The 51657-nt window shown below is 71.8% G+C and carries 62 protein-coding genes and 1 other RNA gene (1 of these 63 cut by a window edge); 23 read left to right on the plus strand and 40 right to left on the minus strand.

Features of this window, described 5'->3' with window-relative positions:
• The 4 genes from JT721_RS16705 to JT721_RS16720 all read right to left on the minus strand — a co-directional run.
• On the minus strand, positions 1-417 hold the 5' end (the start) of the coding sequence (locus tag JT721_RS16705; RefSeq protein ID WP_205474396.1) for a DUF3152 domain-containing protein. 765 nt of this gene lie to the left of the window's left edge; only the first 417 of its 1182 coding nucleotides appear in the window; its start codon is at positions 415-417; the stop codon falls past the left edge of the window.
• A complete protein-coding gene (locus JT721_RS16710; RefSeq protein ID WP_205474397.1) occupies positions 414-1361 on the minus strand; it encodes a PLP-dependent cysteine synthase family protein in 948 nt (315 codons plus the stop codon). The genes JT721_RS16705 and JT721_RS16710 overlap by 4 nt, the downstream gene beginning before the upstream one ends.
• An 88-nt stretch (positions 1362-1449) precedes the next feature.
• Positions 1450-1725, minus strand: a complete 276-nt coding sequence (locus tag JT721_RS16715) for a MoaD family protein (RefSeq protein ID WP_205474398.1) — start codon at positions 1723-1725, stop codon at positions 1450-1452.
• Positions 1726-1739: 14 nt separating this feature from the next.
• The gene (locus tag JT721_RS16720) at positions 1740-2183 is read right to left on the minus strand and encodes a Mov34/MPN/PAD-1 family protein (RefSeq protein WP_205474399.1); all 444 of its coding nucleotides are present in this window, start codon (positions 2181-2183) and stop codon (positions 1740-1742) included.
• A gap of 99 nt (positions 2184-2282) precedes the next feature.
• Between JT721_RS16720 and JT721_RS16725 the strand changes: the two genes are divergently transcribed.
• Entirely contained in the window at positions 2283-3314 is a 1032-nt protein-coding gene (locus JT721_RS16725; protein WP_205474400.1) for a hypothetical protein, read from the plus strand.
• Positions 3315-3332: 18 nt separating this feature from the next.
• Entirely contained in the window at positions 3333-4670 is a 1338-nt protein-coding gene (gene gdhA, locus JT721_RS16730) for an NADP-specific glutamate dehydrogenase (RefSeq protein WP_205474455.1), read from the plus strand.
• Positions 4671-4801: 131 nt separating this feature from the next.
• Here gdhA and JT721_RS16735 read toward each other — a convergent pair whose 3' ends face one another.
• Together JT721_RS16735 and clpS are read right to left on the minus strand one after the other, a co-directional pair.
• Positions 4802-5386 (minus strand): DUF2017 domain-containing protein, encoded by a 585-nt coding sequence (locus JT721_RS16735; RefSeq protein ID WP_205474401.1) that lies wholly within the window; start codon positions 5384-5386, stop codon positions 4802-4804.
• 4 nt (positions 5387-5390) lie between these two features.
• Positions 5391-5687, minus strand: coding sequence for an ATP-dependent Clp protease adapter ClpS (gene clpS / locus JT721_RS16740; RefSeq protein WP_205474402.1), 297 nt, complete (start codon positions 5685-5687; stop codon positions 5391-5393).
• 43 nt (positions 5688-5730) lie between these two features.
• Between clpS and JT721_RS16745 the strand changes: the two genes are divergently transcribed.
• Genes JT721_RS16745 through JT721_RS16755 form a run of 3 tightly spaced genes read left to right on the plus strand, consistent with a single transcriptional unit; the run spans position 5731 to position 8348 of the window.
• Complete coding sequence (locus JT721_RS16745; RefSeq protein ID WP_205474403.1) at positions 5731-7014, plus strand: nicotinate phosphoribosyltransferase; 1284 nt, start codon at positions 5731-5733, stop codon at positions 7012-7014.
• A 9-nt stretch (positions 7015-7023) separates the two neighbouring features.
• Positions 7024-7578, plus strand: coding sequence for a nicotinamidase (locus JT721_RS16750; RefSeq protein WP_205474404.1), 555 nt, complete (start codon positions 7024-7026; stop codon positions 7576-7578).
• Positions 7575-8348, plus strand: coding sequence for an enoyl-CoA hydratase-related protein (locus tag JT721_RS16755; protein WP_307828105.1), 774 nt, complete (start codon positions 7575-7577; stop codon positions 8346-8348). The genes JT721_RS16750 and JT721_RS16755 overlap by 4 nt, the downstream gene beginning before the upstream one ends.
• Positions 8349-8450: 102 nt before the next feature.
• Here the strand turns inward: JT721_RS16755 and JT721_RS16760 are convergent, their stop codons facing one another.
• The 3 genes from JT721_RS16760 to JT721_RS16770 all read right to left on the minus strand — a co-directional run bounded on the left by JT721_RS16760 (position 8451) and on the right by JT721_RS16770 (position 10926).
• Positions 8451-9461, minus strand: a complete 1011-nt coding sequence (locus tag JT721_RS16760) for a type IV toxin-antitoxin system AbiEi family antitoxin domain-containing protein (RefSeq protein WP_205474405.1) — start codon at positions 9459-9461, stop codon at positions 8451-8453.
• A 171-nt stretch (positions 9462-9632) separates the two neighbouring features.
• Positions 9633-10382, minus strand: a complete 750-nt coding sequence (locus JT721_RS21070) for an RDD family protein (protein ID WP_205474457.1) — start codon at positions 10380-10382, stop codon at positions 9633-9635.
• Between the two features lie 19 nt (positions 10383-10401).
• On the minus strand, positions 10402-10926 hold the full coding sequence (locus tag JT721_RS16770) for a DUF1697 domain-containing protein (protein ID WP_205474406.1): 525 nt from the start codon (positions 10924-10926) through the stop codon (positions 10402-10404).
• Between the two features lie 362 nt (positions 10927-11288).
• Between JT721_RS16770 and JT721_RS16775 the strand changes: the two genes are divergently transcribed.
• Both JT721_RS16775 and JT721_RS16780 read left to right on the plus strand, forming a co-directional pair.
• Entirely contained in the window at positions 11289-11942 is a 654-nt protein-coding gene (locus JT721_RS16775) for an SPFH domain-containing protein (RefSeq protein ID WP_205474407.1), read from the plus strand.
• Positions 11943-12029: 87 nt separating this feature from the next.
• Entirely contained in the window at positions 12030-12176 is a 147-nt protein-coding gene (locus tag JT721_RS16780; protein WP_205474408.1) for a hypothetical protein, read from the plus strand.
• Positions 12177-12201: 25 nt separating this feature from the next.
• Here the strand turns inward: JT721_RS16780 and hppD are convergent, their stop codons facing one another.
• The gene (hppD, locus tag JT721_RS16785) at positions 12202-13395 is read right to left on the minus strand and encodes a 4-hydroxyphenylpyruvate dioxygenase (RefSeq protein ID WP_240340931.1); all 1194 of its coding nucleotides are present in this window, start codon (positions 13393-13395) and stop codon (positions 12202-12204) included.
• 81 nt (positions 13396-13476) lie between these two features.
• Between hppD and JT721_RS16790 the strand changes: the two genes are divergently transcribed.
• From JT721_RS16790 to JT721_RS16800, 3 genes are all read left to right on the plus strand, one after another.
• The gene (locus JT721_RS16790; RefSeq protein ID WP_205474409.1) at positions 13477-13950 is read left to right on the plus strand and encodes an Lrp/AsnC family transcriptional regulator; all 474 of its coding nucleotides are present in this window, start codon (positions 13477-13479) and stop codon (positions 13948-13950) included.
• A 91-nt stretch (positions 13951-14041) separates the two neighbouring features.
• Complete coding sequence (locus tag JT721_RS16795; RefSeq protein ID WP_205474410.1) at positions 14042-14551, plus strand: gluconokinase; 510 nt, start codon at positions 14042-14044, stop codon at positions 14549-14551.
• Complete coding sequence (locus tag JT721_RS16800; RefSeq protein WP_205474411.1) at positions 14548-16029, plus strand: GntP family permease; 1482 nt, start codon at positions 14548-14550, stop codon at positions 16027-16029. The genes JT721_RS16795 and JT721_RS16800 overlap by 4 nt, the downstream gene beginning before the upstream one ends.
• 30 nt (positions 16030-16059) lie before the next feature.
• Here JT721_RS16800 and JT721_RS16805 read toward each other — a convergent pair whose 3' ends face one another.
• The gene (locus JT721_RS16805; protein ID WP_205474412.1) at positions 16060-16512 is read right to left on the minus strand and encodes a PaaI family thioesterase; all 453 of its coding nucleotides are present in this window, start codon (positions 16510-16512) and stop codon (positions 16060-16062) included.
• A 54-nt stretch (positions 16513-16566) separates the two neighbouring features.
• Between JT721_RS16805 and JT721_RS16810 the strand changes: the two genes are divergently transcribed.
• Positions 16567-17052, plus strand: a complete 486-nt coding sequence (locus JT721_RS16810; protein WP_205474413.1) for a helix-turn-helix domain-containing protein — start codon at positions 16567-16569, stop codon at positions 17050-17052.
• 14 nt (positions 17053-17066) lie between these two features.
• On the opposite strand, the gene JT721_RS16815 is transcribed toward JT721_RS16810, so the two are convergent.
• From JT721_RS16815 to JT721_RS16830, 4 genes are all read right to left on the minus strand, one after another.
• Positions 17067-18755 carry a DEAD/DEAH box helicase gene (locus tag JT721_RS16815; protein ID WP_240340956.1) on the minus strand — a complete coding sequence of 563 codons (1689 nt, stop codon included), beginning with the start codon at positions 18753-18755 and terminating at the stop codon, positions 17067-17069.
• Positions 18756-18835: 80 nt separating this feature from the next.
• Entirely contained in the window at positions 18836-19123 is a 288-nt protein-coding gene (locus JT721_RS16820) for a DUF3039 domain-containing protein (RefSeq protein ID WP_205474415.1), read from the minus strand.
• 58 nt (positions 19124-19181) lie between these two features.
• Positions 19182-19739: a YqgE/AlgH family protein gene (locus JT721_RS16825; protein ID WP_205474416.1), complete on the minus strand. Its 558-nt coding sequence runs from the start codon at positions 19737-19739 to the stop codon at positions 19182-19184.
• A 70-nt stretch (positions 19740-19809) separates the two neighbouring features.
• Complete coding sequence (locus JT721_RS16830) at positions 19810-20349, minus strand: hypothetical protein (RefSeq protein WP_205474417.1); 540 nt, start codon at positions 20347-20349, stop codon at positions 19810-19812.
• Positions 20350-20593: 244 nt separating this feature from the next.
• On the opposite strand from JT721_RS16830, the gene JT721_RS16835 reads away from it, so the two are divergent.
• Positions 20594-21319 carry a TetR/AcrR family transcriptional regulator gene (locus JT721_RS16835; protein ID WP_205474418.1) on the plus strand — a complete coding sequence of 242 codons (726 nt, stop codon included), beginning with the start codon at positions 20594-20596 and terminating at the stop codon, positions 21317-21319.
• 13 nt (positions 21320-21332) lie between these two features.
• Here the strand turns inward: JT721_RS16835 and JT721_RS16840 are convergent, their stop codons facing one another.
• The 6 genes from JT721_RS16840 to JT721_RS16865 all read right to left on the minus strand — a co-directional run bounded on the left by JT721_RS16840 (position 21333) and on the right by JT721_RS16865 (position 28295).
• Complete coding sequence (locus JT721_RS16840) at positions 21333-22355, minus strand: DUF3048 domain-containing protein (protein WP_205474419.1); 1023 nt, start codon at positions 22353-22355, stop codon at positions 21333-21335.
• 91 nt (positions 22356-22446) lie between these two features.
• Complete coding sequence (locus JT721_RS16845; RefSeq protein WP_205474420.1) at positions 22447-23214, minus strand: SDR family NAD(P)-dependent oxidoreductase; 768 nt, start codon at positions 23212-23214, stop codon at positions 22447-22449.
• Positions 23215-23273: 59 nt separating this feature from the next.
• On the minus strand, positions 23274-23687 hold the full coding sequence (locus tag JT721_RS16850; protein ID WP_205474421.1) for an HIT family protein: 414 nt from the start codon (positions 23685-23687) through the stop codon (positions 23274-23276).
• A gap of 24 nt (positions 23688-23711) precedes the next feature.
• Positions 23712-25091: a M15 family metallopeptidase gene (locus JT721_RS16855; protein WP_205474422.1), complete on the minus strand. Its 1380-nt coding sequence runs from the start codon at positions 25089-25091 to the stop codon at positions 23712-23714.
• A gap of 46 nt (positions 25092-25137) precedes the next feature.
• Positions 25138-27579 (minus strand): carboxypeptidase regulatory-like domain-containing protein, encoded by a 2442-nt coding sequence (locus JT721_RS16860; RefSeq protein ID WP_205474423.1) that lies wholly within the window; start codon positions 27577-27579, stop codon positions 25138-25140.
• Positions 27580-27722: 143 nt separating this feature from the next.
• Positions 27723-28295: a TetR/AcrR family transcriptional regulator gene (locus JT721_RS16865; RefSeq protein WP_205474424.1), complete on the minus strand. Its 573-nt coding sequence runs from the start codon at positions 28293-28295 to the stop codon at positions 27723-27725.
• Between the two features lie 94 nt (positions 28296-28389).
• Between JT721_RS16865 and JT721_RS16870 the strand changes: the two genes are divergently transcribed.
• The 3 genes from JT721_RS16870 to JT721_RS16880 all read left to right on the plus strand — a co-directional run bounded on the left by JT721_RS16870 (position 28390) and on the right by JT721_RS16880 (position 30517).
• Positions 28390-29148, plus strand: a complete 759-nt coding sequence (locus JT721_RS16870) for an SDR family oxidoreductase (RefSeq protein WP_205474425.1) — start codon at positions 28390-28392, stop codon at positions 29146-29148.
• Positions 29149-29197: 49 nt separating this feature from the next.
• Positions 29198-30118: an SDR family oxidoreductase gene (locus JT721_RS16875; protein ID WP_205474426.1), complete on the plus strand. Its 921-nt coding sequence runs from the start codon at positions 29198-29200 to the stop codon at positions 30116-30118.
• Positions 30119-30196: 78 nt separating this feature from the next.
• Positions 30197-30517, plus strand: a complete 321-nt coding sequence (locus JT721_RS16880; RefSeq protein WP_205474427.1) for a hypothetical protein — start codon at positions 30197-30199, stop codon at positions 30515-30517.
• 89 nt (positions 30518-30606) lie between these two features.
• Here JT721_RS16880 and ssrA read toward each other — a convergent pair.
• The 7 genes from ssrA to ftsE form a co-directional block, all read right to left on the minus strand.
• Positions 30607-30977: a transfer-messenger RNA gene (gene ssrA / locus JT721_RS16885) on the minus strand.
• 63 nt (positions 30978-31040) lie between these two features.
• Positions 31041-31544 carry a hypothetical protein gene (locus JT721_RS16890; RefSeq protein WP_205474428.1) on the minus strand — a complete coding sequence of 168 codons (504 nt, stop codon included), beginning with the start codon at positions 31542-31544 and terminating at the stop codon, positions 31041-31043.
• A complete protein-coding gene (locus JT721_RS16895) occupies positions 31545-32432 on the minus strand; it encodes an amidohydrolase family protein (protein ID WP_205474429.1) in 888 nt (295 codons plus the stop codon).
• On the minus strand, positions 32425-32904 hold the full coding sequence (gene smpB, locus JT721_RS16900) for an SsrA-binding protein SmpB (protein ID WP_205474430.1): 480 nt from the start codon (positions 32902-32904) through the stop codon (positions 32425-32427). Before smpB ends, JT721_RS16895 begins: the two co-directional genes overlap by 8 nt.
• A 332-nt stretch (positions 32905-33236) precedes the next feature.
• The gene (locus tag JT721_RS21850; protein WP_205474431.1) at positions 33237-34499 is read right to left on the minus strand and encodes a murein hydrolase activator EnvC; all 1263 of its coding nucleotides are present in this window, start codon (positions 34497-34499) and stop codon (positions 33237-33239) included.
• A gap of 54 nt (positions 34500-34553) precedes the next feature.
• Positions 34554-35465, minus strand: coding sequence for a permease-like cell division protein FtsX (gene ftsX, locus JT721_RS16910; RefSeq protein ID WP_205474432.1), 912 nt, complete (start codon positions 35463-35465; stop codon positions 34554-34556).
• A 30-nt stretch (positions 35466-35495) separates the two neighbouring features.
• Entirely contained in the window at positions 35496-36185 is a 690-nt protein-coding gene (ftsE, locus tag JT721_RS16915) for a cell division ATP-binding protein FtsE (protein ID WP_205474433.1), read from the minus strand.
• 104 nt (positions 36186-36289) lie between these two features.
• Between ftsE and JT721_RS16920 the strand changes: the two genes are divergently transcribed.
• Complete coding sequence (locus JT721_RS16920; protein ID WP_205474434.1) at positions 36290-36940, plus strand: hypothetical protein; 651 nt, start codon at positions 36290-36292, stop codon at positions 36938-36940.
• A 22-nt stretch (positions 36941-36962) separates the two neighbouring features.
• Here the strand turns inward: JT721_RS16920 and prfB are convergent, their stop codons facing one another.
• From prfB to JT721_RS16935, 3 genes are all read right to left on the minus strand, one after another.
• Positions 36963-38081 (minus strand): peptide chain release factor 2, encoded by a 1119-nt coding sequence (gene prfB, locus JT721_RS16925; protein WP_205474435.1) that lies wholly within the window; start codon positions 38079-38081, stop codon positions 36963-36965.
• Positions 38082-38149: 68 nt separating this feature from the next.
• Entirely contained in the window at positions 38150-38590 is a 441-nt protein-coding gene (locus tag JT721_RS16930; protein WP_205474436.1) for a CAP domain-containing protein, read from the minus strand.
• A 9-nt stretch (positions 38591-38599) separates the two neighbouring features.
• Complete coding sequence (locus JT721_RS16935) at positions 38600-39511, minus strand: oxygenase MpaB family protein (RefSeq protein WP_205474437.1); 912 nt, start codon at positions 39509-39511, stop codon at positions 38600-38602.
• A 45-nt stretch (positions 39512-39556) separates the two neighbouring features.
• Here JT721_RS16935 and JT721_RS16940 point away from each other — a divergent pair, with 45 nt between their 5' ends.
• Positions 39557-40162: a TetR/AcrR family transcriptional regulator gene (locus tag JT721_RS16940; RefSeq protein ID WP_205474438.1), complete on the plus strand. Its 606-nt coding sequence runs from the start codon at positions 39557-39559 to the stop codon at positions 40160-40162.
• A gap of 7 nt (positions 40163-40169) precedes the next feature.
• Here the strand turns inward: JT721_RS16940 and JT721_RS16945 are convergent, their stop codons facing one another.
• Positions 40170-40976 (minus strand): hypothetical protein, encoded by an 807-nt coding sequence (locus tag JT721_RS16945; protein WP_205474439.1) that lies wholly within the window; start codon positions 40974-40976, stop codon positions 40170-40172.
• An 803-nt stretch (positions 40977-41779) separates the two neighbouring features.
• On the opposite strand from JT721_RS16945, the gene JT721_RS16950 reads away from it, so the two are divergent.
• From JT721_RS16950 to JT721_RS16970, 5 genes are all read left to right on the plus strand, one after another.
• Positions 41780-43000, plus strand: coding sequence for an HNH endonuclease signature motif containing protein (locus tag JT721_RS16950; protein WP_205474440.1), 1221 nt, complete (start codon positions 41780-41782; stop codon positions 42998-43000).
• Positions 43001-43099: 99 nt separating this feature from the next.
• Positions 43100-43390 (plus strand): hypothetical protein, encoded by a 291-nt coding sequence (locus JT721_RS16955; protein WP_205474441.1) that lies wholly within the window; start codon positions 43100-43102, stop codon positions 43388-43390.
• Positions 43391-43491: 101 nt separating this feature from the next.
• Positions 43492-44121 (plus strand): DUF5343 domain-containing protein, encoded by a 630-nt coding sequence (locus JT721_RS16960; protein WP_205474442.1) that lies wholly within the window; start codon positions 43492-43494, stop codon positions 44119-44121.
• The gene (locus JT721_RS16965; protein WP_205474443.1) at positions 44118-44663 is read left to right on the plus strand and encodes a Swt1 family HEPN domain-containing protein; all 546 of its coding nucleotides are present in this window, start codon (positions 44118-44120) and stop codon (positions 44661-44663) included. Before JT721_RS16960 ends, JT721_RS16965 begins: the two co-directional genes overlap by 4 nt.
• A 184-nt stretch (positions 44664-44847) precedes the next feature.
• Positions 44848-45036: a hypothetical protein gene (locus tag JT721_RS16970; RefSeq protein ID WP_205474444.1), complete on the plus strand. Its 189-nt coding sequence runs from the start codon at positions 44848-44850 to the stop codon at positions 45034-45036.
• Positions 45037-45200: 164 nt separating this feature from the next.
• Here JT721_RS16970 and JT721_RS16975 read toward each other — a convergent pair whose 3' ends face one another.
• The 5 genes from JT721_RS16975 to JT721_RS16995 form a co-directional block, all read right to left on the minus strand.
• Positions 45201-45437 (minus strand): hypothetical protein, encoded by a 237-nt coding sequence (locus JT721_RS16975; protein ID WP_205474445.1) that lies wholly within the window; start codon positions 45435-45437, stop codon positions 45201-45203.
• 283 nt (positions 45438-45720) lie between these two features.
• Complete coding sequence (locus tag JT721_RS16980) at positions 45721-46041, minus strand: hypothetical protein (RefSeq protein ID WP_205474446.1); 321 nt, start codon at positions 46039-46041, stop codon at positions 45721-45723.
• A complete protein-coding gene (locus JT721_RS16985; protein ID WP_205474447.1) occupies positions 46038-46652 on the minus strand; it encodes a hypothetical protein in 615 nt (204 codons plus the stop codon). Before JT721_RS16985 ends, JT721_RS16980 begins: the two co-directional genes overlap by 4 nt.
• A gap of 1 nt (position 46653) precedes the next feature.
• Entirely contained in the window at positions 46654-47046 is a 393-nt protein-coding gene (locus tag JT721_RS16990) for a hypothetical protein (protein ID WP_205474448.1), read from the minus strand.
• Between the two features lie 87 nt (positions 47047-47133).
• Positions 47134-48330 (minus strand): hypothetical protein, encoded by a 1197-nt coding sequence (locus JT721_RS16995; protein WP_205474449.1) that lies wholly within the window; start codon positions 48328-48330, stop codon positions 47134-47136.
• A gap of 231 nt (positions 48331-48561) precedes the next feature.
• On the opposite strand from JT721_RS16995, the gene JT721_RS17000 reads away from it, so the two are divergent.
• The gene (locus JT721_RS17000; RefSeq protein ID WP_205474450.1) at positions 48562-48999 is read left to right on the plus strand and encodes a hypothetical protein; all 438 of its coding nucleotides are present in this window, start codon (positions 48562-48564) and stop codon (positions 48997-48999) included.
• A gap of 38 nt (positions 49000-49037) precedes the next feature.
• Here the strand turns inward: JT721_RS17000 and JT721_RS17005 are convergent, their stop codons facing one another.
• The 3 genes from JT721_RS17005 to JT721_RS17015 all read right to left on the minus strand — a co-directional run bounded on the left by JT721_RS17005 (position 49038) and on the right by JT721_RS17015 (position 51030).
• Positions 49038-50036, minus strand: a complete 999-nt coding sequence (locus JT721_RS17005) for a DUF4917 family protein (protein ID WP_205474451.1) — start codon at positions 50034-50036, stop codon at positions 49038-49040.
• Between the two features lie 62 nt (positions 50037-50098).
• Positions 50099-50773, minus strand: a complete 675-nt coding sequence (locus JT721_RS17010; protein ID WP_205474452.1) for a recombinase family protein — start codon at positions 50771-50773, stop codon at positions 50099-50101.
• Positions 50773-51030, minus strand: coding sequence for a hypothetical protein (locus JT721_RS17015; RefSeq protein WP_205474453.1), 258 nt, complete (start codon positions 51028-51030; stop codon positions 50773-50775). Before JT721_RS17015 ends, JT721_RS17010 begins: the two co-directional genes overlap by 1 nt.
• Positions 51031-51657 lie beyond the last annotated feature (627 nt).

A 51657-nucleotide genomic window follows, 5' to 3' on the forward strand; every position in this document is an offset into this window, starting at 1 on the left:
GCCGACCACCGCGGGCCGCCGGCCGACGGTGAACGCCGCGGGGGTGACGGGTGCGGTGGGTGCCGACGTCGCGCTGGCGCTGCCCTCGGCCCCGGCGGCCGTGACCGTCACCGCCAGCCGGCGCCCGAGGTCCGCCAGCCCGGGCCGGTACGTCGAGGCGGTCGCGCCGGGCACGGGCGCGCCGTCGCGCAGCCACTGCCAGGCCCACGACGTGGGGGCCGGCGTCCACGTCCCCGGGCTCGCGACCAGCGTGGCGCCGTACGTCGGCGGGCCGGTCACGGCCGGGGCGACCACGACGGCCGGCGGGCCGGCGGCGACGGCCGGCGCGGCCGGGAGCAGCAGGGCGAGCAGGAGTGGAGCGAGCGTGAGTGGGACGAGCACGAGCGGGGCGGGACGGGCGAGGAGGCGGGTCCTCACGCCCACAGCTGCCCCTCGAGCGCGTCCTCGGCCTCGTCGACGGTGCCCTCGTAGGCCCCGGTGGACAGGTACTTCCAGCCACCGTCGCAGACCACGAACGCGATGTCGGCGCTCTCCCCCGCCTTGACCGCCTTGGCGGCCTGGCCGAGCGCGGCGTGCAGGATCGCGCCCGTGGAGATGCCGGCGAAGATGCCCTCGAGCTCGAGCAGCTCGCGGGTGCGGCGCACGGCGTCGCGGGGACCCACCGAGAACCGCGCGTCGATGAGGTCTGCGTCGTAGAGCTCGGGGACGAAGCCCTCGTCGAGGTTCCGCAGGCCGTAGACCAGCTCGCCGTAGCGGGGCTCGGCGGCCACGATCCGCACCTCCGGCTTGGCCTCCCGGAAGAACCGGGAGACGCCCATCAGGGTGCCGGTGGTGCCGAGGCCGGCGACGAAGTGGGTGATCGAGGGCAGGTCGGCGAGCAGCTCGGGGCCGGTGCCCTCCTGGTGGGCCAGCGCGTTGGCGGCGTTGCCGTACTGGTAGAGCATCACCCAGTCGGGGTGCTCCTCGGCGACCTGCTTGGCCACCCGCACGGCCTCGTTGGAGCCGCCGGCGGCCGGCGAGGAGATGATCTCGGCGCCCCACATCCGCAGCAGCTGGCGCCGCTCCGCGGAGGTGTTCTCGGGCATCACGCAGACGATCCGGTAGCCCTTGAGGGTCGCAGCCATCGCCAGGGAGATGCCGGTGTTGCCCGAGGTCGGCTCGAGGATCGTGCAGCCGGGCCGCAGCACCCCGGCCTTCTCGGCCTCCTCGATCATCTTCAGGGCCGGGCGGTCCTTGATCGAGCCGGTCGGGTTGCGGTCCTCGAGCTTGGCCCACAGCCGTACGTCGGGGCTCGGCGACAACCGCGGCAGGCCGACCAGCGGGGTCCCGCCGACCGAGGCGAGCAGGTTGTCGTAGCGCATGGCTCCAGCATGACATCCGCCGAACGGCGGTCGCCCGGCAGCGCCCGGTGCCCGGGTCGCGAGACGTGCCGCCGCGCGGAGGAGGGGGTCAGCAGCCGCCGGCGACCGCGGGGAGCACGACGACCTCGTCGCCGTCGCTGAGCTCGGCCTCGAGCCCGCCGATGAAGCGCACGTCCTCGTCGTTGACGTAGACGTTGACGAACCGGCGCAGGTCGCCGTCGTCGATGAGGCGGTCCTTGAGGCCGGGGTAGCTCGCCTCGAGGTCGTCGATGAGCGCGCTCAGGCTGGCGCCCTCGCCGGTGACGACCTTGGCGTCGGCGGTGTAGGTGCGCAGGATGGTCGGGATCTTGACCTCGATGGCCATGGTTGCGGTGCTCCTCAGCTGCTCTCGACGGGGGCGAGCTCGGGGACGACCGTGACCTCTTCCTCGGTCACCTCGCCGTCCACGATCCTGTACGACCTGAACTCCACCGGGCCCTCGTTATTCCCGTGCTCACGTGTGCTGACCAGCACGTAGTGGGCGCCCGGCTCGCTGGCGAGGCCGATGTCGGTGCGGCTCGGGTAGGCCTCGGTGGCGGTGTGGGAGTGGTAGACGACCACCGGCTCCTCGTCGTTCGCCCACATCTGCTTGTAGAGCGCGAGCAGCTCGGTGGAGTCGAACTCGTAGAACGTCGGGCTCCCGGCGGCGTTGACCATCTCGACCAGCCGCTCGGGCCGGTCGCTGCCCTCGGGGCCCGCGACGATGCCGCACGCCTCGTCGGGATGGTCCCGCTTGGCGTGCGCGATGATCGCGTCGTAGGTCGCCTGGTCGATCGTCAGCACCCCTCCAGCGTAGGCGGGTCGCGACCCGCCATCCGCGGCGGTCCGGACCGCGGGAGCCGATCGGCTCCCACGGGCCTCGCGGTGCCCTACTGTCCGATCATGACGACCCTCGACGGCGCCGGGGCCGCGGCGTGCGCCCGGACCGCGCTGCCCCACCTGCTCGTCGCGCTGGGCAGCGGCCTGCTCGCGGGCGGCGCCGTGCTGACCATCGCCTACTCCCGCGCTCGCCCCGATCTCGACACCTCCAACGTGGTGGTCGCCGTCGCCGCGACCCTCGTCCTGCTCGGGACCGCGCTGCTCGCGCCGGTCGTGGCGCCCGGAGCCGAGCAGCGCGCGTCACTGCGCAGCTGGCCCGGCGCGACGGGTGCGTTGAGTGCCGGGTTCGTGATCATGCAGCTCGTCGACAGCGATCCCGAGGGGACCTACGCAGGCGCCGCCGCCGTGGTGCTGCTCTCGGTGGCGGGCCACCGTCTCGTCGAGGGCCCGGCGTTCGTGCTGACCGGCCTGGCCGGCTCGGCCGCCGCCTTCGCCCAGGGCGTCGGCGACGCGATCGGCACCGGCGACGGCGGCGACACGTTCCTGGCCGCCGGGCTCGCGGTGGCGTGCTTCGTGACGCTCGCCACCGCGATCGGGTGGGCCTTGCCGGCCACCCGCGTGGTGTCCGGCGTGGCCGTCGGGACGGCGGGTCTGGTCGTCATGACCGGGCTGCTCTACGCCGTCCTCTACGCCGGCGCCTTCTACGGAGCTTCCGTCGAGGGCGACTACGACGGGACGGGTGACGATCCCTACGACAGCAGCCTCGAGCTGACCTACGACAACCCCTTCGTCGACGACACCTACGTCCTGCTCGGCTGCTGCGCCGCCCTCGTCGTCGTCTGGTCCGTGGCTGCCCTGGTGAGCGGCCACGTCGGCTTCCGGCTGCTGGTGCTCGCGCAGTGCGTGCTGGCCGTGCCGCTCGGTGCGTACGCGGTGCGCGCCGACCACCCGACCTGGTGGGGTGTCGTGGTGGGCACCGTCGGCGCGATCGCCCTGGGCGCGGTCGTGCTGTGGTTGCGGCGCCCGCGGCCCGAGCGGCCCGTGCCGTACGGTCCCCCGGACCCGGCCGACCCGCCGGTGACGACCGTCACCTAACCTCCCCGGGTGGCCACCATCGACCCGCTGCTCCAGGACGACTTCGCGACCGTGCTCGCCCGCAACCCCGGCGAGGACGAGTTCCACCAGGCGGTGGCCGAGGTGCTCGAGTCGCTCGGCCCGGTGGTGCGCAAGCACGCGGAGTACCACGAGCACTCGATCATCGAGCGGCTCTGCGAGCCCGAGCGCCAGCTGATCTTCCGGGTCCCGTGGGTCGACGACCAGGGCCGGGTGCGGATCAACCGCGCGTTCCGGGTGGAGTTCAACTCCGCCCTCGGGCCCTACAAGGGCGGGCTGCGGTTCCACCCGTCGGTCTACCTCGGGATCGTGAAGTTCCTCGGCTTCGAGCAGATCTTCAAGAACGCCCTGACCGGGCTGCCGATCGGCGGCGGCAAGGGCGGCTCGGACTTCGATCCCAAGGGCCGCTCCGAGGGCGAGGTGATGCGGTTCTGCCAGTCGCTGATGACCGAGCTCTACCGCCACCTCGGCGAGTACACCGACGTCCCCGCGGGCGACATCGGCGTGGGCCAGCGCGAGATCGGCTACCTCTTCGGTCAGTACAAGCGGATCACCAACCGCTACGAGTCCGGGGTGCTCACCGGCAAGTCCATCGCACACGGCGGCTCGCAGGTGCGCACCGAGGCCACCGGCTACGGCACGGTCTTCTTCACCGAGCAGATGCTGGCCGAGTCGGGCTCCACGCTCTCCGGCCGCCGGGTCGTGGTGTCGGGCTCGGGCAACGTCGCGATCTACGCCGCCCAGAAGGCCGCCGAGCTCGGCGCCCAGGTGGTGGCCTGCTCCGACTCCTCCGGCTACGTCGTCGACGAGCAGGGCCTCGACATCGCCCTGCTCCGGCAGGTCAAGGAGGTCGACCGCACCCGGATCTCGGCGTACGCCGAGCAGCGCGCGGGCGCGACGTTCGTCGCCGGGGGGAGCGTCTGGGACGTGCCCTGCGAGGTCGCGCTGCCGTGCGCCACCCAGAACGAGCTCGACGGCGCCGCGGCTCGCACCCTGGCCGACCACGGCGCCATCGCGGTGGCCGAGGGCGCCAACATGCCGTGCACGCCCGACGCCGTCCGGCTGTTCCACGAGCGCGGCGTGCTGTTCGCGCCCGGCAAGGCCGCCAACGCCGGCGGCGTCGCGACCAGTGCCCTGGAGATGCAGCAGAACGCCTCGCGCGACTCGTGGAGCTTCGAGCACACCGAGGACCGGCTGCGCGAGATCATGCACGGCGTGCACGCCCGGTGCGCGGCGGCCGCCGACGAGTACGGCGCGCCCGGCAACTACGTCGCCGGCGCCAACATCTCCAGCTTCCTCCAGGTCGCCGACGCGATGCTGGCGCTCGGCGTCGTCTGAGCCGACGCCGGCACCGGCATCGCCGGGAGCGGCGGGAGATGGGTCGGTCCCGGGCGCACGAACGGCGCAGAGGCGCGGTTGGTGCACCCCGTCCACCTGCCGGTGCGCAGGCGAGCAGGGCGCCGCCCGGGCTACGACGTCAGCGCGTCGACGAGCGTCTCCTGCAGCCAGCCCACCCACTCGTAGATGTCGTGGGCCTGGCCCCGCGGGTCGTCGTCGGGCAGCGTGTGCCAGTAGGCCTCGTCGCCCTCCTCCACGCCGAGCCGGGTGGCGAGGGCCAGCCGCAGGTCGGTGAACGAGCGCAGCCAGGTCTCGGCCGTGGGCTCGTCGAGCTCGACGTCGATCACCAACCCGTCCTCGGTGAGCTCGGGGGGCAGCCCGGCCTCCTCGAGTCCGTCGATGATCGCGACGGCCGCGGCGGCCTTGCCGTCGCGCAGCGCCCCCTCGGTGAACCGGCGGAACTCCGAGGCCGCCTCCTCGTCCTGCAGGTACGCCGTGGGGAACAGCCGGGCGAGCACGGGGTCGTCGGGCTCGGTGGTGGGACCCGAGAAGTCCATCAGCGCCTCGAACGGGTCGACGTCGTCGCGCGGCACCGCCGCCTCGTTGCGCAGCAGCTCGACCAGCTGGGCGGCCAGCGACCGCAGCAGGTCGGCCTCGAAGCCGGCGAAGTTCGCGATCACCAGGCGGCTGCGGCGGTGGCGGGTGAACCCGCTCATCGGCTCACTCCTGCTTGTCCATGGTCGCCCAGAGGCCGTACTCGTGCATGGCCTGCACGTCGCGCTCCATCTCCTCGCGGGTGCCGGAGCTGACCACGGACTTGCCGTCCTCGTGGACCTCCATCATCAGCTTCTCGGCCTTGGCCTTGTCGTAGCCGAAGTACTTCTGGAAGACGTAGGTGACGTAGGACATCAGGTTCACCGGGTCGTTCCACACGATCGTCACCCACGGCTTGGCCGTGAGGGTGATCTCGTCGGGTGTGGTCGTCGGCTCGACCTCGACCGGGCTGGCGGCGGACACGCGTCCATGGTGGCACACCGGTGGGGTTGGCAGACTGGGGCGGGTGACGCCCTCCACGGCCCTGCTCACCGACCACTACGAGCTCACGATGGTGCAGGCCGCGCTGTCCGGCGGCACCGCCCACCGACGGTCGGTCTTCGAGCTGTTCCCGCGGCGGCTGCCCGAGGGCCGGCGCTACGGCGTGGTCGCCGGGGTGGGCCGCGCGCTCGACGCGATCGAGGCGTTCAGCTTCGGGGACGCCGAGCTCGAGCTGCTCCGCGACGTGGTCGACGCACCCACCCTGGAGTGGCTGTCGGCATACCGCTTCACCGGCGACGTCTGGGGCTACCCCGAGGGCGAGGTCTACCTCCCCCACTCCCCGCTGCTGGTCGTCGAGGCGAGCTTCGCCGAGGCCGTGCTGCTGGAGACCGTGCTGCTCTCGATCTACAACCACGACTCGGCGATCGCCTCGGCGGCGTCGCGGATGACCGCCGCGGCCGGTGACCGGCCGTGCATCGAGATGGGCTCGCGGCGCACCCACGAGGAGGCGGCCGTGGCGTGTGCGCGCGCGGCGTACGTCGCGGGGTTCACGACGTCGTCGAACCTGATGGCCCGCGCCCGGTACGGCGTGCCGACCACCGGCACCAGCGCCCACAGCTTCACGCTGCTCCACGACTCCGAGCGCGACGCGTTCCGCGCCCAGGTCGACTCGCTCGGCGTCGGCACCACGCTGCTGGTCGACACCTACGACGTGGCCGAGGCGGTGCGCACCGGCGTCGAGGTGGCCGGCCCCGGCCTCGGCGCGGTGCGCCTCGACTCCGGCGACCTCGGCGACCTCGCCCACGAGGTGCGCGCGCAGCTCGACTCGCTCGGGGCCACCAGCACCCGGATCGTGGTCACCAGCGACCTGGACGAGCACGCCATCGCCGCGCTCGCGGCCGCGCCGGTCGACGGCTACGGCGTCGGCACCCAGCTGGTGACCGGCAGCGGCCACCCGACGTGCGGGTTCGTCTACAAGCTGGTCGCCCGCGAGGGTGCGTCCGGTGAGCTCGAGGCCGTCGCGAAGAAGAGCATCGACAAGGTGTCCGTGGGCGGGCGCAAGTGGGCGCTGCGGCGGCGCAGCGCCGCCGGTGTCGCCGAGGCCGAGGTGGTCGGCATCGGGGCGCCGCCGCAGGACGACGGCGACGACCGGGCGCTGCTCGTGCCGCTCGTGCGCGACGGCGAGGTGGTGGGTCGCGAGCCGCTCGAGCAGTCGCGGACCCGCCACCTGGCCGCGCGCGCCGAGCTGCCCCCCGAGGCCCGGCAGCTGTCGAAGGGCGAGCCGGTCATCCCCACGCTGCTTGGCTAGGTTGGGGCCATGAGCACCGCGCTGATCGTCGTCGACGTCCAGAACGACTTCTGCGAGGGCGGTTCGCTGCCGGTCACCGGCGGGATCGCGGTCGCCGAGAAGGTGGCGGCCCTGCTCGCCGGCGACCCGTCGTACGACCACGTGGTGGCGACGCGCGACCACCACGTCGACCCCGGCAGCCACTGGTCCGAGACGCCCGACTACGTCGACTCGTGGCCGGTGCACTGCGAGGTCGGCACCGAGGGCGAGCAGTTCCGCCCGGAGCTCGACCCGGCGCGGTTCGACGAGGTCTTCCTCAAGGGCGAGCACCAGGCGGCGTACTCCGGGTTCGAGGGCAGCTCCCCCGCCGGCGCCGGGCTCGCCGACTGGCTGCGCGAGCGCGGCGTCGACCGGGTCGAGGTGTGCGGGATCGCCACCGACCACTGCGTGCGGGCCACAGCGCTCGACGCGGTCGCGGCCGGCTTCGCGACGACGGTGCTGCTCGACCTGTGCGCCGGGGTGGCGCCGGAGACCACCGCGGCCGCCCTCGACCAGCTCCGTTCGGCCGGCGTGGCGCTGGGGTGAGCGAGCACGTCGACGTCGAGACCCGCGGCCCGGCGCTGTGGATCACGCTGCGTCGCCCGGAGGTGCTCAACGCCCTGGACGAGCGGATGGTGCAGGCGGTCGCCGAGGCGCTGGAGTCGGCGCGCGGTGACGCGGAGGTGCGGGTCGTCGTGCTGACCGGCACCGGCGCGGCGTTCTCGGCGGGTGCCGACCTGACGACGCTGCGGCTGGCCCAGCAGCACCCGGTCGAGACGATGGACGCCGCCAACCGGGTGGTGCGCACCGTCGTCGGCCTCGACAAGCCGGTGCTGGCCGCGGTCAACGGCGTCGCGGCCGGCGTGGCCTGCTCGGCCGCCCTCGCCGCCGACCTGGTGGTGGCGGCGGAGTCGGCGTCGTTCCTGCTCCCGTTCACCCGGCTGGGCCTGATGACCGACGGCGGCTCCTCGGCCACGGTCGCCGCCGCGATCGGGCGCCCCCGAGCCATGCGGCTGGCCCTCCTCGGCGAGCCGCTGCCCGCCCCCGAGGCCCTCGCCGCCGGCCTGATCACCCACGTCGCCCCCGACCCCGACCTCCCCGCCCTCGTCGACCGTCTGGTGACCCGTCTGGCCGCCGGCCCCGCCCTCGCCCAGTCCGCGATCAAGAAGGCGATCAACGCCGCCACCCTCCCCCACCTCGAGGACGCCCTCGCCCGCGAGCACTCCGGCCAGCGCGCCCTCTTCACCACCCACGACCACACCGAGGGCCTCGACGCCTTCGAGGCCGGCCGGCGGCCGGTCTTCCGGGGCGAGTGAGGGTCGCCGCGGCACGCTTGTAACGCTGGTTTATCCGAACTGGCGCGCCCTTGTAGAGGCGCACCAGTTCGGATAACTGCGCGTTACAACGGCGGGCGTGCCTCAGGCGGCCGGCGAACGACTCACCCGGTACGGCGCCAGGTCGTCGATCGAGTCGCCGTACCGATCCTTCGTCCGGGCGTGGTCGGAACGCAGCCGGGCCTTGGTCGCCTCCCACCGAGACGGCGCCAGGTCTGCCCACACGACTCGGGAGATGCCGAGCTCGAAGGAGGCGATGAAGTCCTGCCGCAGCTTCTCCCGCCAGAGCACCTCCCCGGGGTCGAGCCCGGCCACCCCGCCCTCGCTCTCCGGCTGGTACTTGATCCGGCCGTCGAACTCGACCACGTGCCGGCCGACCCGGAGGTCGCAGAACACCGTGCGACCATCCGCCCGCAGACCGAACTGGGTCTCGATCGGTCCCAGACCCAGCTCCACGAGGAGCAGTCGGGTCAGGGACTCACCCGCGTTGGCCGCCCCCGGGTCGGCCAACCCGACAGCCGCTCTCGCTCGGGTGACGTGGGGCCAGTACTCCATCGCCGCCACCGCGGCGGAGAGCTCCAGCACGCTCGTACCGAGGCGGCGTGCCGAGTCGCACGCCGCGAGCCCGTGCCGGAGTCCGTGCTCTCGGGCGATGTCGACGGCCGTGCGTGCCGGGTCGAGCATCCACTGTCCGTCCAGCTCGACGAGCTGGCGGGGCGTGAACGGCGCCTTGTGGTGCTTCACCCCGTGCCGGGTACGGCCGCCCAGAACACCAAGGCGGGTGAAGTGCACCAGTCCGCGGGGTTCGGCCAGCAGCGAGAACCCGTGCGCCAGCCCTGCGCTGTCGTGGCTCCACAGGTGCGGCATGACCGCGCTGAGGCTGGCCGCCCGGGCTCGGGCGATCGGACGGCCGACGTACTCGTCGAGGGCTGCCCAGTCATCGCCTCGCATGTAGACGCCTCGGCGTAGGGCGACCCACTCTCCACGAGCGAGCAGGGCACCCATGTCCTCGGTCGTCATCCCCCTCTCGCGCGCCTGCCGCCGCAGGACCAGACCGTGCTGCGCGGCCATGACCTCGACTACCCCGGGTGTCATGACGACACCCTGAACCGGGCGCCTCCCCAGCGCACCCCGCCGGCGCCTCCCCTGTGGACGACCGCGGCGGACCCGCGCCGGCCACGCTTGTAACGCTCGTTTATCCGATCTGGTGCGCCGTTGTAAGGGCGCCCCAGTTGCGATAAACGGGCGTTACAAGCCGCGGACCGCTCAGCGCACCCGCACGACGTTCGTGCCGGCGGCCTTGTCGTGCAGCGCCTGCTTCTTGTCGTCCCACAGCGGCCACAGGACGTCGAGCAGGCTGAACAGGGAGCCGAAGGTGCCCACGAACGGGACGAAGCCGGAGACCTGGCCGATCGACTGCACGCCCCACCGCTTGGCGATCGCCGACCAGGGCAGGCGGCCGGGGGTGTCGCGGAGGCGGACCCGCAGGCCGAGGAGCAGCTTGCCGGGCGTGGCGCCGAACGCGCGCAGGAACCCGAACGTCCACACCAGGCTCGTCAGCAGCCACACCAGGCCCACCGCCAGCATCGGGCCGGCGATGTCGGTCATCAGGTCGGTGACCGGCGGGGAGGCGCCGCCGCGCTCGGCCGCGTCGAGCGCCTCGTCGAAGTAGTCGCCGTAGGCCTCGACGATCCGGCCGGTCCAGGGCCATGCGAGCGCCAGCACGATCGGGGTCAGCACCAGCCCGTCGACCAGCGTCGCCACGACCCGCAGCCACCAGCCCGCGAGCCGCTGCCCGTCCGGGGTCGTCGCCGCCGACGTCCGCGGCGAGCCGTACGCCGGCGGCCCGTACGGCGACGACGCGGGCGCCGGGCCCGGACCGGGCGCGGTCGACGCCGGGTACGCCGCGGGCGGGGCGGCCGGCGCGGTGTGCTCGGTCCAGCGGGTGCCGTCCCACCAGCGGAGCTGGCCGGGCTGGGTGGGGTCGGGGTGCCATCCGCCGGGGGTCTGGGTCACGGGCGGGAGTCTCCCACGCTCAGCACCACCGCTCCGCCACGGCCCGGATCACCGAGATCGTCCGGTTGGTGGCGACACCGAGCCGTTTCTCCACGGTGTCGTTGGTGATCCGGGCGGCCTGGTAGGCGTCGCCCAGCAGCAGGTGCACCGCCCGCCCGCTGACGACCGAGCGCTCCGTCTCGCTGTCGTGCGCGGCCAGCAGGGCGACGTCCTCGGGCGACGGCTCCGACTTCAGCAGCGACACGTAGTGGCGCCCGTCGTGGTCGATCCGGTCGGCCTCCTCGACGATCGCCACCACCTCGGCCGGCGTCAGCACGATCGTCGGCACCGCGAACCCACGGTCGGCCAGGAACGCCGCCTCGAGTGCCGTCTCCACCTCGGCCCGCGACCGGAGCGGGGTCGTGACGCGCACGTTGCCGGTGTTGATGTAGGTCGCCACGTCGGCGAATCCCGCGCCCTCGGCCGCCGCGACGATCGCGTCCTTGGGGAACTTCCGCCGCGCGCCGAGGTTGATCGCGCGCAGGAAGGCGACGTAGGTGGGCATGCCCGGATGATGCCACCGCCGGCGGACGGGTGCGGAAAACCGTTGGCACACTGGCGATCCGGTGCCCTAGCGTTCTCCACCTCGGGATCAGCAGGTCCGGCGGGGGTACCCGACCGGGTCCCTGCGCGTCGTACCCCGAATCCACTGGCGAAGCTCTCGAAGCCCGCGGTTCGACTCCGCTCCACCACGGCGGGCGGGGGACGCCGCCAGCGGACGCCCACCCTGAGGCCCGGCCGGTCAGCACGACGGCCGACGCCCCGTGTGCGTCCGTGGCGTCCCCCGTCCGTCCCCCGTCCCTGTCCACCCACACACCGAACGCCCACGTACCACGCCCGGCACCGCACGACCGGGAGGAGGCAGCCATGTCCCTGTTCACCATCACCGTTCCCGCCCCCGAGCGCGCCGTCGAGTACGTCGACGGGGCCTGCACCCGGGTGCTCGGCCCCGGCCGCCACCGCCGGCCGTCGCGGGCCCGCTACGAGTCGGTCACCGTGCTCGAGCGGCTCACGACCACCGCGCCGCAGGAGGTGCTGACCTCCGACGGCGTCGCGGTGAAGGTGACCGCGGCACTCCGCTGGCGGGTGTCCGACCCGCGTGCCTACCTCGAGGGCGCGCTCGACCCCGCCTCGACCCTCCAGCTGGCCGTCCAGCTGGCGCTGCGCGACGCGCTCGTCGACGTCGCCGCCGACGACGTGGTGCGCACCGCCCGGCGCGAGCTGGGCGCCGCGCTCGCCGAGGCGGCGCGGGGCGCGGCCGACGCGCTGGGCATCGAGGTGCTCGACGTCGTCGTCAAGGACGTCGTGCTGCCCGCCGACCTCCGGGCGGCGTACGCCGAGCAGGTCACCGCCCGCGCCCGCGGCGCGGCCCAGCTCGAGGCGGCCCGGGCCGAGACCGCGGCCCTGCGGTCGCTGGCCAACGCCGCCCGGATGCTCGACGAGTCGCCCGCCCTGGCGCGGTTGCGGCTCGTGCAGGCGCTGCCCCACGGCTCGACGGTCGAGCTGACGTCCGGGGACTGATCCCCGGTCGTCGGGTCGAGCCAGGACGGCGACGAGGCCCGGTGTGGCGACCCCACACCGGGCCTCGGTGGTCGTAGGTTCGGCGGCATGCCGTGCGACTACTGCGGACGCGAGTTCGACCCCATCTCGACCCGCTGGCTGTGCCCCCACTGCCACATGAAGGCCAACTGCTGCGACGGCGCGCCGCTGGCCGAGCGGGTCTGCGAGGTACCCGTGACGGAGCGGCCGGCCTGAGCCGCGGGTCGAGGCACCGGTCGGCTCACAGGTTGCCGCGGGCCTCCTGCTCGCGCTCGATCGCCTCGAACAGGGCCTTGAAGTTGCCCTTGCCGAAGCCCAGCGAGCCGTGCCGCTCGATGAACTCGTAGAACACCGTGGGCCGGTCGCCCATCGGCTTGGTGAAGATCTGCAGCAGGTAGCCGTCCTCGTCGCGGTCGACCAGGATCCGCCGCTTCTTGAGCTCCTCGATCGGCACCCGCACCTCGCCGATCCGCGACCGCAGCTCGGGGTCGTCGTAGTAGGAGTCGGGGGTGTCGAGGAACTCCACGCCGTTGGCGCGCAGCACGTCCACCGAGCGCAGGATGTCGTTGGTGGCCAGGGCGATGTGCTGGCAGCCGGCGCCGGCGTAGAACTCGAGGTACTCGTCGATCTGCGACTTCTTGCGCGCGACCGCGGGCTCGTTGAGCGGGAACTTCACCCGGTGGTTGCCGCTCGCCACCACCTTCGACATCAGCGCGGAGTAGTCGGTGGCGATGTCGTCGCCGATGAACTCCGCCATGTTCGTGAAGCCCATGACCTTGTTGTAGAACTCCACCCACTCGTCCATCCGGCCGAGCTCGACGTTGCCGACGCAGTGGTCGATGGCCTGGAACAGGCGCCGGGGGTGGCCCTCGGGGCGGACGACCGTGGTGGTGCGGGCGACGAACCCGGGCAGGTAGGGACCGGTGTAGCGCGACCGGTCGACCAAGGTGTGCCGGGTCTCGCCGTACGTCGCGATCGCGGCGGTGCGCACGGTGCCGTGCTCGTCGGTCTCGTCGTGGGGCTCGACCAGGATCGTGGCGCCCACCGAGCGGGCGTGCTCGACGCACCGGTCGACGTCGGGCACCTCCAGCGCGAGGTCGACCACCCCGTCGCCGTGGCGCCGGTGGTGGTCGAGCACCGGGCTGTCGGGCGTCACGCCCCCGGTGAAGACGAAGCGCGCGCTGCCCGAGCGCAGCACGTAGGTCTTGGCGTCGCGGTGACCGGTCTCGGGGCCGCGGTAGGCCTCGAGGTCCATGCCGAGCGCGAGCTGGTAGAAGGTCGCCGTCTGGGTCGCGTTGCCGACCACGAACACCACCGCGTCCATCGCCGTCACCGGGAACGGGTCGCGGCTCGCGTCGTACTCCACCAGGCCGACCAGCTCCTTGAGCTGCTCGAGGGTCAGGTCCGCCTTGAGCTCATCCGGGGTCAGGGTCATGCCGCCAGCCTGCGACCACAGCACAACCTGTGCAACAGTACGACGACACACTGGTCAACCTGCACAGCAACGAGGCGGAGAATGGACGACCTGGACCGCACCCTGATCAGCCTGTTCGCCGTCGAGCCGCGGATCGGCGTGCTCGAGGCCTCCCGGCGGCTCGGGGTGGCCCGCGGCACCGTGCAGTCCCGCCTCGACAAGCTGGTCGCGCGCGGCGTGGTCACCGGCTGGGGGCCGGACCTCTCCCCCGCCGCCCTGGGCTTCCCGGTGACGGCGTTCCTCACCCTCGAGATCCGGCAGCGGGTGGGGCACGCCCCGGTGGCCGAGCACCTCGCGGCGATCCCGGAGGTGCTCGAGGCGCACACGATCACCGGCGCCGGCGACCTGTGGGCGCGGGTGGTGGCCCGGTCGAACGACGACCTCCAGCGGGTCATCGACCGCGTGCTCGACACCGACGGGATCGTCCGGTCGGCCACCGTGATCGCGCTGGCCGAGCAGGTTCCCTACCGGGTGCTGCCCCTGGCCCGCGCCGACCCCGGCGACCGCCTCGGCTGACCGACGGGCTGACCGGCCGGCTGACCGGCCGGGCTGACCGGCGGGCTGACCGGCGGGCTGATGGGCGGGGGCAGGGGGTAACGGTCGGCCCATGACACGTCCCCTGGTGGTCATGGGTGTCTCCGGGTCCGGCAAGTCGACGGTGGCCGCGGCGCTCTCGCAGCGGCTGCGGGTGCCGTACGCCGACGCCGACGACCTCCACCCGGAGGCCAACGTCGCCAAGATGAGCCGGGGTGAGGCGCTTGACGACGCCGACCGCTGGCCCTGGCTGGAGGTGGTCGGCGCCTGGCTCGCCGACCACCCAGGTGGGGGCGTGATGGCCTGCTCGGCGCTGCGCCGCACCTACCGCGACCACCTGCGCCACCTCTGCCCCGACGTCGAGTTCGTCCACCTCGAGGGCGACCCCGACACGATCCGCCGCCGCCAGGCCAGCCGCCCCGGCCACTTCATGCCGGCCAGCCTGCTCTCCTCCCAGTTCGCCACCCTCGAGCCGCTCGCGCCCGACGAGGGCGGCATCACCATCGACGTCGCGCAGAGCGTCGACGCCATCGTTGACGAGTACGTCGCCCGTTCCGACCAGTCCCCGGAGGACGTCCGATGACCGAACCCCTGCTGCTCCTCGCCGCCGACGAGCCCGTGGACCCGGTGGCACCGGGCTGGCAGCTGGTGCTGGCCGCGCTGCTCGGCATCGCGGTGATCGTGCTGCTGATCACGCTGCTCAAGGTCCACCCGTTCCTCGGGCTGGTGCTCGGCAGCGCGACCGTCGGCCTGGTCGCCGGCCTCGCCCCGCTCGACGCGCTCGGCTTCTTCACCGACGAGTTCGGCGGCACCGCGGCCGGGGTGGGCATCCTGGTCGCGCTCGGCGCGATCTTCGCCCGGCTGCTGGCCGACTCCGGGGGTGCCGACCAGGTGGTCGACACGCTCGTCGGCCGCGCCTCGCCGCGGGCGCTGCCGTGGGTGATGGCGGGCGTGGGCGCACTGATCGGGCTGCCGATGTTCTTCGAGATCGGGCTCGTGCTGCTGATGCCGGTCATCTACCTCGTCGCGCGCCGCGCCAACGTCTCGATCATCGGCGTCGGCATCCCCACCCTCGCCGGGCTCTCGGCCATGCACGGCTTCGTGCCGCCCCACCCCGGCCCGGTCGCCGCGATCGACTACCTGGGCGCCGACCTGGGGCTCACCCTCGGCCTGGGGCTGCTGGTCTCGATCCCGGTGATCATCGTGGCCGGCCCGATCTTCGGCGTGATCGCTGGTCGCTGGGTGCACGTCGAGGCGCCGGCCCGGGTCGGCGCGGCGGCGTCCGGCGGGGCGGGGGGCGCGGGCTCGGGCTCGGAGACCGGCGAACCCGGCGACCCGGACGAGCGCTCGGGCCTGCCCGACGACGGGGAGGAGCGGGCCGCGACGACCCGGCGCCCGTCGTTCGTCATCACGCTGGCGACGGTGCTGCTGCCCGTCATCCTGATGCTGGCCAAGGCGATCGCCGACATCACCCTCGACGACCCCGAGCACGGCGTGCAGCAGACCCTCGACGTGGTGGGCGAGCCGGTGGTGGCGCTGCTGATCGGCGTGCTCGTCGCGATGTTCACCCTGGGCCTGGGCTCGGGGATGAACCGGCAGGGCCTCTCGGACACGGTCGGCGCGTCGCTGGGCCCGATCGCCGGCATCTTCCTCATCGTCGCCGCCGGCGGCGGCTTCAAGGGCGTGCTGGTCAACACCGGCGTCGGCACCCTGCTCGCCGACTGGGCCTCCGACGCCGACGTGCCGGTGACCGTGCTGGCCTGGACCCTGGCGGTGCTGATCCGGCTGGCGACCGGGTCTGCGACGGTCGCCACCATCACCGCCTCGTCGCTGATGATCGACCTCGTCGCCGGGATGCCGGCCGCGGAGGTGTCGCTCGTGGTGCTCGCGGTCGGCGCCGGGTCGGTGTTCTTCTCCCACGTCAACGACGCGGGCTTCTGGCTCGTCAAGGAGTACTTCGGCCTGACCGTCGGCCAGACCATCCGCACCTGGTCGCTGATGGAGACGGTGCTCTCGGTCACCGGCCTGGTCGTGGTGCTGCTGATCGGGCTCGTGGTCTAGCCCTGCCGGCCACGCCGGCGGACGCGCCGGTCAGCTGAAGATCATGCAGGTCGACGTGGCGTGGGCGACCAGCCGCCCGGCCGCGTCGAAGAGCTGGGCCTCGGCCAGCGCCGTGCGGCGGCCGCGCTGGATCACCCGGCCCTGGGCGCGCAGCCGGCCGGAGTCGACGGTGACCGGGCGCAGGAACTTCACGGTGAGGTCGAGCGAGGTGTAGCCCTGTCCGGCCTCGAGCGTGGAGTGCACCGAGCAGGCCGCCGCCGTGTCGAGCATCGTGGAGAGCACGCCGCCGTGCACGGTGCCGAGCGGGTTGTAGTGGCCGGGCCGCGGCACCAGCTCGACCGAGATCGCGCCGTGCTCGCCGTCGAAGTTCTGCATGCCGAGGGTCTCGGCGATCGGGGCCGGCGGCAGCACGCCGTCGCGCATCGCCATCAGCAGCTCGAGGCCGGTCATCGCGGCCAGGTCGGGAGTCTGGGTCTCGGTCACGGACCCAGACTGGCGACCTTGGCTGGGTCTGTCAACAAGACCTAGACTGTGACCATGACCACCACCACTCCCCCGGCACTCGCGTGGTCGACCGACAACTGCCAGGTGGCGCGGGCGATGAGCGTGCTCGGCGAGCGGTCGACACTGGTGGTGCTGCGCGAGGTCTTCAACGGCGTGCGCCGCTTCGACGACATGCAGCGGCACAGCGGCGTCGCCCGCCAGGTGCTGAGCAACCGGCTGGCGATGCTGGTCGAGCACGGCATCCTCACCCGCACGCCGTACCGGCCCGAGGGCGGCCGGGTGCGCCACGAGTACCGGCTCACCCCCAAAGGATTCGACCTCTACCCCGTGCTGGCCGCGGTCGCCGACTGGGGTGCCCGCTACTGCGCCGACCCCGAAGGCCCGCCCGTCGAGCTGGTGCACCGCGACTGCGGCCAGGTGGTCCGGGCCGCCCTGGTCTGCGACGGCGGCCACCACCTCGACGACAACCGGCAGGTCGTCCCCCGTCCCGGGCCCGGGGCCCGGCCGTTCGGGGGGTGACGGGGCGGTCGCGGCTACGACGAGCGCCGCACCGCCCAGTCGCGCACCCGGTCGATCCGGGCCTGCAGCTGCTCGGCGTTGGCGACCGCGGCGGCGGGGCCGCCGCACTCCTTGCGGAGCGCGGCGTGCACGACGCCGTGGGCCTGCCCGGTGCGGTGGTGCCAGGCGCCCACCAGGCCGTTGAGCTCGCGCCGGAGCACGGCCAGCTGCTCGTGGGTGGAGACTTCCGTGAGCGAATCGGCTGCCCGGGCGTTGGCGTCGGCCTGCGACCGCTGCTTGCGGGCCCGGTCGCTCTGGCGCTGGGCGAGCAGCTCGCGCATCTGGGCGGGCTCGAGCAGGCCCGGGATGCCGAGGAAGTCCATCTCCTCCTCCGAGCCGACGTGCACCTCGCCCGCATGGCCGAACTCGCCGCCGTCGAAGAGCACGCGGTCGAAGCGGGCCTCCGAGCCCAGCGCCTGGAACGGCAGCGCCTCGAGCTCGTCGGAGGCGCCCTCCCCGGCCTGGGCCTGGGCGAGCAGGTCCTTCTCGGCGGCGAAGATGTCGCCGTCGTCGGAGACCCGGCGGCCGAGCACGTGGTCGCGCGCGAGCTCGAGCTCGCCGGCGTACTGCAGCAGCGTCGGCACCGACGGGAGGAACACCGACGCGGTCTCGCCCCGGGTGCGCGCCCGGACGAAGCGGCCGACCGCCTGGGCGAAGAACAGCGGGGTGGCGGTGGTGGTGGCGTAGACGCCGACCGCGAGCCGGGGCACGTCGACGCCCTCGGAGACCATCCGCACCGCGACCATCCAGCGGCCGTCGCCCTGCGCGAACTCCGCGATCTTCTTCGAGGCCTGCTTCTCGTCGGAGAGCACGACGGTGGGCGCCTCGCCCGCGATCGCGCGCAGCGTCTTGGCGTAGGCCCGCGCGGAGTCCTGGTCGGTGGCGATCACCAGGCCCCCGGCGTCGGCGACGTGGCGGCGCACCTCCGAGAGCCGCTTGTCGGCTGCGGCGAGCACCGACGGGATCCACGACCCCTCGGGGTCGAGCGCGGTGCGCAGCGCCTGGTTGGTGAGGTCCTTGGTCAGCGGCTCGCCGAGGCGCGCCGACACCTCGTCACCGGCCCGGGTGCGCCACTGCATCTCGCCGGAGTAGGCCATGAACAGCACCGGGCGCACGACGTGGTCGGCGAGCGCCTCGGCGTAGCCGTAGGTGTAGTCGGCCACCGAGCGCGGCACGCCGTCGTCGCCGGGCGCGTAGGTGACGAACGGGATCGGGTTGACGTCGGAGCGGAACGGCGTGCCGGTCAGCGCCAGCCGGCGGTGGGCGGGGTCGAAGGCCTCGCGCACGCCCTCGCCCCACGACAGCGCGTCGCCGGCGTGGTGCACCTCGTCGAGGATCACCAGCGTCTTCCAGCGCTCGGTGCGGATCCGCATCGCCAGCGGGTTCACCGCGACGCCGGCGTAGGTGACCGCGATCCCGAGGTAGTCGGAAGAGGTCCTGCCCTTGCCCGCGGCGTAGGCCGGGTCGATCGGGATGCCGGCCCGCTCGGCCGCCTCGGCCCACTGGGTCTTGAGGTGCTCGGTGGGCGCCACGATCGTGACCCGGTCGACGATCCGCCGGCCCAACAGCTCGGAGGCCACGCTGAGCGCGAACGTCGTCTTGCCGGCGCCGGGCGTGGCCACGGCGAGGAAGTCGCGCGGCTGGCGGGCGAGGTACTGCTCCATGGCGGCGGACTGCCAGGCACGGAGCGACGGCGCCGTGCCCCAGGCCGCCCGCTCCGGCCAGGCCGGGGTGAGGGCGGAGTTCAAGACCGGCTGCCGCCCGAGCCGTCACCGGAGTCGTCGTTGAGCGACTCCCAGACCTCCTTGCACTCCGGGCAGACGGGGAACTTCTCCGGCGCCCGGCTCGGCACCCACACCTTGCCGCACAGCGCGACCACGGGGGTGCCCATCACCATCGCCTCGGTGAGCTTGTCCTTCTCCACGAAGTGGGAGAAGCGCTCGTGGTCGCCGTCGTCGGTGGGGACGGTGTGGCGGTCCTCGCGCACCCGCTCGTCGACGGCGGTGCCGGTGCCGAATCCGATGGTGCTCACGGGTCCCACCCTACGTGAGGACGGGAGGCGCCCCGACCACGACGGGCGGGGCGCCGGGTCAGTTCAGGCCCGGGTCGGCCGGTCGCGTCGAGTGCCACGCCAGCTCGCCGGGCTGGCGGCGCATCACCTCGCGCCACAGGTCGCCGGCGTCGAGGCGGAAGGCGTCGGCGGCCTGGGCGGGCACGACGTACCAGCAGCCCTCCTCGATCTCGCCGGCCAGCTGCTCGGCCCCCCAGCCGGCGTAGCCCGCGAAGATCCGCAGCCCGGCCAGGCTGCCGTCGACGAGCTCGACGGGGGTGTCGAGGTCGACCAGGCCGAGCCGACCGTCGACCTCGCGGAAGCCCACCGGCTCGTCGTCGGGGTCGCGCAGCAGCCCGACGGCCAGCGCTCCCTCGGTGCTGACCGGGCCGCCCTGGAAGAGCACCTCGGGCTCGGCGACGACGTCGCCCCACGGCTCGAGCACCTCGTCGACCCGCACCGCGGAGGGTCGGTTGAGCACGACGCCGAGCGCGCCGTCGTCGTCGGAGTCGAGCACCAGCACGACGGTCTCGGAGAAGTTGGGGTCGAGGAGCACCGGCGTCGCCACCAGCAGCATCCCCGCACGCACCTCGGCCATGGCCCCATCATCGCGCAGCGACGGTGGGCGGGGCCATGGCCGAGGGGGTGGCTGCCTCCGGGGAGGGCGGTCAGGCAGCCAGCACGGCCCGCAGTCGGGCCAGGAGGGTGGGCCGGTCGGCGTCATCGTCGACCAGGTCGACCGGGAGGTACGACGCGCGCGCCGCGGCCTCGATCCGGCGGCCGGCCGCGACCGAGGCGGCGTCGCCGGTGCTGCCGCCGGCGCTGCCCTGGCCGGCCATCACGGCCAGCAGGAGGTGCTCCTTGGCCTGCGCCTTGGCCAGGGCCGAGGCCATGGCGTCGTCGAGGGGGTGCTCGAGGTGGTGGTCGAGCACCCGGCGGATGCCGGGCAGCTCGTCGGCCGTGGCCTGCCAGGCCCGCTGCACGGCGCGCTCGAGGTCCATCGGCTGCGAGACCAGCTCGCGTTCGATCCGGCCGGAGAGCCGGGTGTGCCAGCGCAGCGACAGGGCGCCGAGCAGGGTCAGCTCGTCGCCGAAGGTCTCGGCGACGCCGGGCACGTCCATCGGCAGGACGCCGTCGCGGCGCCGGTCGGCGGTGCGGATGACGTCGCGGAGGATCTCCCCGCGGTTGTGGAAGGACTTCCAGGTCATGGTCGTTCTCCTGTCGGGAGGGACTCACATACCGTGAGTACGTACCCACAGTAGGGCAACGTACTGACGGTATGCCAGCCGTCAGGTCCGTTCCGGTCGGTGATCCTCGCCACCCGGCGTGTGACGATCGTCCCTTGCCTGCTTGGGGATTCGACGTCGTGGCGGGGTCGAGGCCCGACCCGCGCACCGGAGGCCGGCGGCGCCGTGCATCGGCTGCTGTGACGGAGGCCACTAGGGTGGACCCGTGCCGAAGTCGTCCGTGAGCAAGCTCGTGCCCAAGGTGCCCAAGCCCAAGGTGCCGAGCGTCCCCGGCGGCTCGCGGCGCCAGCAGTACTCCGCCAGCACCAAGCGAGCGCTGGTGGAGGTCGCCCAGGAGCTCTTCACCGAGCACGGCTACGCCGGCACCAGCCTCGACGCGATCGTCGCCGGGGCCCAGGTCACCAAGGGCGCGCTCTACCACCACTTCAGCGGCAAGCAGGCCCTGTTCGAGGCGGTCTTCGAGCGGATCGAGCTCGACGCCAGCAAGCGGATCCAGAAGGCGATCAAGGGCAGCCGCGACCCGTGGGTCAAGGCGCTCTCGGGACTGCGGGCCTTCCGGCTGATCGTGCAGGAGCCCGACTACCGCCGGATCGTGATCCAGGAGGGGCCGGCCGTCCTCGGATACGAGCGGTTCCGCGAGCAGGAGGAGCGCTCGACGTTCGCGACCGTGGTCGAGATCGTCCGCTCGGTGCTGACCGCCGGCACCTGGGAGCTCGACGAGGAGATGACCCAGACGTTCTCGCGGATCTTCTTCGGCGCGATGTCGTCGGCCGGCGAGTCGGTGGCGGCCTCCGACGACCCCGAGGCGGCCGCCGACCGGGTCGAGACCGCGATCGCCTTCATCGTGGCCGGCTTCCAGGCCCTCGCCGCCAACGGTGTCGAGCTGCCGACCAGCACCGACACCTTCACGCTGCCGGAGGACCCCGCCTAGCCGGTCGGCACTCCTAGCGGCCGAAGGTGACGTCGCCGCCGTTGGCGGGGACCAGCTCGATCCAGGTGCGCCCGGCCGGGACGGTCAGGTCGCCGGCCTTGGTCGCGAGCTGGATGTGGCCGTCGAGGCCGTCCTTGCGCCAGGTGCCGCGCACCAGGCGGCCGTCGTGGAAGAGCAGCGCCGGGCCCTTGCCGTCGAGCTTCGACTCCGGCACCGGGTTGCCCGCGGGGTCGGTGTAGCCGGCGTCGCCGACCTGCACCCGCAGCACCAGCACCGTGTCGGCCGGGAACTCGTCGCCGTCGGCGGCGTAGGAGTTCTGGTTGACGTACTTCTTGCCGTCGAAGATCCAGTCGGTGGCGTGGCCGCCGGAGAAGCGCGCCGAGAGCCGCTTGGCGGGCTGCCCCTGCGGCAGGTCCTCGGTCGTGCCCCACGGCAGGTAGTCGTCGGGGCGGGCGGCGTCGTCCTCGACCAGGGTGGCGGTCTGGCGCAGGTTCGCGAACAGGTTGTACGGCGCCGAACGGCTGTCGTCGCGGAAGAAGCCCTTGTCGCCCTCCTGGAAGAACGCGATGCCGGCCTTCCGGATCCGGTCGATCGTGACCTGGGCCGCGCCCGAGGTGACCATCACGCCGCCGGTGGGCCGGACGATGCCGATGTCGGTGGCCCGCATCGAACGCACCGGACCGACGTCGCCGGGGATCTTGGAGTAGAAGAACGCCGCGAGCCGGGTCATCCCGCCCTCGACCAGCTCCTCCACGACCAGGTCGGCGGTGCCGAGCCCCTGCTGGGGCGCGCTGGAGGCGGTGTTGTCCATCTTCAGGACCATCACCGGGTGCTCCTGGGCCGCGCTCTGCTCGCCGGTGACCTCGAGGCCGGTGAGCGGCCAGGTGGAGTCGAGCACCCCGCCGCCTGCGGTCGCCTGGGGGTCGGGGGCGCCGTCGCCGTCGTCGTCGCCGCCGCAGCCGGCGAGGGCCAGCGCTGCGGTCAGCAGGAGCGCGACCGGCAGGGCCGCGCTGCGGTGTCCACGAGGTGCAGGCACGTCGGGCTCCGTTCGATCGGGTCTGGGTGCGTGGGCTCGGTCGAGCTCGGGGTGCGGGTCCGGTCCGCGGTCAGTATGCGCCGCGGGGGCCTCAACCCAGCTTCGCCCCGCCGTCGACGTAGAGGGTCTGGCCGGTGACGTAGGACGCCTCGTCGCTGCAGAGGAACGCAGCAGCGGCGGCGATGTCCTCCGGGAAGCCGACCCGGCGCACCGGGTTGGCCTCGGCGTTGAGCCGGCGGAACTCCTCGACGTCCATCTTCAGCCGGGCCGCCGTGGCGTCGGTCATCTCGGTGGCGATGAAGCCCGGCGCGATGGCGTTGGCGTTGATGCCGAACGGGCCGAGCTCGATGCCGAGGGTGCGGGTGAAGCCCTGCACGCCCATCTTGGCCGCGGAGTAGTTGGCCTGCCCGCGGTTGCCCAGTGCAGAGACGCTGGAGAGGTTGAGGATCTTGCCGTACTTCTGCTCCACGAAGTGCTTCTGGGCGGCCCTGGTCATCAGGAACGCGCCCTTGAGGTGCACGCCCATGACCAGGTCCCAGTCGTCCTCGGTCATCTTGAACAGCAGGTTGTCGCGGGTGATCCCGGCGTTGTTGACCAGCACGTGGATGCCGCCCAGGTCGGCCACGACCCGCTCGACCGCGGCCTCGGCGGAGGCTGCGTCGCTGACGTCGCAGCCCACCCCGATCGCCCGGGCGCCGTCGACCACGGGCAGCCGGCCCGCGGCCTCGGCGGCAGCGGCCTCGTCGAGGTCGAGCACCGCCACCGACGCGCCCTCCTCGGCGAACCGCGTGGCGCAGCCGAACCCGATGCCGCGCGCGGCTCCGGTGACGACGACGACCCGACCGTCGTAGCGACCCATGGTGTGACCTCCTGCTGATCCGCGCTGCTCGTCGGCGCTGCCTGGTGGATGCTGCCCGGTCACTGTAGAGCGGCGCGCAGCCGCTCGGCGTACCGCCCTCGCTCCTCGAGGTCGTCGTACTTGTGCCGAGGCCAGAAGAAGCCGCGCAGCCCGTCGCCCTTGGTGCGCGGCACCACGTGCAGGTGCAGGTGGGGCACCGACTGGCTGACGACGTTGTTGATCGCCACGAAGCTGCCCTGCGCGCCCAGCCCCTCGACCACCGCGGTCGCGATCCGCTGACCCGCGGCCAGGAACGGGTCGCGCAGGCGCGCCGGCAGGTCGGGCAGGGTCACGACGTGCTCGCGCGGGACCAGGAGCACGTGCCCCTTGAACACCGGGCGCTGGTCGAGGAAGGCGAGGAGGTCGGGCTCGTCGAGGACGACGTCGGCCGGCACCTCGCCGGCCACGATCCCGCAGAAGACGCAGTCGGCCATGGGTGCAGCCTAGGAACGACGCGGTCAGTGGCACACCACCCCGCGGCAGTCCCGCGGGAGCACCACCCGGCCGTGGTGGGCGGCGTCGAAGTGCTGGGTGTCGCCCCGGCCGTAGGTCCAGCGCAGCCCGTGGCGGGCCATCAGCCGGACGACGACGTGCGCCCTGCTACGCCACGCGATCCGCGGGTGCGACCGGGGCTGCCACCAGGCGTTGGGCACCAGGCCGGTGGCCGAGCGGTAGGGGTTCTCCCAGGTGTTGACGTCGAGCGAGCGTCCCCACGAGTGCGGCGACCGCACGCCCGGGCGGTTGACGACGTCGCGGCAGTTGAAGGCCGAGGTGTTGCCCGCCGCCATCGAGCGGTAGTCGTCCGCCCCGCCCAGCCGGTGCGACCAGCCGAACCGGTCGACGCGGTACATGGCCCGGATCGGCAGCCGACGCCGGTACATCTCGGCCAGCGCACCGGCCATCCGCTCCGCCGCCCCTGCCGCGGCCACCACCTCGCCCCGGCGGCGGTAGCCGTCGTAGTCCCAGTAGTTGACCCGCACCAGCCGCAGCCCGGCGCGGCCCACGGGGCAGCCCCGGTGCCACGACCGACCCACCATCGAGCGCCAGACCCGGTCGGGGATGCGCACCACGACCGGGGCGGCCCCCGGCGCGGTGGCCCGGGCCTGGGGCGGCAGCGCGATCCGCGGCCGCGGCGCGCCGACGGGCCAGCGAACCGCCCGGCCCGGCGGCCGGTTGTCGAGGCGGTGGACGTCGCTGCGGCCGGCCTCGAGCCACGGCAGCCGGGGAGTCTCGACCCGCCAGCGGGTGTCGACCCGCGGCGCGACCCGCACCCGGGCCCGGCCGTCGGCGCCGACCGCGACCGCGCGGCTGACCCGCCACCCGCCGCCCCCGGTGCGGCGCAGCAGGCGCACGGTGCCGGTCGCGGGGCGGCCGTCGTCGCCGCGCCAGCCGACCAGCAGCACCGCGGAGCGCTCGTCGACGAACGACGCCGGGCCGGTCAGGGTCACCACGCTGCGCCGGAGCAAGAGCCGGACGGCCACCGGCCCGGCCGTCGCGGCGTCGTGGGTGTCGTCGCCGGCGTACGACGCGCGGAACAGGTTCTCGGCCGGCCGCGGCGAGAGCGGCGCGGAGGTGGTCGCCGTGCCGTCGGCGCCGGTGACCACGGTCGCCAGGGGCTGCCACCCGCCACCGACCTGTCGCTCCACGACCACGCCGGCCCCTGCCACCGGGCCGCCCGACGACGACAGCGACACCCTGATCGTGCTCGGGTCGCCGGCCCGGGCGTCGGCCCCCGACAGCACCAGCTGGGTGGGCGTCGCGGCCGCCGCGACCGGGGGCGCGAGCCAGCCGAGGGCGAGCACGCAGACCACGACCAGGACCGCACGCCCGAGGTTCATCGGGTCAGTGTGGTGGCCGGCCGCGCCGGCCACCACACCCGTTCGGTCAGGCCTGGCGCTTGACCTTGCCCGTGCGCGCGCTGACCTTGACGACGGTGGCGTACGACGCCCGGGCTCCGGTCACCCGCACGCTGATCCGCTTGCCGACGTCGGCCTTGCGCAGCGTGTAGCTCGCCCTGGTGGCCCCCGCGATCCTCGTGCCGTTGCGCAGCCAGGTGTAGGTGAGTCGCACCGGACCCGGCGACCAGGTCCCGAGCTTGACCGTCAGCTTGCGACCCTGCCGCGCGGTGCCCGTGATCCTCGGCCTCGGGGCGGTGAGCAGCCCCACCGACGCCGCGGTGGGTGCCGAGTCGCGGACGACGGCGGCCGCCCCGGCCAGGGTGCCGGTCACGCGCACGCTGATCCGGCGTCCGGCGACCGCGTTGGTGACGACGTACGACGCGCCCGCGGCGCCCGCGATCGGCGTGCCGTCGGCGAGCCACTGGTAGCCGAGGGTCACCCCGGTCGGGCCCCAGCTGCCGGGCCGGGCGGTCAGCCGCTGACCCGTGCGCGCGGTGCCGGCGACGGTCGGCGTGCCCGCGGAGACGGCCGGCGCCTCGGGTGCGGCCGCGACCGCAGCCGTCGCCGCGGAGGTGCGCTCGGCCGGGGTGTGCCCGGCCAGGGTGCCGGTGACCCGCACGGTGACCGGCTGGCCCTGCTGGGCGGCGGTCAGCGCGAGGGTGCTGGCGGTCGCGCCGGCCACGGGCTGGCCGCCGGCGAACCACTGGTAGGCCAGCGCGACGCCGTCAGGGCCCCAGGCGCCGGGCACCGCGGTGAGCGTCGAGCCGACCTGGGCGGTGCCCGAGATGGTGGGCGTCGAGGCGCTGACCGCGGGTGCCGCCGCGACCGCGGCCGTCGCCGCGGAGGTGCGCGCCACGGTGCTGTAGCCGGTCAGCGAGCCGGTCACCCGCACCGTGATCGCCTTGCCCTGCTCGGCGGCCGTGGGCACGAAGGTCTGGGCGGTGGCCTGGCCGACGGCCTGGCCGGCGGCGTACCACTGGTAGGCCAGCGCGACGCCGGACGGACCCCACGCGCCGGGCACCGCGGTGAGCGTCGAGCCGACCCGGGGCGTGCCGCTGATCGTGGGGCGGGTGAACGACACCGGAGGGGCGCCCGCGGTCACCGGGCCGAGGTACGGCGCGGCCCGGTCGACGGCGTCGGCGCCGGCCTTGGCCCCGGTCACCCGCGCGGTGATGTAGGACCCCTCCAGGTCGGGGGTCAGCGTCAGCTCGCGCTCGGTCTGGCCGGGGATCACGAACCCCCCGTCGAGCCACTGCACGTCGAGGTCGACGGCGCCCGGGCCCCAGGTGCCGGGCACGAGGGTGAGGGTCTGCCCCACCTTGGGCGTGCCGGTGATGGTCGGGCTGCCGGCGCTGATGGCGGGAGCGGCGCCGAGCCGCACGGTGTAGCTGCGGTTCATGGCCACGCCCTGGGGGAAGTCGACCACCGCGGCGTCGCGCAGGGCGTAGGCGCCGTCACCGGTGGGCCCGTCCCAGTACTCTCCGACGCCGGAACCGGTGTAGCCGGCCGGCGTGCCGAAGTAGACCTTCACCGAGCGGCCGGGGTAGCCCACGAAGCGGTAGCGCCCCTCCTCGTCGGTCTCGTGCGGGCCGGACTGGATCGGGCCCCAGCCGCCGAGGTCGCTGCGGTACTCCTGGATGTTCAGCGGCGCGTTCGCCAGCGGCGAGCCGTTGGTGTCCTGGAGCGTGAAGACCACCTGGGGCAGCCGCTTGAGCACGAAGTCCCTTTGCACGCCCGCATTGGCGGCGATCGCCACGTCGGCCGACGAGGACGTGTACACCGGGCTGTCGATGTCGCTGCCGTAGGAGCCGGCCTCGACGCGGTAGCTGCCGGGGATGGTGTTGTCGGTGTAGTCGCCGGTGCGGGTGTCGTAGCGGCCCTGGGCGTCGGTCACGATGCCGTAGCCGCCACCGCGTCCGGGCGTCTGCGAGAGGGTGACCGTCGCTCCGGCGATCGGCTGGCCGGCCTCGTCGCGCACGGTGCCGGTCACCCAGCCGGTCGGCTGGAGGACGACGTCCTTGCCGAGCGTGGTCGCGCCTCCGGCGACGGTCACCAGGGTCACGTCGTAGGGGCTCCAGCGGTCGTCGAAGTACTCGTGGCCGAGCGTGCCGGGCCCGGCGAAGCTGCCGGGGTAGACGCGCACCCGGTAGCGACCGTCGGCCAGGGCCGGCGAGGCGAAGGCGCCGCCCGCGCCGGTGGTCACGCTGGCGACGGAGTTCTCGAAGCTGGGGTCCTCGCCTGCGGTCGTGGCCCGGTCGAAGACCACCTGCGCGCCGGCGTGGCCGACGGGCTGGCCACCGACGGCGCGGACCTTGACCGTGCCGGAGATCGTGCCGGTCGCGGCCGACGCGGGTGCGGCGACGAGCCACGACCCGATCAGCGCGGCGACCGCGAGGACGGCGGCGAACAGCTGGCGTGTGGACGCCATGGGCATGGGGGTCCCTCTCGAGTGATGGGTCTAAGGAGTCCGCTTTAGTCAAGCGGCCCACCCACCTACCCCCGCACCCCCCTGCCAAACCTGTGGCCCGGCTCACAGGCCGACCGGCGCGCGCCCGGCGTCGCGCGGACGGCTCAGCGGCCGATCCCGTGCAGGAGGTTGTCGAGCAGGCGGTCCACGAACACCTCGTCGAGGTCGTGGCCGGGCAGCAGCAACCGGTGGTAGCAGGCCCCCCACAGCTGGTCGACCACCGTCTGGGCGTCCACGCGCTCGCCGAGCTGGCCGGCGGCCCGGGCGGCCTCCAGCCGCTCGACGGCCAAGCGGCGCCGCGGCTCGGCGTACGAGTGCAGGTAGGCCTCCATCAGCGCCGGGTCACGCTGGGCCTCGGCGATCAGGCCGCGCACCACCGGGCCGGCCGGGGTGCCGGTCAGCAGGCCGACGAACGAGTGGAGCTGCTCGCGCAGGTCGTGCTCGAGGTCGCCGGTGTCGGGGAACTCCAGCGCCTGCTCGACCGCGGCGAAGTAGCCCTCGAGCGCCAGGGCTCCCTTGGAGGGCCACAGCTTGTAGATCGTGACCTTGCTGGCGCCGCTCTCGGTCGCCACCCGCTCGATCGTGAACCGGTCCATGCCGTCGGCGAGCAGCAGCCGGCCGGCCGCGGCGAGCACGTCGCGGCGGACGTCCTCGGTGGGGCGTCGTCCTCGGGGCATCGGGTCTCCTATTGAACGATTCGTTCATATATGCTTATATGAACACAGCGTACACATTCCGGTGCGCGTCCACCAACCGGAAGGAAGGCCCGCCATGACCACCACTGCCCACCCCAGCGACACCCCCCGTCCCAGGGTCGCCCTCGTCACCGGCGGCTCCGGCGGCATCGGCACCGCGGTCGTCGAGCGGCTCGCGGCCGACGGCTTCGCCGTGGCCGTCCACTACGTCGGCAACCGCGACCGGGCCGAGGAGGTCGCCCGCACCGCCGCGGCGGCGGGCGCCCGCACCGTCGTCGTGGAGGCCGACATCGCGGACGAGGCCGCGGTCGCGGCCATGTTCGACGAGGTCGAGCGGACGCTGGGCGGCGTCGACGTGCTGGTGCACAGCGCCGGCATCATGCTGCTCTCCCCGCTCGCCGAGCTCGACCTCGACGACTTCGACCGGATGCACCGCACCAACGTGCGCGGCACCGTCGTGGTCGCCCGCGAGGCGGTGCGCCGGCTGCGCGACGGCGGGGCGATCATCACCTTCTCGAGCTCGGTCGTGAAGCTCGCGCTGCCCACCTACGCGGCCTACGCCGCCACCAAGGGCGCGGTCGACGCGATGACCATGGTCCTCGCCAAGGAGCTGCGTGGCCGCGACATCACCGTCAACGCCGTCGCCCCCGGCCCGACCGCCACGCCGCTGTTCCTCGACGGCAAGCCGCAGGAGGCCGTCGACCAGCTCGCGAAGATGCCGCCGCTGGAGCGGCTCGGAAAGCCGGCCGACATCGCCGAGGTCGTGGCACACCTCGCCGGGCCGGCCCGCTGGGTCAACGGCCAGGTCGTCTACGTCAACGGCGGCATCGCCTGACCGCACCACCCACTCGTCCGCTCACCACACCGACCGAAGGAGAACCGCCATGACCACCCCCAGCTCCCCGGACCCCACCGCTCGCACGGTCCTCATCACCGGCGCCTCCGGCGGCTTCGGCGCGCTGACCGCGCGGGCGCTGGCCGACGCCGGCCACACCGTCTACGCCGGGATGCGCGACCTCGGGGCGCGCAACCGGCAGGCCGCCGAGGACGCCCGCAGCTACGCCGGCGAGCACGGCGTCGACCTCCGACCCGTTGAGATGGACGTCGTCGACCAGCGCTCGGTCGACCGCGCCGTGGCCACCGTGATCGAGGAGGCGGGCCGGATCGACGTGCTGCTCCACAACGCCGGCCACATGACGATCGGCCCCACCGAGGCGTTCGAGCCCGAGCAGCTCGTGGAGCTCTACGAGACCAACGTCGTCTCCACCCAGCGGGTCAACCGCGCGGTGCTGCCGCACCTGCGGGCCCAGCGCGACGGGCTGGTGCTGTGGATGGGGTCGTCGAGCACCCGCGGCGGCACCCCGCCGTACCTGGCGCCGTACTTCGCGGCCAAGGCCGGGATGGACTCCCTCGCCGTGAGCTACGCCGCCGAGCTCGCCCGGTTCGGCATCGACACCGCGATCGTCGTGCCCGGCTCGTTCACCGTCGGCACCAACCACTTCGCCCACGCCGGTCATGCCGCCGACACCGAGGTCGTCGCGGCCTACGAGAGCGAGTACGCCGGGCTGGTCGACCAGGTCGCCGCCAAGCTCGCCGACCTCGCGCCCGCCGACCAGGACCCTGGCGACGTCGCCCGCGCGGTGGTCGACCTGGTCGCGACCCCGAAGGGCCACCGGCCGTTCCGGGTGCACGTCGACCCCGCCGACGACGGTGCCGAGGTGGTCAACGCCGTGGGCGACCGGGTGCGGCGCGAGTTCTACCGCCGGGTCGGTCTCGAGGACCTGCTCCAGCCAGCCCTGGCGTGACGCGTCAGGGCGAGCCGACCCGGGAGACCGGCCGGGCGCCCACCTCGCCGTAGGTCACGGCGCGTGGATGGTGGCGCGATGACCGAGTCCGCCCGAGGGACGGGATGGCAGCCGCTCGGCGGGCCGTGGGCCCGGGTCACCGTCCTCTTCCAGCTGGCGATCTTCGCCCTCCCGGTGCAGCGCGCCCTGTCCGGCGGCCTGGACAGCACGTTCTGGCTCCCCGTCGCCGCCCTGGTGACGACCGCAGCGGCCGGGCTGCTGGTGCTCGTGTCGCCGCCGTGGCGCCGCGTCGGCCTCCGGGTCACGGGCGCCACGGTCGTCGCGGCGCTGCTCGAGGCGCTGCTGGTGGTGGGTCTCGTGCTCGTCCACGCACAACGGACCGGCTGGCGGCTCCACTGAGCTCCCATCACGACGACGAAGGGCCCCGACCGGACGGTCGGGGCCCTTCGTCGTAGTGTCCTCGCGAGGGGTGCCACGTGGCATGGCGGTGGTGGAGCTGGCGGGAATCGAACCCGCGTCCTCGAGCGTCGAACCAGGTCTTCTCCGGGTGCAGTCAGTGATGTCGTTCTGCTCGGCCCCGGCGCTCGCACTGACACGTCGCCGACAGGCCCAGTCACGGAATAGTCCCGCTCACCCTCCGCGACAAGGAATGAGCAGCAAGTCTCCTAGATGACGCCAGGGTCCGGGCCGGAGACGGATACCCGGTCTGACGCTTCGATCACCGCTCAGGCGGCGAGAGCGAAGGAACTGCGCTTAGCGTTGGCAGTTATTGGTTTCCAGCGATCGTTTACGAGATGACGCTGGCTCCTCGACCCGCTTCCCCTGGAACTAACGTCCCAAGTCGAAACCGATCAGCCCCTCTTGAGTTGTGCTTCCACTCTAGTGGGTGCAACCGACCAGACCCAGCCCTTATGCCCGCGGCTCAGCTCAGCCGCGCGCCGTGGGCGCTCAGCGCCCGGGCCAGCGCGTCGGCGTACCCGCTCTCGCGCAGGTCCTTGACCGGGTTGTCGACCACCCGGTTGAGGTGCTCGCGGCTGGCGTTGCAGCGGATCTCGCCCATCGGCCCGACCAGGCGTAGCGACGCGACCGCGAACGGTCCCAGCCCCTGGCGGATCACGTGGAGGTCGCGGCAGGCGACCGTCCAGGCCGGCCCGGTGGCACCGTCGACGGTGAACGACGCCCGGCCGTCGTCGACGTGGAGGGTGCCGTAGATCGCGTTGAGGGTGCCGCCCATCGCGCCGATCACGCCGCCGCCCAGGACCTCGAGGTTCCACGTCGACGCGACGGCGGGTGCGAGCGGAGGCACCGGCCCCGGCGGGACGGCCGGCGGCGAGCGGAACGACCGCACCAGGGCGACCGCACCCGCGACCACCACGAGGAGGCCGAGCGCACCCACCACCAGCAGGGCCAGGACGAGGACGGACACTCAGGCACCACCCTCGCCGAGCAGCCGGACGGCGTTGTGCCAGCAGACCGAGCGCAGCCAGTCGTCCCCGAGGTCGAGCCGGACCAGCCCGTCGAGCTGCTCGGCGTAGGGGTCCGGGATGGTCGGGAAGTCGGAGCCGAACAGGATCCGCGGCTCCAGGTCGCGCAGCCGCGGCACGACGCGCTCGTCGAAGTGCTCGCGGAAGAAGTAGCTGACCGCCATCGAGGTGTCGAGGTGGACGCCCTCGTGGCGGTCGGCCAGGTCGAGGAAGGCCATCGACTCCGGTGCGCCGAGGTGGGCCACCACGACGGTGAGCCGCGGGTGACGGGACAGCAGCCGCGCCATCGACTCGGGACCTGTGAACTCGGTGCCGACCGGCCCCGACCCGGCGTGCACCAGCACCGGCGTGCCGGCGTCCTCGAGCACTCCCCACGCCTCGTCGAGCAGCGGGTCGTCGAGGTGGAAGCCGCCCACCTGCTGGTGCACCTTGACGATCTCGACGCCCTCGGCGACGAGCTCGCCGACGTACGACGCGACGCCCTCCTCGGGGTAGAGCGTGGCCGACCAGAGCGCCTCGGGCACCTCGGCGGCGAAGGCGCGCGACCAGTCGTTGAGGTAGGCCGCGACGCCGGGCTTGTGGGCGTAGGGCAGGGTCGGGAACCGGCGTACGCCGAACGCGCGCAGCAGCTCGACCCGCTCCTCGGCGGGCTGCCGGTAGCGGATCGGCCACTCGCGCCCGATCAGCGGGCCGGCCTGGTCGAACTGGCGCCACACCGCGGCCTCGATGTTGGGCGGCAGGAAGTGCGCGTGCGCGTCGAAGAGCCCCGGGAGCCCGAGCGCGGTCCAGAAGGCGCGGACCGGTGCGACGTCGGGGTGCGCCTCAGTCACGCATGCCCTTCAGCCGCCGTCCGACGGCCTGCTCGACCTCGCGGTTGGCCTGCCGCTCGGCGATGGAGTGGCGCTTGTCCCACGACTTCTTGCCCTTGGCGAGAGCGATCTCGACCTTGGCGCGGCCGTCGAGGAAGTACAGAGACAGGGGTACGACGGTCAGGCCGCGCTCGTTGACCCGCCGCTCGATCTTGTCGATCTCCTCGCGGTTGAGCAGCAGCTTGCGCTTGCGGCGCGCGGAGTGGTTGGTCCAGGTGCCCTGGGAGTACTCGGGGATGTGGACGCCGTGCAGCCACGCCTCCCCGCGGTCGATGTCGACGAACCCGTCGACCAGCGAGGCCCGGCCCTGCCGCAGCGACTTCACCTCGGTCCCCTGCAGCACCAGCCCGGCCTCGAAGGTGTCCTCGATGGCGAAGTCGTGACGCGCCTTCTTGTTCTGCGCGATCATCTTCCGCCCCTGTTCCTTCGGCATCCCCCCATTCTCGCAGGCGCGGGCAACGGGGTTTGCCGCAACCGCCCGCTGGTTGAGGAAGCTGCGCCGGCGGTGGTTGAGGTGCGAGCGGAGCGAGCCTCGAAATCACCGCCCCCGAACGTCGGCCGTCCCACCGGAAGGGCGTTCGGCCCACCGGGTTTCGAGGCTCGTCGCTGGCGCTCCTCGCACCTCAACCAGCGCCGGCGGTGGTTGAGGTGCGAGCGGAGCGAGCCTCGAAACCACCGCACCCGAACGGCTACCGTCCCCACCGGAGGGCGCTCGTCCCACCGGGTAACGAGGGAAGGACCTCGTCCTTCCTCGACCAGCGTCGATCAGAGGTAGCCCATCGGGTCGACGGCGTTGCCGTCGCGCAGGATCGTGAAGTGCAGGTGGCAGCCGGTGGACCAGCCGGTCGAGCCGACGTAGCCGACGGTCTGGCCGCGCTTGACCCGCGCCCCCTCCCCGACCCGGTACGACGTCGCGTGGTTGTAGACCGCGGTGATCACGTGGCCGTTGACCCGGCCGACGTTGACGTAGAGGCGGTTGCCGTAGACCGAGCTGTAGTAGCTGGAGACCACGGTGCCGTCGGCGACGGCGCGCAGCGGGCTGCCGCAGCCGGCGCCGAAGTCGGTGCCGTCGTGGAGACCCCAGTAGCCGTAGATCGGGTGCTTGCGGTAGCCGAACGGCGAGGTCACCGAGCCGGTGACCGGGTCGAGCAGCAGGCCGTCGCTGTTGCCGGTGTAGCCCGGGCTGTCGTCCTGGGCCGCGGCCGCCATGATCTGCTGCTTGATCTTCTCCTCCTCGCGCTTGAGCTTGGCGAGGAGCGCCTCGTCGGCGGCGCGGGCCTGCCGGGCCTTGGCCTCCGCGGCCTTGGAGGAGTCGACGAGGGTGCGCACGCTGGCCTTGGCGGCCCGCGCCTCCTCGAAGAGGCCGGCGATGACCTCGAGGTTCTGCGCGGCCTCACGGCGGCGCAGCTCGATCTCGCGCTTGGTCCGCGCCACCGCGGCCTTCTGCTCCTCCAGCTGCGCCTCGATCTCGGTGAGGCCGGCGAAGGAGATGCTCTCGCGGTCGACGACGGCCTGGTTGAGGCCGAGGCGGCGCGAGAGCTCCTCGGGGCTGCTCGACTCCAGCAGCGTCGAGAACGCGATCAGCTGCGAGGGGCCCTGGGTGTACTGGTCGGTGACCGTGTCGACGACGACCTCGCGCTGCGCGGCGAGCTCGGCCCGGCCCTGCGCCAGCTCGGCCTGCGCCTGCTCCAGCCGGGCCTCGGCCTCGGTGAGCTTCTGCTGCATCTCGGCGTCCTTGGCGCGAGCCTTGACCAGCTGGGCCTCGGTCTCGGCGAGCGACGCCTTGGCCCGCTCCAGCCGGACCCGCGCCTTCTCCACGGCAGCCGCGGCGGCGCGCACCTCCTTGCTGGAGTGCTCGAGCTCGTCGTTGGCCTGCGCGATCTGGTTCCGGACGTCCTTCTGCTTCTGCTCGAGGTCGTCGGAGTCAGCGGCGTAGGCGATGGGGAGGGCCATCGCGCCGACGGCGAGGGTGCTGACGACCGCGGTCGCGAGCACGCGCCGGCGGGCGGCGCCGGGGAAGTAGCGCACGGATCTGCCTTCGGTGTTCGGGGAAGTGAACCCCTCGACCGTAGGGCAGCGAGGTCAGACTTTGATGTATTTGCCCGTCAGCGCGAGTGTCGGGATCACCGTCAGCACCGGAGCCAGGATCGCGATCACGACCAGCGCCACGGTGTAGTCCTCCATGCCGATCCACGGCATGAACGAGATCGACTCCGAGATCCGTTCCTGCACGCCGAAGTACATGAACGCTGCCAGCGCTCCGCCGGCCAGCACGACGGCGATCACCGCGCTCACGATCACCTCCATCACGAACGGGATCGCGATGTAGAGCGTCGAGGCCCCGACCAGGCGCATGATGCCGATCTCGCGGCGTCTGGCCATGGCCGCGAGCCGGATCGTGTTGGCCACGAGCAGCAGCGCGGCGAGCACCAGGAACGCCGCGACACCGAGGGCGCCCCACTGCAGGATGCCGAGCCACTCGTACAGCGGTTTGAGGTCGTCGCGCAGGTCGCGCAGCTGGGAGACACCGTCGAGGCCCACCACCTCGCTGGTGATGCCCTCGTACTCGTTGGGGTCGTTGAGGGTGATCCAGTACGACTCCGGCATGTCCTCGGCGCTCATCGCCGCCAGCAGGCTGTCTCGGCGTTCGTCGCCGTAGAGCTCCTTGACCTTGTCGAACGCCTCGGTGCGGGACTCGAACCGGTAGTCCTTGACCTCGGGGTTGTTCTCGATCACGTCGGTGATCTGCTGCTTCTGGGCGTCGGTCGCCTCGCCGGCGCAGGAGGGGTTGGGGTCGCGGTCGCGGCAGAGGTACGCCGTGACCTGCAGCTCGTCGCCGAGGTAGCGCACCGCGATGTCGGACTGCTGGCGCAGGAGCACGCCGAGGCCCACCAGGGTCATCGACACGAACAGGGTCAGGATCACCGCGATGTGCATGGAGAGGTTGCGGCGCAGCCCCTGGCGGAGCTCGGAGAAGACGTATCGCAGCTGCATGGGAGGGGGCTCTCTGGTTCCGGGGGAAGGTCAGCTCTGGACGTCGTAGGCGCCCTGCGCCTCGTCGCGCACCACGCGGCCGTCGACCAGCTCGATGACCCGCTTGCGCATCTGGTCGACGATGCTCGCGTCGTGGGTGGCCATCACGACCGTGGTGCCGGTGGCGTTGATCCGGTCGAGCAGGTTCATGATCCCGGCCGAGGTGGTGGGGTCGAGGTTGCCGGTGGGCTCGTCGGCGATCAGGATCATCGGCCGGTTGACGAACGCCCGGGCGATCGCGACCCGCTGCTGCTCGCCACCCGACAGCTCGTCGGGGAACCGGTCGCCCTTGCCCTCGAGCCCGACCAGCTCGAGGGTCGCGGGCACGTCGCGGGCGATGTCGCGGCGCGACTTGCCGATCACCTGGAGCGCGAAGCCGACGTTCTCGGCGACGGTCTTGGTGTTGAGCAGGCGGAAGTCCTGGAAGACGGTGCCGATCTGGCGGCGCAGCCGCGGCACCTTCCAGCCGGCCATCCGGTTGATCTCCTTGCCGGCCACGTGCACCCGCCCCGAGGTGGGACGGGTCTCGCGCAGGATCAGGCGCAGCGCGGTGGACTTGCCGGAGCCGGAGGCGCCGACCAGGAAGACGAACTCCCCCTTCGCGATGTCGGCTGAGACCCGCTCGAGAGCGGGGCGCCGGGTGCCGGGGTAGGTCTTGGTGACCTGGTCGAAGCGAATCACGTGGACCGAGGCTACGCGCCGCACCCAGTGTTCCCCGGGAGGCTGGGCCGCGGGCGCGTGGGCCGTGTCCCGGCTCACCCCGCGCCGGTCTCTACGCTGGCCGCATGCGCCTGCCCGTCGGCTCGACCCTGGCCTCGCTGGTCGCGACCGCGGCCGCGGTCGCGGCGGGCGTCGCGGTGCTGGGACCGGCGGCGGGCACGGGCGAGGTGCCGAGCGCGGCGCCCACGCCGCTGACCGGCTACGACACCTCGACGGTGACGATCGAGCGGGCGCCGTTCTGCGACGACGTGCCGGACGCCGCCATCACCCGGGCCCTCGACGCCGACGCGACCGGCGCCGAGGCGTGGGGCAACGGCGACCCGGTGCCGCTGCCGTCGGGCGCCGACACCGCCCACGAGTTCGGCTGCACCTGGACCGCCGACGACGGCTCGGCGGTCAGCGCCTGGGTCTTCGCCCCGCAGGTCGACCGCCGCACCGCGCGCTCGCTGGTCAACCAGGTGCGGCGCACCGAGGGCTGCACCACTCCCCCGGGCCCGGCGTACGGCGACCCGACCCTCGCCTCGACCTGCACCTCCGGCGGCACCGTGGTGGTCGGTCACCGGGGCCTGTTCGGCGACGCCTGGCTCACCTGCACCGTGTCGGCGCCGGTCGCCGGCACCGCCGGCACCGCCGGCACCGCCGGCACCACACGGACAGCGCTCACCAGCCGGGCGGGCGAGTGGTGCGTGGCGGTCGCCGAGGCCGCGCGGGCCTGAGCCCCGCAGCGGCGGGCGGGGACTAGTTCGACTCGGCCTTGTCGGCGCCCCGGCGCCAGCGGATGCCGGCCTCGAGGAAGCCGTCGAGCTCGCCGTCGAAGACCGCGGTGGGGTTGCCGGTCTCGTAGCCGGTGCGCAGGTCCTTGACGATCTGGTAGGGGTTCAGCACGTAGTTGCGCATCTGGTCGCCCCACGAGCCCTGCACGTCGCCGCGCAGCTCGTCGAGCTGGGCCCGCTCCTCGGCCTTCTTCAGCGCCAGCAGCTTGGCCTTGAGGATCACCATCGCGCTGGCCTTGTTCTGCAGCTGGCTCTTCTCGTTCTGGCAGCTGACGACGGTGCCGGTGGGGATGTGGGTGAGGCGCACGGCGGAGTCGGTGGTGTTGACCGACTGCCCGCCCGGGCCCGACGAGCGGTAGACGTCGACGCGGATCTCCTCGTCGGGGATGTCGATGTCGTCGGTCTGCTCGAGCACCGGCACCACCTCGACGGCCGCGAACGACGTCTGCCGGCGGCCCTGGTTGTCGAACGGGCTGATCCGCACCAGCCGGTGGGTGCCGGCCTCGACGCTGAGCGTGCCGTAGGCGTACGGCGCGTGCACGGCGAAGGTGGCCGACTTCAGGCCGGCCTCCTCGGCGTAGGAGGTGTCGAAGACCTCGACGGGGTAGCTGTGCTGCTCGGCCCAGCGGACGTACATCCGCATCAGCATCTCGGCGAAGTCGGCGGCGTCGACGCCGCCCGCGCCGGAGCGGATCGTGACCAGCGCCTCGCGGGCGTCGAACTCGCCGGAGAGCAGGGTGCGGACCTCGAGGGCCTCGACGACCTTCTTGACCTTCTCCAGCTCGGCGCCGGCCTCGGCCAGCGAGTCGGCGTCGCCCTCCTCCTGGCCGAGCTCGACGAGCGCGCCGAGGTCCTCGATCCGGGCCGACAGCTCGGTGAACCGCTCGACCTCGCCCTGGAGCAGGGACAGGCGGCCGGTCACGCGCTGGGCGTTGTCCTGGTCGTCCCACAGGTCCGGCGCCGCGACCTGGTCGCCGAGGTCGGCGATCTCGCGCCGCATCGCCTCGATGTCGAGCACCTGCTCCACGGTGTGCATGGTCGCCTGGAGCTGCTTGATCTCCGCTTCGAAGTCCGGTCCTGCCACGTGGAGCAACACTACGGGGCCGGGCACCACGGTGTCGCCACCGCACCCTCGCGGTGGGGACGGTCGGCTCAGGCCCGGCCGAACACCTGCACGGCGTACCACCGGCCGCCGGCCCGGCGCGCGGCCAGCCCGAGCAGCCGGTAGCGCGGCTCGAGGATGTTGGCGCGGTGTCCGGGCGAGCGCATCCAGCCGGTCACGACCGCCCGGCCGGAGGGGAAGCCCACCGCGACGTTCTCGCCGACCATGCTCAGCCGGCAGGTGCGCAGCACCGGCCCGAGGTCCTGGTGGAACATCCGGCGCTGCTTGGCCATCCGCACGGCCTGGCGGCGCGCGAACCGCTGCACGCAGTCCTGCTTGACCAGCCTGGCCAGACCCGCGGCGGTGCGCTGGGCGTTGGTCGCGGCGACGGCCTGCGCCTGGTAGCGCGACTTGGCGTCGGCGTGCGCCGGCTGGGTCGCGGGTACGACGAGCGCCAGGCCGAGCAGGAGGGTCAGGACGAGGCGTCTCATGCCACGACGCTACGTCGCCGGGGCCGACTCCGCACGCGGAACGTCGGAGTGGCGCACCGGGCAGCCGCGCACGCCGGGGGTCGGGAAGGTGCCGAGCCGCTCGACGTCGTGGCCGTCGGGGTAGCTGCGGATCCAGGAGATGTCCTCGACCAGCTTGGGCCGGCGCCGGACCGGGAACGCCCGCAGCACCACGCCGCGGCCCCGCAGGGCGGCCCGGCCGGCCCGCTCGACCCAGGCCGGTGGGGCGTCGTAGCGCAGCGCCTGGCGCAGCGGCTCGTCCATCAGCGCCCGCGCGAACACCCCGGCCGGCCGCGCGAGGGGCTTGGCGTAGAAGGTCTTCATCAGGTCCAGCGTCGCGTCGGCGACCCGGCGCCCGCCCTCGTCGTAGGCGAAGTGGTCGCGCTCGTAGTCGTCGAGGTAGGTCGCGAAACCGTGGTAGGTCGTGGGCACGTCCTTGATCCCCATGTGGCGGCCGAGCGTGCGGTAGTAGTGCACGGAGGCCTCGACCTCCGCGTGGGTCAGCGGGCGCTTGCCGTAGTCGTCGAGCCAGCGCTTCGGCACCACCACGAACGTCGCCAGCACGTAGAGCATCTCGTGGTTGGGGATGTCGTAGCTGCGGTGCATCTGGTTGATCCGGCGGATCGCGGCGCGCGACTCCGGGTGGTCGAAGCCGAGGCGCGCGGGCGGGTCGAGCAGCAGCGCGGTGTCGTCGTAGCGCTTCTGCACGTTGCCGGTGAACTCACCGGTCTCGTCGAGCAGGCGGCCGATGCCGGGCACGGCGTAGGTGCGGAACAGCGCGAAGCTGAGCGCCTGGTTCATGTCCCAGGGGAACTCGTGGGCGACGACGTTGTAGTAGATCTCGGTGCAGTCGCGCTCGGGGTCGAGCGACTCGTTGCGCCGCTTCCAGTGGGTGCGCCTCATGGCGACAAACTAGAGCAGCCGCTCCATTCCGTCTAGGCTCGCCGCATGCGTACGCCGCAGCAGGAGCGCTCCACGACGTCGGCCGACCGGATGCTCGACGCGACGCTCGACCTGCTCGCCGCCGGCGGGCTGGCCGCGGTCACCGTCGCGGGGGTGGCCCGCGCGGCCGGCACGTCGAACGGGTCTCTCTACCACCGCTTCGGCGACCGTCGCGGGCTGCTGGTCGCCGCCCAGGACCGGGCGCTGGCCCGGGTGGAGGCCGAGACGCTCGCGGCCTTCGGAGCCGTCGACGCCCTGCCCGACGACGAGGCGGTGGCCCGGCTCGCCGAGGTGGCGGTCGCGATGTTCGGCGACCACCGGGCGGTGCTGCGGGCGTTCCTCGTCGAGGCGCAGGACGACCCCGACTTCCAGGCCCGCAGCGAGCGCTGCACCCACCTGATCGCCACCACGACGACCGGGTGGCTGCAACGGCGGCTCGGCGCGGGGCCCGAGGAGGCCGAGGCGGCGTACCGGGTGATCGTCTCGCTCGGCATCACCTCGGCCCTGCTCGACGAGGGCGGGGTCTCCCCCACCCCGCTGGCCCCCGCGGCGCTGGCCGCCGCGCTGGCCAGGGCGGTGCTGGCGATCGTGTCGACCCCCAGCACCGCCTGACCCCCGCTCAGTCGCGGCAGAGGATCCTCGGGGCAGCGAGGGTGACCACGGCGCCGGACTGGTCGGTGGGCGTCCCCTCGGTGTTGGTCGACGCCCACTCGAAGGTCAGCCGGAACACGTTGGTGACGTCGAGCAGCAGCGGCTGCGACTGCGTGAGCTGGTAGGAGCCGGTGAACTTCTCCGTGCCGTCGAGCTCCAGCCGGGCGGTGCCGGTGGCGGTGATCTCGGAGGTGTCGTCGAGGCCCACCCGGGTCGAGAGCTGGGTGCAGCGGCGCAGCAGGTTGTACTCGGTCTTGCCGTCGTTCTTGTGGGCGTCCGCCCGCACCGACGGGCCGTACGCGACGCCGTTGATCGAGGCGCTGCCGTACTCGTAGGTCGACGAGCCCGACACCGGGCTGAGCTGCGTGAGGTAGCGCCACGAGTAGACGGTCACCGGCAGCACCTTGCTGGTGCTGGCCTTGCGGGTGCGGCTGGCGGGGCGCAGCACGCGGTAGCTGCGGGTCTTCGTGCTGGACACCTTGTCCATCAGCACGAACCGGCGCTTGCCGTCCAGCTTGTCGGTCATCTTCGTCGTCTTCCACGCGCCGCCGGCGTACCTGATCTGGAGCTCGACCTTGTCGCCCTTGGTGCCGGGCCTGACGGTCCCCCGGATCACGACCCGATCACCCTGCTGCACCACCTTCGGCGCGCTGGTGACGGTGACGGTGAACTTCTTCTTCGGCGGCGCGGCCTCCGCGGTGGTGGCCGTGGCGGCGAGCGTGGTGGCGGTGACGGCCGTCGCGAGGGCGGCCCCGAGCATGCGTGTGATGGTCATGCTGGGTCCGATGCACGGGTGTGCGGTTTGGTTCTCAGCTGGTTCCGCTGGTTGAGGAAGGACGACGTCCTGTCTCGAAACCCGGCGAGACGAACGCATTTCTGGTGGAAGCGACTCCGTTGGGGTGACTCGGGGCGCCCGCGCGTCTAGCGGGCTCGGGTATCGCTGGTTGAGGAGGGACGAAGTCCGTCTCGAAACCCAGTGAGGTGACAGCCCTCCCGCAACCACCCCGGGGCGACTCACCGGTGGTCGAGCAGCGAGCGCCAGCGAGCGTCGTCGAGACCCCCCGTACGACGACAACCGGTCCTGGGGCCACTGGGTGGTGCTGACTCTTGGGGCCCGCGCGCCTAGCAGGCCGACGCTCGCCGTCAAGGATTCCCTACGGCGCACTGCCGGCACTCGCAAGCTCGCGCCGCCAGCACTGCGCGGGCGTTCCGCTGGTTGAGGAAGGACGAAGTCCTGTCTCGAAACCCGGTGAGACGACAACCGTCCAGCAACCACCGCGGGCAACCCAGGCTTCGCCGAGCCGTCGTTGATTGACGCCGGGTCGGCGATACCCGCGCCCGCATTCAGTGCGAGCCGGAGGGCGTTTGGCCCGCAGGGGTTTCGAGACAGTCGCTTGCGCGACTTCCTCAACCAGCGGTGGGACGGCGGGCGCTGGTTGAGGTGCGAGTGGCGCTAGCGACGAGCCTCGAAACCCAGCGCCCCCCCAAGGTAACGATCAGGTCAGAACCCCCAATCCCCTTGTGGACAACGCGAAAACCGACCAGGGACTGTCGGTGGTCGGTGCTTGAGTAGGTCACATGACAAGCCCGCACACCACCCGCTCCCGGCACCGCGTCACGCGTGCCGTCGGTGACGCGCGTGGTGTGCTCGAGGAGCTCCGCGACCTGCCCCTGTGGTCGATGGACGCCGCCGAGGCCGGCCACGCCCTGACGGAGCTCGCCAAGCTCAAGAGCCAGGTCGCAGCACTCGAGCTCCGTCTCGCCAAGCACGCCCAGACTGAGAAGGTCGAGGCCGCCTCCGGCGCCACCTCGACCGCAGCGTGGCTGGCGGTCGCCACGCACGCCACCCGCCGAGAGACCGCCAGGACGATGCGGCTGGCGGAGCAGCTCGACACCATGCCCGTTGTCGCCCAAGCCCTCGCGCGTGGTGAGCTGCTGCTGGAGCAGGCCGAGGTCATCGCCAGGGCGATCGCCAAGCTCCCCGACGACCTCGACCCTCGGATCCGCGAGCAGGCACAGACCAAGCTCGTCGAGCTGGCGCAGCACCACGACGCCAAGGACCTCGTCGTCTTCGGCAACCGGATCCTCGACATCGTCTGTCCCGAGGTCGGCGAAGCAGCCGAGGCCAAGGCCCTCGAGCGCGAGGAGCGCGAGGCCGAGAAAGTTTGCAAGCTCACGATGCTCGACGACGGCGAGGGCCGGACCCACGGCCGGTTCGTCATCCCCACCATGCACGCCGAGGCGCTCAAGAAGGCGCTCTTCGCCCACGCGGCGCTGACCCACGAGAAGGTGACCTCGCAGTCGCTCGGTCGGACGTTCTGCGACTACATCCTCCGCTACCCCGCAGACCGGCTTCCCCAGCGCGGCGGCGTCAACGCCACCGTCGTGATCACCATCCCGCTCGCCGTCCTCGAAGGACGCCTCGCCGCCTGCGAGCTCGACACCGGCACCCGGATCAGCCCCGGCGCCGCCCGACGCCTCGCCTGCGAAGCCGGCCTCATCCCCGCCGTCCTCGACGGCCAGGCCCAGGTCCTCGACCTTGGCCGCACCCGCAGGCTCTTCACCACCCCGCAACGCATCGCCCTCGGCCTACAGCAGAACACCTGCCGCAGCGAAGGCTGCGACCGACCCGCCTCCACCTGCGAAGCCCACCACAAGACCCGCTGGACCGACGGCGGCAACACCGACCTCAAGGACGGCGTCCTCCTCTGCCCCTCACACCACCAACGCGCCCACGACCCCGCGTACAAGACGACCTACCTACCCACCGGCAAGGTCCAGTTCCACAGGCGGACCTGAGCGGCGCTATCCACAGATTTACCGCCGCCCACTTCCCGAGCCCGCGACCTCGTTCTACGGTGCTGCCCTCAGCACTCCTACTCGGGACGGAGGCCGCTGGTGGCGTTGACGCACGCTGAGTCGCTGGTCGAGGAGCTCGACCTCCACGTGCGCGAGCGCGTCCGCCGCGAGGGCGTCGACCCGCAGCGCGACGCGCCTCTCGTGCGCCGGATCGCCGAGGACGTCGTGCGCGACCACGACCAGCGCAGCCTCACCGGCATGGTCGCTCCGGTGCCCGACGTCGACTCGATGGTCGGCGAGATCGTGGCGCGGGTGTCCGGCTTCGGCCCCCTCCAGCCGTTCCTCGACGACCCCACGGTCGAGGAGGTCTGGATCAACGACCCCTCTTAGGTTTACAAGGGGTAGCGTAGTGGGTTCTGATGCCGGACGCTACTGGCGACAGAGTTCGTAAAGGACCCGCCAAGGTTCGACCTGAGGTCTAACCTCCCCTCATGGCAGTTCCATCGGCTTACCTCACCAGCACGAAGAACACGAGCAAGATCCTGGAAGCGATGCAGAAGGCATCCGTACCGGCGTCGACTGGTTTCACCTACGAGTTCTTGAAGCAGTTGGGTTTCTCCAGTTCCTCTGATCGCCCGATCATTCCCGTACTGAAGGCAATCGGTTTCCTCGATCACTCTGGGACGCCAACGGAGTTGTACCGGACCTATAAGGACCCGGCGCTCGCCGGTAAGGCCCTGGCTCAGGGTCTCCGGACTGGGTACGCCGATCTTTTCGCGGTCGACAATGACGCGAACAAGAAGTCCGCTTCTGAGTTGGCGGGCATCTTTGCGCGCCTCACTGATAAGGGTGAGGCCGTCACGGCAAAGATGGGGTCGACGTTCCATGCGCTTGCCCAACTGGCGGACTGGACGCCAGAGCCATCGGTCGAAAATCAGCAAGATGAACCCGACGAGCAGTTGGACGGTAGGCAGAACGGCGGCGAGGGCAAGGACGAGCGTCGCGACCAGAACGGCGGAACGTTCTCACTCCGGCACGACATTCACGTCCATCTGCCACTTTCTACTGACGTCGCTGTCTACGACGCGATTTTCAAAAGCCTCCGAGAGAACCTAATGTGACCGAGACTCTGCAGGCATTTCTGTTTCGTTCGATGGCCACCAATCGCCTTCTCGGAGTCAACGATGAGCCGGATTTGAGCCTCGCCCAACGCACCATTGACAGTTTCTCGCGGGAGGCCCGAGAGCAGGCAGCTGCTATGGGGCGCGTCTACGAGTTGCTCTACTGTCTGGAGAACTCGATACGAGAACTGATCGAGACGACGCTCAAGGAGGACCTCGGCCAGGACTGGTGGGTCAACGGTGTCGGTCCCTCGATTCGCAAGGGTGCTGAGAAGCGCGCCGATGACGATAAGAGGGCTCGTTGGCACGGACCTCGGGGCGACTCGTTGCTGGTGTATGTGGACTTCCCGCAGTACGGCGACATCATCCTGAGCCAGTGGTCGCTGTTCGAGCCCGTGCTCGGTGACCAAGACTGGGTGACGGCCTACTTCGCTGAGTTGAATCGGACGCGTCGCGCCCTGGCGCACACAGGCCGTCTCACGGAAGCCGATGTCGAGCGGATGGACGTGCGCGTCAGGGACTGGCTGCGGGTAGTCGGTTAGGTCCCCGTTGACGAATCCCAGCAGTGTGACTTACCGTCAGCCATAGTCGAAGCGCTGTTACCCACTGGGAATGCGTGAGGCCTGACCGTCGAGGCACAGGCGGTCCGACAGACATCGTTGGCACGTCCCCGAGGATCCCGGCCAGGGCGCCCCTCTCAGAGAATCATTCCTGAGACGAGGCCGCATGAACAGGCTCACCGACAAGACCCGCGCCCGAGTAGACGAGAGTCGCGAAGCGCTGACTCGTCTGATCGAGATGCAGGCGACGGAGGGCCGGATCGACCCCCGTGAAGCCAGCCTGCTGCTCGACGCGATCGGTCGGCTTGACCAGGCTCTGGCGACGCACGCCCACGCCGTGGCGGCTGACCGATGAGCGACAGTTGGCCTCCGGAGCCCGGCGACCGGTTCAGCTTCAAGCCCGCCGGTGGGTTCATCCACTGGCACGAAGTCACTCGCGTGTTGCCTGGGGGAGACATCGTGACCTACGAGTCGCGCTGCCTCGCTCGCCGCGATTGCGGTCGCTGACCAGCGCGCGAACTAGTAGCCGGTCGGCATCGCCAGCACCGCGTCGATGGGCTGGGTGACGGTCTCGTAGGTGGCCGTTGTGAAGGTCGAGCCGATGAGGCCAGCTTCCTTCGCCACGACCGCGAGCATGGCGGTGTGGGCGGCGGTGCCAGCAGTGCCGCCGCCCGCGACGGACTCCGCGAGCCGGGCGGCGGCGCCAGCGCGGAGGTTGTGCTGCCGTGCGGTCTCGGAGGATGCGGGGTTGGTCACCGCGGTCAGATTGATCAGGGCCGTCCCGATCGCGGTGGCGGTGGCGGTGATTGTGTCGGTGTCGCGAGGTCGACGCCGTCCTTCGACAGCACGAAGTAGTTGACCGGCGTGGCGTGCTCCTAGCGGTGTCGGGTGTGGCGCTTGGTGGCGAGGTCGTCCGGCAGCAGTTGCCACTGCCGGTCCCATGCGCCGTCGTCGTGGAGGGGGCAAGTGGTCGGGTCGAGCCCGCGCCATGAGCAGCCCTTGACGGTGCAGGGCTGGAGGTCCGGTGCGGGCTCGGTGGTCACGTGACGACTTCCGTCCAGCCACCGTGGCCGCTGGCCTTCTGGTGGGCTCCGATGCCCGCCGGGGTCGAGACGACGCCGCAGTTGACGCAGCGACGTCGGCGGGAGTTGTTCAGCTGAGCGACCTGACGTCCGCGCTCCTGTAGCCCGAGGAGTCCGGCGGGGCTGACTCGGCCCGTGACCCATCGTCGGGACAGTCGGTCGTGCTTGCCGACCCGGACGTGCTCGTCCAGCCCGACCTGGGTGAAGAAGCCGTTGCCGCAGGTGGGGCAGACCTTGGTCGCCAGGTCGATCTCCTTCAGCGCGGGACCCCGACTCACTTCAACATCTCCAGGGCTTCCCGGATGTGCTTGGGCGGACGGTCGGACATGCTCTCCGTGACGTGCACGGTGTGCGGGTCCGGCTCCGAGGCGGGGTCCTCGACCCACTCGGCCTCGAACACGTCGTCGTCCTCGCCCAGCGCTTGGGGGTCGGCTCCGCGGTTGAGAGCGGCGATCTCCGGGCGCGGGACGTAGGGCACGGGGGATACAGGGTCGAGCCCGTCCGAGTCCTGGAGAACGGCTCGAAAGAGCGCCTCGACCGGGTCGACCTCGGCCACGCCCACCACCAGCTTGCCGGTCGCGTTCAGCCCGGCCCGGTCGAGCATGTCCTGCATGATCTTGGAGCGCACGGCGTGAGGCGTCTCGGGGTCGTCCAGCATGGCGAACAGCCGCTTGACCATCTCGTCGGCGGCGTTCCCGATCCGGGCAGCCGCCCGCTCGCGGACCTGCTTGGCTGCGCCGCCGTGCTGGCTACAGACCGTCCCGCCCAGGATGGCCTCCCGGCGGCACTGCTCACCGCTCTGGAGGGTCCCGCCGCACCGGACGGCGGTGGGCGGGGCGAGCATCGCCCACCAGTCCTCCGAGTGGCTCGCGGTCTTCCGGCGTGACATGTCAGCACCAGACGAGCGAGGACCGGACGCGTGGTCGAGAGACCGGGCGGTCGTAGGCGTGCAACTTGCAGGACCAGCAGAGCGCGACCACAACGACCGAAGCACCCGCCGGGATCCAGAGCCGGTCGGTGACCTGGCGCTTGGTGGTGCCGCACCGGTCGCACGACTGGGAGTCGTGCCGCGGGAGGGGGTCCTCCAGCATGGCCTCCAGCAGGGGCATCGCCATGACGCCCTCGGTGGCGAAGCGGAGCAGCGGGACGCCTACGGCGCAGTCGTCGGGCACCGGCCCGCCGAAGGCGCGGCGCACGGCCTCGTCGGTCTTCTCGTCCAGCAGGGCGATCTCGTTCCCTTCGGCCCACGGGACCAAGGCGGCGGCGTCTTCCATGGCAGACATGAACATCGTTCCTCCAACAGGCGACCTCGCGACCTGATCCCGGCCCAGCGGAGGTAGGTCGCGAAACCCTCCACCGGGCCGGGTGTCTCAGGCGACGTACAGCGCCGGGGGCGTGTACGACGGGTTGGAGGTCACCTGCATGACCATGCCGGCGAGCCGGTGCCGGATTCCCGTGCCGAACCCGTGGCTCCAGTAGGAGTCGATGAGCGGGTAGTCGCCCCGGTTGCCCTGCACCAGGGTCAGGCCGGGGAACTTCGGGTGGACCCGGAACATGATCGGGTTGGAGTTGGCCAGGGCACCGCCCGACGCCAGCGCCGTCACGTACCCGGCCGGGATTCGGGCGGACTCGATGATGATCGCCTCGTCGTACGACCCCTTGACTGGGAAGCCCGCGAAAGTCGCCGGGACCTGCTGGCCGACCAGGTCGCCGTCGGTGGCGAAGAACCGCTGACCGGACGAAGGGATGAAGTCGGCTCGGGCCCCGTTCGCAACGCGGAAGCCGTTGATGACGTTGCCCTCGGACGCGTTGACGAAGATGACGATCTGGGTGCCGTTCTCCTGGCTGTAGCCGTGGGACTTGAAGTCGTCCACGATCTCGTCCAGGTCGCCGGAGTTGATGGTGTTCGCGCCGGTGGTCCGGAAGTGGGTGTGCGTCCCGGCGAAGGACTGCCCGGCGTACTTGGGCGGGACCCAGCCGTCGCCGTTGGCGAAGGCGAACACGTTGTAGGTCGTGTTGGTCCTGTCGTCGGTGACGCTCCGGTTGGTGTGCCGGAAGACCGTCGACATGACCTCCTTGAAGACCTTCTCCTCGTCCGCGTTGATGATGGCGCTCGCGTTGGCGACGATCTCGGCCTCCGTTGCGTCGGCCAGGTAGCGCCACGTCGCCTTCCAGGCCGCGTCGTACCAGCGGAACGTCGCGCCCATGTCCAGCACGTCGTGCTTGATGCGGGACCCCTGGGGGACGCCGTACTCGGAGGCCTGCTCGAAGATGTCCGATCCGCCGCCGACGGTCTGCAGGACCGACACCACCGGCGAGGTCACCTGGTAGGAGAACAGCGAGAGGAAGTTCTGCTGCTGCTGGTTGGCGATGTCGACGGCGGCACGGGCCTCTTCGAACAGCGCGTCGAGGTCGCGTCCGTCCGCGGTGGTCCGCATCAGGTCGGCGTGGGCGTTGTAGCCCCGTGCCATCATCGTGGCGCCGCCGTACAGCGAGCGGTTGAGGGCCAGCAGGCCGCGGACGTCGCCTGCGGCGAGGAGGGCTCGCTTCTGGGTCGTGAGATTCATGGGGTGCTCCAGTGAGGCGGCGGGATGGGTGCGAGACGTGCTCGCTGCTCCGGTTCCTTTGCGCCCACACTCGGGCAGTGGGACGACTTGCGTCCCCTGTCAACCAACTGGTTGTCAACGGCAACTATACCTCGACCTCTTGTCGAGGACTAGTGGGACGACAGTGCGCCCATTGCCGGGAGGACTCGCGTTCCGCGCACCCCTGTCGGCGGCTGGTGCCATGCTGCCGCCATGTCCATTGCTATCTCGCTCGTGGCGCTCTCGCTAAGCGTGGTGTCCCTCGCCTGGCAAGCCTGGTCCTGGAAGAACAGCGGGCCGGTGATCAAGGTGAACGTGAGTAACGCCGTCACGGATGCAGTGACAGGAACCGCCGAGCACTACGTCGTGGTCGAGGCCGTGAACAAGGGTCGAGCGGCGGCCACGATTACCGGTTGGGGCTTCGGCATGCCGGACGGTGGCAACGTTCACAAGATGGTCCCGCTGCGCATCTCAGACCCCATCCCGCATCGGCTAGAGCCGCACAGCAAGGCGACGTACTTCATCGAGGGCGACGCACTCCGTGACGTGCACCGCGATCGAAGCATCCCGTTCAACAAGATGCGGCCCTGGGTAGACCTGGCCTCGGGGAAGCGCGTGCAATGCAAGAAGTCTGTGCCGTTGAAGGACTGATGTGCCGGTCGTGGGCCCCGTTCGCGGGGCGAGCACCGCTAAGGCGTATGGATCTGAAGCGATGAGTCCCCAATGGGATGGGAAGTCGAGTCGAAGAAGCTGACGTTATGATCCGGCAACTTTCTGAGGATGCGCGCCTTCTCCGCAATTATTGCGTTGTGGTCCCCGCTTGGGAACATCGAGATGGCGATTCGCCTACGACCGCCCTCGTTGAGCGCTTCGGCAATATGCGAATCCTGATCGGCGAGAGACTGTCCGAAGAGGACCGTTGGCCGGTCGTCGTTACGCAGTTCCTCGAGGCAGAACGTGAGGTAGGTCGACTGGCGAATGGTTCGCGACTTGGCTGCGGAAGTTCCCTCGCTCACGAAAAGGGGACGACGACTCGAGGTCGGGCCGTACTTGCTTCGAAGGTCGAGCAAGGAGCCGTCGGCATTGGTCCACTTGCCATTATCGTCCGTCATGTCGTCCTGCCAGAGGTGGAGGCCGCCGTGCAGGTAGAAGACACGTGTCGCGTTGGCACTTCGAACTCCGACGTTGTCCGGGTCGAACTGGCGACCGGCGGCCCAGAAGAAATCAATCATGTTGACTTGCTTCGATGTTTGTAGATGACTCCAGTAGAGGCAGAGGTCGTAGCTGGTCGTGAAAACTGCCTTGTGTTGGTTCATGGTCTCTGCGAGCAGGTCATGTGTGGACTGAGGGAAGTGGCCCCAAGGGACATGCACGTCGCCAACGGTCTCGAACAGCGCATCCCGCACTTCTGCGTACGTCTGATCGACCTTAGTCGTTGACTTGTGTAGCGCGCGAAGCGCAATGTTCGCGTGGTGTAGGCATTCCAGGCATTGTTCGAAGTTGGTCGTCCCGAGTTCCGCGAAGATGGCTTGCGCTTCAGGAGTTAGTGACGCACTCGCGTACAGGCTGGCGTACCTGAATCCCGACCAAAGATTGATGCTCAGGCCATTTCCAAGAAGCAGGGTTGGCCAGTCCTTTGAAGAGAGTCCCGCCCAATCTTGGAGATCGGCATCTATCGGTCCATCCATCGTGCTCCCATTCGGTTGGGTACGGGGCATGGAGCGTATCCAGGAGCCTGGCCTCCTCGCAGTCAAATGCGGAACGCACGCGCCTCGGCGCGGACCTCCACGCGCCGGACGGCGGCGAGGATGTGAGAGTGGTGCCAGGACTTGGACCGGGCGGTCGGGCGAGCCACGCCTTCGTCCTCCATCAGCTGAGCGATCGCTGAGGCAGACAAGCCCTCGCTGTGCAGGTCGTAGATGCGGTCCTCGACGTCGCGGGGGATCGCGGACGGTCGGCCCATGTGCTTGCCGGTCGTCGCTCGGATCGTCGCCATGCCCTCCCTGGTCCGGCTGGCGATGATGCGGCGCTCCCACTGCGCCACGGCGGCGCGGATGTCGGCGACGAGCCGCCCGCTGTCGGTGCTGGTGTCCACTCCAAGGTCCAGGCACACGACGGACCAGCCCTGCCGCTCGCTCCGGTCGAGGACGTCGGCGAAGTCGCGGGTGCTGCGGGCGAGCCGGTCCAGGGCGGCGACGGCGAGGGCGTCGGCCTGCCCGGCTTCGAGGTCGGCCATCGCCTCGGCCAACACCGGGCGACCGTCGAGGCTCTTGGCGCTCGCCGCGTCCTCCTCGCGGATCGTCAGGTCCCAGCCGAAGATGTCGGCGGCGTCGCGCAGGCGGCGGGCTTGCGTCTCGGGGGACATTGCCTGCTTGTCGGTCGAGCGGCGCACGTAGCCCAGCACTCGCATCGTCGTCGTGGTCATTAGAGCCTCCTGATAGCGCGAATGCGGGCGTCGTGCTCCCGGCTCTCGGCGACCCGGCGCGCGCGCCATTCGGCCTGGTTGATGGCCGAGGACGAGCGCGAGTGCCGGACGATGCCAATGACGATTACGGCGATGCCGATGGGCGCACCGATGACTGTCAGGCAGAGAAAGAGCCCAACCGCGACGTAGGTGACGAGATCTTGTCGGGTCTCCCTGCGGGCGCGTGTGATCCGAGTTTCGTACCGGTAGCTGGGCATGGGCTCTCCTAGTCATCGCGGGTAAGGGTCCCCTTGCCCGCGAACCTACCCGCACATGTGTTCGAAGGCTAGGTCGAGCCGGGGGTCCACTTTTGAGACTCGGTGGCTCTCGAGTGCGAGCGCGTATGAGGTTCCTGACCCACACGGCACGGGCTGCCTCGGTCCGGAAATGCCGAACGCCCGGCTGATAAGACCGGGCGTTCTTGGTGGCTCCCGTGGGTATCGAGCCCACCTCTCCGCGGGTATCAACCGGGCGCTAATCCATCTCAGCTAGAGAGGAGGAGAGCATACAATTTTTCGCCAGGCCTGACGTTTGTGGGCTAACCGGTCTGCTCCCACCACTGCCTCGCACGTTCTCGGGCCATCTCCAGGCCTTGGACGTACCGAGGCTCACGAGTACCCGGCCCAGCCGATCGAGGCTGCCGAACCGAGCCGGGTAGTTCTCGGAAACTCCGCAGCCAGCTTCCTTTCTCTTTTCCGGAACTCGGGCCACCCAGCTACGCCGAACCGGGGTGACTCCAACTTCCACCCCCCAGGCCGACCGAGGCCCACCGACCTGCTACCGGGGTGGGGGGGGGGGGGGGCCCCCCCCCCCCCCCCCGGCCCCCCGGGGGGGGGGGCGCGGGG

Source organism: Nocardioides sp. SYSU D00038 (genome assembly GCF_016924665.1).
Classification (GTDB): domain Bacteria; phylum Actinomycetota; class Actinomycetes; order Propionibacteriales; family Nocardioidaceae; genus Nocardioides.

Bases quoted from the DNA above. Each gene is read 5' to 3' on its own strand.
- JT721_RS16710 (WP_205474397.1), bottom strand. From the start codon at position 1,361: ATGCGCTACGACAACCTGCTCGCCTCGGTCGGCGGGACCCCGCTGGTC.
- JT721_RS16715 (WP_205474398.1), bottom strand. From the start codon at position 1,725: ATGGCCATCGAGGTCAAGATCCCGACCATCCTGCGCACCTACACCGCC.
- JT721_RS16725 (WP_205474400.1), top strand. From the start codon at position 2,283: ATGACGACCCTCGACGGCGCCGGGGCCGCGGCGTGCGCCCGGACCGCG.
- JT721_RS16735 (WP_205474401.1), bottom strand. From the start codon at position 5,386: ATGAGCGGGTTCACCCGCCACCGCCGCAGCCGCCTGGTGATCGCGAAC.
- JT721_RS16750 (WP_205474404.1), top strand. From the start codon at position 7,024: ATGAGCACCGCGCTGATCGTCGTCGACGTCCAGAACGACTTCTGCGAG.
- JT721_RS16760 (WP_205474405.1), bottom strand. From the start codon at position 9,461: ATGACACCCGGGGTAGTCGAGGTCATGGCCGCGCAGCACGGTCTGGTC.
- JT721_RS16770 (WP_205474406.1), bottom strand. From the start codon at position 10,926: ATGCCCACCTACGTCGCCTTCCTGCGCGCGATCAACCTCGGCGCGCGG.
- JT721_RS16775 (WP_205474407.1), top strand. From the start codon at position 11,289: ATGTCCCTGTTCACCATCACCGTTCCCGCCCCCGAGCGCGCCGTCGAG.
- JT721_RS16780 (WP_205474408.1), top strand. From the start codon at position 12,030: ATGCCGTGCGACTACTGCGGACGCGAGTTCGACCCCATCTCGACCCGC.
- hppD (WP_240340931.1), bottom strand. From the start codon at position 13,395: ATGACCCTGACCCCGGATGAGCTCAAGGCGGACCTGACCCTCGAGCAG.
- JT721_RS16790 (WP_205474409.1), top strand. From the start codon at position 13,477: ATGGACGACCTGGACCGCACCCTGATCAGCCTGTTCGCCGTCGAGCCG.
- JT721_RS16795 (WP_205474410.1), top strand. From the start codon at position 14,042: ATGACACGTCCCCTGGTGGTCATGGGTGTCTCCGGGTCCGGCAAGTCG.
- JT721_RS16800 (WP_205474411.1), top strand. From the start codon at position 14,548: ATGACCGAACCCCTGCTGCTCCTCGCCGCCGACGAGCCCGTGGACCCG.
- JT721_RS16810 (WP_205474413.1), top strand. From the start codon at position 16,567: ATGACCACCACCACTCCCCCGGCACTCGCGTGGTCGACCGACAACTGC.
- JT721_RS16815 (WP_240340956.1), bottom strand. From the start codon at position 18,755: ATGGAGCAGTACCTCGCCCGCCAGCCGCGCGACTTCCTCGCCGTGGCC.
- JT721_RS16825 (WP_205474416.1), bottom strand. From the start codon at position 19,739: ATGGCCGAGGTGCGTGCGGGGATGCTGCTGGTGGCGACGCCGGTGCTC.
- JT721_RS16830 (WP_205474417.1), bottom strand. From the start codon at position 20,349: ATGACCTGGAAGTCCTTCCACAACCGCGGGGAGATCCTCCGCGACGTC.
- JT721_RS16845 (WP_205474420.1), bottom strand. From the start codon at position 23,214: ATGGGTCGCTACGACGGTCGGGTCGTCGTCGTCACCGGAGCCGCGCGC.
- JT721_RS16850 (WP_205474421.1), bottom strand. From the start codon at position 23,687: ATGGCCGACTGCGTCTTCTGCGGGATCGTGGCCGGCGAGGTGCCGGCC.
- JT721_RS16855 (WP_205474422.1), bottom strand. From the start codon at position 25,091: ATGAACCTCGGGCGTGCGGTCCTGGTCGTGGTCTGCGTGCTCGCCCTC.
- JT721_RS16860 (WP_205474423.1), bottom strand. From the start codon at position 27,579: ATGGCGTCCACACGCCAGCTGTTCGCCGCCGTCCTCGCGGTCGCCGCG.
- JT721_RS16865 (WP_205474424.1), bottom strand. From the start codon at position 28,295: ATGCCCCGAGGACGACGCCCCACCGAGGACGTCCGCCGCGACGTGCTC.
- JT721_RS16870 (WP_205474425.1), top strand. From the start codon at position 28,390: ATGACCACCACTGCCCACCCCAGCGACACCCCCCGTCCCAGGGTCGCC.
- JT721_RS16875 (WP_205474426.1), top strand. From the start codon at position 29,198: ATGACCACCCCCAGCTCCCCGGACCCCACCGCTCGCACGGTCCTCATC.
- JT721_RS16880 (WP_205474427.1), top strand. From the start codon at position 30,197: ATGACCGAGTCCGCCCGAGGGACGGGATGGCAGCCGCTCGGCGGGCCG.
- smpB (WP_205474430.1), bottom strand. From the start codon at position 32,904: ATGCCGAAGGAACAGGGGCGGAAGATGATCGCGCAGAACAAGAAGGCG.
- ftsX (WP_205474432.1), bottom strand. From the start codon at position 35,465: ATGCAGCTGCGATACGTCTTCTCCGAGCTCCGCCAGGGGCTGCGCCGC.
- JT721_RS16920 (WP_205474434.1), top strand. From the start codon at position 36,290: ATGCGCCTGCCCGTCGGCTCGACCCTGGCCTCGCTGGTCGCGACCGCG.
- JT721_RS16930 (WP_205474436.1), bottom strand. From the start codon at position 38,590: ATGAGACGCCTCGTCCTGACCCTCCTGCTCGGCCTGGCGCTCGTCGTA.
- JT721_RS16935 (WP_205474437.1), bottom strand. From the start codon at position 39,511: ATGAGGCGCACCCACTGGAAGCGGCGCAACGAGTCGCTCGACCCCGAG.
- JT721_RS16940 (WP_205474438.1), top strand. From the start codon at position 39,557: ATGCGTACGCCGCAGCAGGAGCGCTCCACGACGTCGGCCGACCGGATG.
- JT721_RS16945 (WP_205474439.1), bottom strand. From the start codon at position 40,976: ATGACCATCACACGCATGCTCGGGGCCGCCCTCGCGACGGCCGTCACC.
- JT721_RS16950 (WP_205474440.1), top strand. From the start codon at position 41,780: ATGACAAGCCCGCACACCACCCGCTCCCGGCACCGCGTCACGCGTGCC.
- JT721_RS16960 (WP_205474442.1), top strand. From the start codon at position 43,492: ATGGCAGTTCCATCGGCTTACCTCACCAGCACGAAGAACACGAGCAAG.
- JT721_RS16970 (WP_205474444.1), top strand. From the start codon at position 44,848: ATGAACAGGCTCACCGACAAGACCCGCGCCCGAGTAGACGAGAGTCGC.
- JT721_RS16985 (WP_205474447.1), bottom strand. From the start codon at position 46,652: ATGTCACGCCGGAAGACCGCGAGCCACTCGGAGGACTGGTGGGCGATG.
- JT721_RS16990 (WP_205474448.1), bottom strand. From the start codon at position 47,046: ATGTCTGCCATGGAAGACGCCGCCGCCTTGGTCCCGTGGGCCGAAGGG.
- JT721_RS16995 (WP_205474449.1), bottom strand. From the start codon at position 48,330: ATGAATCTCACGACCCAGAAGCGAGCCCTCCTCGCCGCAGGCGACGTC.
- JT721_RS17000 (WP_205474450.1), top strand. From the start codon at position 48,562: ATGTCCATTGCTATCTCGCTCGTGGCGCTCTCGCTAAGCGTGGTGTCC.
- JT721_RS17005 (WP_205474451.1), bottom strand. From the start codon at position 50,036: ATGGATGGACCGATAGATGCCGATCTCCAAGATTGGGCGGGACTCTCT.
- JT721_RS17010 (WP_205474452.1), bottom strand. From the start codon at position 50,773: ATGACCACGACGACGATGCGAGTGCTGGGCTACGTGCGCCGCTCGACC.
- JT721_RS17015 (WP_205474453.1), bottom strand. From the start codon at position 51,030: ATGCCCAGCTACCGGTACGAAACTCGGATCACACGCGCCCGCAGGGAG.